This window comes from Flavobacterium sp. I3-2 (assembly GCF_013389595.1).
In the GTDB taxonomy this organism is placed as follows: domain Bacteria; phylum Bacteroidota; class Bacteroidia; order Flavobacteriales; family Flavobacteriaceae; genus Flavobacterium.
Genome location: NZ_CP058306.1, coordinates 2,248,892 through 2,306,562, shown reverse-complemented (window position 1 = coordinate 2,306,562; position 57,671 = coordinate 2,248,892). Strand labels below are relative to the sequence as shown.

Here is a 57,671-nt window from a genome sequence, read left to right as displayed (position 1 = left end):
AAAAGCAATAAAAAGTAAACTATGGAAGATAATTTCGTTACCTATCATTTACCCGATTTAGAGTTTCAACCGCAATATCCATTTTTGGATTTACCGCAATTTCAACATCCTGATGATTTAAATTGTGTAGAAAAACTTTTAGACGAACATTGCAAAAATGGTTTCGGAAATCGCAAATGTATAATTACCGATTCGAGCGTTTGGACGTATCAAGATGTACTTGAAAAAGCGAATCAGATTGCGCATATTTTAGTTGATAATTTCAATCTTAAATCAGGAAATCGCGTGTTATTGCGTTCTTGTAACAACCCGATGATGGTGGCTTGTTGGTTTGCAATTATTAAAGCCGGTGGAATTGTTGTTGCAACCATGCCGTTGCTTCGAGCAAAAGAATTAGAAACGATGGTTGAATGCGCAGAAATTTCGCACATCATTTCAGATATTCTTTTGGCTGAAGAAGTGCAACTTATCAAAAGTAATTTAGTTAAAGAAAAGATATTTTTCGGAAATTCTGATTTCGAATCGTTAATGGCAACTAAACCAAAAACTTTCGAAAACTATAAATCAAAAGCCAATGATATTGCGTTAATCGGATTTACATCTGGCACAACAGGAAACCCAAAAATGACGGCGCAGTATCATAAAGATGTTTTGAATATTTGTGAAGCTTTTCCGAATTTCTCATTACAACCAACAGCAAATGACATTTTTACAGGAACACCTCCTATCGGATTTACTTTTGGTTTGGGCGGATTGGTTTTGTTTCCGATGTATTTTGGTGCAAGTACGGTTTTAATTGAAAAACCAAATCCGGATGTTTTATTGGCAACCATCGAAAAATATAAAGTTACTATTTGTTTTACAGCTCCAACAGCTTGGCGCATCTTGACAGAAAAATCTAAAGATTATGATATTTCGAGTTTACGAAAATGCGTATCGGCAGGTGAAACCTTACCATTAAAAGTTTGGGAAGATTGGTATGAAAAAACCGGCTTAAAAATCATTGACGGAATTGGTGCGACAGAAATGCTACATATTTTTATTTCGTCAAACGAAGAACATTTTAAAGCGGGTTCCACAGGAATTCCGATTACTGGTTATGAAGCTATCATTGTTGATGAAAATGGAAACCCAGCCGAAACTAATATTCCTGGAAGATTAGCTGTTCGTGGAATTACAGGTTGCAAATATTTAAATCGAATCGAAAAGCAACAAGAATACGTACAAAACGGTTGGAATATTACAGGTGATATTTTTAAACAAGATGCTGATGGTTATTTTTGGTTTATTGCCAGAGGTGACGATATGATTATTTCTTCTGGTTATAATATTGCAGCTATTGAAGTTGAAAGTGTTTTACTGATGCACGAAGCTATTTTAGAATGTGCCGTTGTAGGAATTCCTGACCAAGAAAGAGGGATGTTGGTTTGCGCGAATATCATTTTAAAAGATAAAAACTTAGCTACTGAAACTTTCAAAATACAACTTCAAAATTGGTTTAAAGAAAATGCAGCTCCATATAAATATCCAAGAATTATCAACTTTTTAGATTATCTTCCGAAAACAGAAACAGGAAAAATTCAGAGATTTAAATTAAAACAAAACTAAAGATGAACTATTTTATAAAAGAAGAACAAATACGTTTTAGACATACCGATTTCGCAGGAATTGTTTTTTATCCGCGTTTTTTAGAAATGTTAAATGATTTGGTTGAAGATTGGTTTGACGAAGCTTTAGAACGTCCTTTTTCGAAAATTCACGAAACCAATGGCATCCCAACGGTTGATTTAAAAGTTCAATTTAAAAATGCTGCCCGAATTGGAGAAGTCTTAACCAAAAAACTTTGGGTTAAAGAACTAAAAAACTCGTCTGTAATCTGTGGTTTTCATTTCATCAATCAAGACGATAAAATGGTTTTAGAAGGAGAAGTTACTTTAGTAAATGTGGTTATTTCAGAAGATAGGAAAAGTATTAAATCTGAAGCCTTTAACGAAGAAACTGCTAAAAGAATTACGAATTACAAATTATAAATTACGAATGATGAAAGAAGACAATATAATTCAATCAAAAAGTTATGCTTTTGCAGTAAGAATTGTAAAAGTCTATCAATATTTATCATCCGAAAAAAAAGAATTTGTTTTAAGTAAACAATTGTTAAGATGCGGAACATCAATAGGTGCAAATGTTGAAGAAGCAATCGGAGGTCAATCAAGTAAAGACTTTTTCGCAAAATTAACAATAGCTTACAAAGAAGCTAGAGAAACACATTATTGGATAAGACTGTTAAAAGATACTCATTTTTTATCCCTAGAACAGAGTGAAAGTTTATTAAATGATGTAACTGAAATTTTAAAAATAATTGGTTCTATTCAAAAAACAATACGCAACAAATCGTAATTCGTAATTAATCATTCATAATTAATCATTCATAATTAGAAAAATTTAAAAAACTCTATCAGAGTTAGTAGAAAAAATATAATATGATAACATTTAAAAAATTTAAAGCCGCAACGGTTCAAACAGCACCCGTTTTTTTGAATGTTGAAAAAACAATTGAAAAAGCTATTTCATTCATCAAAGAAGCACATGAAAATGGAGCGAAATTAATTGCTTTTCCTGAAGTTTTTATTTCGGGATATCCGTATTGGAATTGGATTATGACTCCAGTTCAAGGAAGCAAATGGTATGAAGAATTATATAAAAATTCGGTTGCTGTAACTGATGTTGCCATGCAAGCTTTATACAAAGCTGCCAATGAATTCGATATGACGGTCGTAATCGGAATCAACGAACGTGGTGACAGTTATGGCGAAATTTATAATACCAATTTAATTATTACTAACAAAGGAGAATTAATTGGAAAACACCGAAAATTGGTACCTACTTGGGCAGAAAAATTAACATGGACTTCTGGTGATGGTTCTTCATTAAAAGTTTACGATACAGAAGTTGGTCCTTTGGGAACTTTGGCTTGTGGCGAAAACACGAACACTTTAGCGAGATTTACATTGTTAGCTCAAGGCGAATTGATTCATATTGCCAATTACATTTCGTTGCCTGTTGCTCCGCCAGATTATGACATGGCAGAAGCAATTAAAATTAGAGCAGCAGCACATTCTTTCGAAGGAAAATTATTTACGATTGTTTCTTGTTCAACCATTTCGCAAGAAATCATGGATGCTTTAAAAAATGACGTTCCGAATGTTGAAGAATTATTATCAAGAAAAAGTAGCGCTTTCTCAGGCTTTATCGGACCAAACGGAGCTGTCATTGGCGAACCTTTAATCGATACCGAAGGAATGGTTTATGCAGAGATTGATTTATCAAAATGCATTCAACCGAAACAAATGCACGATATTTTAGGTCATTACAACCGTTTCGATATTTTTGATTTACGTGTGAATGTAGCTCCGACTAAGAAAATAACGTTTGTGAATTCGAACGAAGAATAAAAATCAACCAACAAAAACATAAAATTATGAACGAACAATTTTCAGACGATATTTACGGAAGAGCACGTGTTCAAGTCACACCAGAACTCGAAGCTTATTATAAAGAATTAGAAACTTTAGGCGCTGGGGCACTTTGGACGGTTGCCAACGATATTGAACCTTGGGAACCAAAAAGTAAATCAATTCCGATGTTTTGGAAATACGAATCATTACGACATTTAGTATTGAAATCTTCCGAATTGGTAACTCCTGAACAAGCAGGTCGTCGCGTGGTTTATTTGGTTAATGATAATCGTAAAGATGTTAGTGCAGCCGTGGGTTGGTTGTACACTGGAATTCAAGTTACACGTCCGGGAGAATTTACTTCGGCACATCGTCATAAAGCTTCAGCTTTGCGTTTTATTATGGAAGGCGAAGGCGGTTACACGGTTGTTGACGGAAACAAAATCATACTAGAAGTAAATGATTTTGTGATTACACCGAATTCCACTTGGCACGAACATGGCGTTGACGCAAACGGAAAAACGTGTATTTGGCAAGATGGTTTGGATATTCCGTTAGTGAATGCATTAGAAGCAAATGATTATGCGGTTTTAGAAGGAACTCAAGAATTGGCTGCTCCGATTAATTATTCTCCAATGACTTACGGCGGAACAGGATTGATTCCACCTGATAAAGAATGGGACAAACCGTATTCGCCATTATTCAAATATTCTTGGAAAGTGGTTTATCCTGCTTTGTTAGAAGCTGAAAAAGTTAATGAACCGAATCCGTTTGATGGAATTATTATGAAATATACCAATCCAATGAATGGCGACCATGTGATGCAAACGATGGGTGCTTCGATTCAATTACTTCCAAAAGGATTTAAAGGAAAAGCACACAAACACACAGGTTCAATTGTCTATCAATGTGCCAAAGGAAAAGGTTTTACTATTATCAACGGAAAACGTTTTGATTGGAAAGAACGTGATATTTTCTGTGTTCCGTCTTGGGCTTGGCACGAACATCACAATCTTTCTGAAACAGAAGATGCGTGTTTGTTTTCGTTTAACGATTTACCAGTTATTGAAAAATTAGGTCTTTATCAAGAACGTATTTTTGAAGAAAATGATGGACATCAAATAATGGAATAAAATGAAAAACAGATTTTTATACTTTTTATTTATTTTTATTTGTTCGATTCATATTTTTTATGGACAGGGACTAAAAGATAACAAAGGAAAAATTAGTCAAACCAATTATTTTGAGGAGATAAATTTTGAAATTGTTCATGATAAAATTGTTGTTCCTATTATAATTGGTAATGAAACTTATCGATTTATGTTAGATACAGGTGCGCCCAATTTAATTTCTGAACAAGTTGCAAATAAAGTTGGTCTAAAAAAAATAGAAACAATTTCTGTTAAAGACGCTAATAACAATGTAGGAAATCTAAAAATCGGAATTCTAAATACTATACAATTAGGTAATTTAACATCAGAAAATAATACGGTTTTAATTCAAGATATAAACGAACATCCATTATTAAAATGTTATAAGATTGATGGTTTACTTGGAAGCAATTTCTTTAAAAATGCTGCATTAAAAATCAGTGTAAAACAACAAAAAATTTGGATTACTGATAAAGTTAAAAATCTGAACTTAAAAGTTGAATCTTCAAAATTAAAATTGGTTGGAGACCAAATGTCGCCTTATATAAAAATCGATTTTTTAAACGACGAAAATCACAAAGGAACAGAAGAATTAATGATTGACACCGGAATGGGCGGTTTTTATGAAATATCAAATCGAGCATTTAATATATTAAAAAACGATAACTTTTTTAAAATTTTAGCAACTGCAAACGGAACTGGAAGTGTTGGTTTGTTTGGTGCAGGAAAAAGTGAAACACAATATTTGCTTCAAACCAACTATTTTAAAATTAATGACACACAATTTACAAACGTTATTACCAACACATCCGAAGACGGAAATTCAAGAATTGGATTTGATGTTTTAAAATATGGAGATATGACACTTGATTTCAAAAATAAAAAGTTTTATTTCGAAGCCGATTCCAAAATCACATTGAAAGAACCTGCTCCGATTTATGTTCCAACGATGTTAAATAACCAATTTGTTGTTGGATTTGTTTGGGATGAAACTTATCACAATCAAATGCAATATGGCGATGAAATTATCAGCGTTGGTCCATATAAAATAGATGAAATCGAATTGTGTAAAATTTTAGAATTAAAAGAATTTCGTCAAAATAATCCGACACACGAAATAGAAATCAAATCAAAAGACAATCAAATTAAAAAAATAAAAATAACACCAAAACAATGAAACTATTAACTTATTTAACTTCAGATAACGAACCAAGAGCGGCTTTTATTCACAACAATAAAGCGGTAGATTTAGAAGATTTTGGAGAATTAACTAATTTTCCATTGCCTGATAATTTATTAGAATTAATTGATATGGGAATCGAGGTAATTAATGAAATCCATTCGTTACTTGAAGACGTTTCTGAAAATGATTTAAACGAAATTAGCTACGATTTTAACGACATTCAAATCACGGCGCCAATTCCAAAACCAAGAAAAAACATCATCGGAATTGGATTAAATTACACAGAACACGTTGCTGAAAGTGCAAGAACTTTAGATACAACAGGAAAATTACCTCAAAAACCAATCATTTTTTCAAAACCACCAACTACCGTTACAGGTCCTAATACAGACGTTTTATTAAATGCTAACTTAACCCAACAATTAGATTGGGAAGTTGAATTGGCTGTTGTAATTGGTAAAAAAGGAAAATATGTAGCTAAAGAAAATGCGTTGGATTATGTTTTCGGTTATACAATTATCAACGACATTTCGGCTCGAGATTGTCGTAGAGAAGGCCAATGGATTGTTTCTAAAGGGCAAGATACTTTTGCACCGATGGGACCTTTTTTAATCACTAAAGACGAGATTGAAAATCCGCATAACTTAAATCTATCATTGAAATTAAACGGAGTTGAAAAACAAAATTCGAACACGCAATTTATGTTATTTAATGTTAATGATTTGATTGAAGATTTGAGCATTGTTTTTACTCTTGAACCTGGTGATATCATCGCAACAGGAACTCCAGCCGGAGTTGGTGCCGGAAGAAATCCACAAGAATGGATGAAAGATGGCGATGTGATGGAATGTTATGTTGAAGGCATTGGAACATTAATTAATACGGTAAAAGAAATATAACTAGAAGCTTGCGTTAGGGATTGAAGTGAAATCCTTAAAAAGGTTTTTTACAAAACCTTTTTAAGATTGGAACGAAAAGCCCGACCCGAAGGGTAACGCCCAAAAAATAGAAAATGAAAAAAATATATAGAATTGGTCAAATTGTGCCGTCGTCGAATGTAACAATGGAAACCGAAATTCCGGCAATCTTTAAGGCAAGAGAAACGATTTTGCCTGAAAAATTTACGTTTCATTCGAGTAGAATGCGAATGAAAAAAGTTACGAAAGAAGAATTGGAAGCGATGGACGCGATGAGTTTAAAATGCGCTACCGAATTATCAGACGCTCACGTCGATGTTATGGGATACGCTTGTTTGGTTGCGATTATGAGCATGGGGCGCGGCTATCATTGTGTTTCTGAAGTCAACTTGCATCAAGAAACGATTAAAAACGACTTCCCTACTCCGATTGTAACTTCTGCGGGTGCTTTGATTAACGGTTTGAAGGTTTTAGGAGCAAAAACTATTTCGGTAATTACACCGTATATGCGTCCTTTGACGGACATGGTTGTCGATTATATCGAACATCAAGGCATTAAAGTTAAGGAAAGTATTGCTTTAGAAATTCCGGATAATTTAGAAGTTGCTGCTCAAAATCCGATGAATCTTTTAGAGATTTACAAACAATTAGATTTAACAGGAATTGATGTTTTGGTCGTTTCGGCTTGTGTGCAAATGCCTTCGTTGGAAGCGATTGATTTAATCGAAAAAGAGATTGGAATTCCGGTTACATCGGCAGCCGTTTGTACAACTTACGAAATGATGAAAAAATTAGGTATTGAAGCTAAAGCTCCAATTGGTGGAAGTTTATTAAGCGGAAAATATTAATTCAGTTTTAATTTACAATCTTTACATAATTCTAAATTTGCGTTATCGATAGTGCTCACAGTTTCTACAGCATCTGTCATAACGCATTTTTTATTTGGACAATGAGGCAATCCCAAATTATGCCCAAATTCATGAACAGTAACTTTTTTTAATCTATCCATATAAATCGTTGCATTTTTAGTTTTCAATCTAAAAGAAGACACAATACAACTATTTCCAGGACAATAAGCCAATCCCATAATTCCCCAATCTTGATACTTATATTTAGGTTTTAAAACATTTCCGCTTTTATCTTTTTTGGAAGTCGAAATATCTTTAGTAGTTAATCCGAGAACATAGTTAATGGAATCATTAAGCGCTGCTTTTTGAAATTTTATAATACTATCGGCTCTATAACGAGGCGATTTCACATTGATAAAAGCTTTTGGATATAGTTCTTGATTTGATGCAATTACGATTTTTACACCATAAAATTTTTGTAAAATCGAAGAAAGAGAATCGACTTCACTAGCATCAAATCCATTGTACTGTTTAATTAAAACCGTCGTTTCACCTGTAATTACTTTAGATTGCTTTTTACCACAACTAATAAATAATATTCCGATTAAAAGGAGAATATAAAACTTCATCAAAAATGAATTAATTCAATAATTCTTTAGCGTGTGAAATCGCAGAGTCTGTAATATTCTCACCAGAAAGCATTTGTGCAATTTCTTTAATCCGGTCTTCTTTAGAAAGTAATTTGATTTCTGAAACCGTTTGGTCTGAATTATGGTCTTTAGAAACTTTGAAATGTTGATGTCCTTTTGAAGCCACTTGAGGCAAATGCGTAATTGCCATGACTTGCATATTTTGACTCATTTCTTTCATGATTTCTCCCATTTTGTTAGCAACATCACCAGAAACTCCCGTGTCAATTTCATCAAAAATAATAGTTGGAAGATTTGAATATTTTGCTAAAATTGCTTTTATAGCTAACATGATTCGCGACATTTCACCACCCGAAGCTGTCTTTTTCAAAATTCCGAAATCCGTACCTTTGTTAGCAGAAAACAACCATTCGATATGGTCCTTTCCGTTTGATAAAAATTTATCTGTTGGAGTTAATTCAAATTTAAAATTGGCATTTGGCATTCCAAGCGGATTTATAATCGCTTTAATTTCTTCAATCAATGAAGGAATAATTTCCATTCGTTTTTGATGGATTTGATTCGCTAAATCATTTAATTTCGATTCAAAAATCAATTCGGCTTGAACTAATTTTTCAATAGCTTCAGACAAGCCTTCCACTTTGAAAACTTTTGCATTTAATTCGTCTTGAATAATCAATAATTCATCGATTGAATTTACATAATGCTTTTTCTGAAGTGCATAAATTTGCTGTAATTTTCCGTTTATCAATTCTAATTGAACTGGGTCTTTTATCAATTTTTCAGTTTGATTTTCAACTTCATCTAAAACATCTTTTAACTCAATTTCTGCACTTTGAACACGTTCAAATAATTCATGATACGCTGTATCAATTGGACTAACTTTCTGTAAAGACGTTTTTAATTCTTTCAATAAATTAATAACTCCATATTGTTCGTCAGATAAAATTGCTGTAGATTTTTCGAATTGTTCGTGAACAAATTCAACATTACTTAACTTCTCTAATTCAGATTCAAGAATTTCTTGTTCACCCAACTTTAAATCAGCAGCCAACAATTCTTCCAACAAAAAAGAATTGTAATCTTGTTCTTTAGAAAGTGCTTTTTGTTCTTCTTGAAGTTCGATTAACTTTTTCTTATTTGCTTTATAATTTGTCAATTCGGTCTGATAATCTAAAATTAAATTTTGATTATTACCGATAACATCTAAAATTTGAATTTGTTGATTTTCATTTGATAAATCTTGTGTTTGATGCTGCGAATGGATATCAAGCAGAAACGTTCCTAATTCTTGCAAAACAGCCAAAGTAACTGGACTATCATTTACAAAAGCACGCGATTTTCCTGATGGTAAAATCTCTCGACGTAAAACGGTAGTTGCATCAAAATCTAAATCGTTTTCTTCAAAGAAATTGGATAGATTATAATTCGAAATTTCAAAATGAGCTTCAACAACGCATTTGTTCTCTTTATCACGCAAAGCGTTTAAATCGGCTCTTTTTCCAAGAACCAATCCTAAAGCATCTAAAAGAATTGATTTTCCGGCACCTGTTTCTCCAGTAATAATTGAAAGTTGGTTAGAAAAATCGATAGAAGAAAACGCTATTAAAGCGTAATTTTTTATTGATAAATGAATTAACATTTGATTTGAAGATTAAATTTTATTCCATTTTCCACTTAGAAATGGATAAACTTTGTTTAATAAATCGACAATTTGTTGTTTTTTGAATTCTGGTCCAGCTGAGAAAACAGAAACAATCTCATCTCCTTTTGAATCGAAAAACACTCGGGTTGGAATGGCATTTGGCCTAATCTTATGATTATTTTCAAGTTTAGCAATCGCGTCATAAATAACAACTTTAGATTCGGCAGGTTTAGAAATCATCTCATCCAATCCTAAACGATGATAATCATAAAGTGCTTCGCGATATGAAACAAATTGATTTGAAAGTATATCATTAATTAGATGATAACGGTTGATTGTTTTTTCGCTCGATTTCCATCCCACACTACCCGATTGTTGTGCTAATAAAACAAAATTATTTGCTTTTTGAAGATATTGTGATCCTGATAATTTTTCAAATGAATCGCTATCTAATCCAATCATTAAATTTGCATAGAAAGACATTATACCAACTAAATCACCATTAAAAGTATTATCTGAATAGGTTAATGGCTCAAATTCAATGTATCGGAAAGTAACTTGATTGTCTTTGAAATTTAAGATTTGTGTATTATAATTTGAATCATAAACAGGTCGCGTTGACAAAACTTGTAAAGTTCCTGTAACTACATTGTTTTCAAAAGTTTCAACAACCAATATTAAATTACACTCAATACGTTCTTCTCTCGAAAAATTGATAGGTGTAAATTGCGTATTGTTCATAAAATCAGTCATAGCCGATTTTAATGTTGTGAAAACTTGTTTATTAGTTTGCGGAACTTTGTCAGCGATTATTTGAACCGTGCAATTTAATTCTTGTGCGAAAATTACATTGGTAAATAAAAATAAAAAACAAAAATAAATGCTATTCTTCATAATATTGAACGATTTTGGAAACGATATCTTTAGCTACTTCTTCTTTCGATTTTAATTCTTGTGGAAAGATATTAAAATCTTTATCAATAAAGGTAACTTTATTTGTTGGTTTTCCAAAACCTGCGCCATCATCATTTAAAGAATTTAATACTATTAAATCTAAATTCTTTTTTGTGATTTTAACTTTGGCATGTTCAATTTCATTTTCAGTTTCAAGTGCAAAACCAATTAAATACTGCTGTTTTTTAATTTTTCCTAAAGAAGCTAGAATGTCAGGATTTTTTTCTAGTTCAATGGTAAATGTTTCATCATTTTTTTTGATTTTTTGGGTTGCAACAACTTTTGGTCGATAGTCAGCAACTGCAGCTGCAGCAACAACTGAATCAACTGAATCAAAATTATCATGACAAAAATGATACATTTCTTTAGCAGAAAATACACGATGAATTTTCACTTGATTATTTTTTGGACTCAAATGACTTGGTCCGGAAACAAGAAGTACTTCTGCACCTAAACTTGCGGCAGCATCTGCAATATCAAAGCCCATTTTTCCTGTTGAATGATTCCCTATAAATCGGACAGGATCAATCGGTTCGTATGTAGGACCAGCCGTAACAAGTATTTTTTTTCCTTTTAAAGGAAGTTTTTTTTCTAAATCTTTTTCCAAAAAAGCTACTATATTTTCAGGTTCAGCCATGCGTCCTTGGCCAGACAAACCTGAAGCTAATTCTCCAGATTCAGCAGGAATCATAATATTGCCGTAACCTTCTAAGATTTTAAAATTATTTTCTGTTGAAGGATGTACATACATATCTAAATCCATTGCTGGAGCAAAATAAACAGGACATTTAGCTGACAAATAAGTAGCCATTAATAAATCATCACAAGCACCAGTTGCCATCTTTGAAAGCGTATTTGCAGTAGCAGGAGCTATCAACATCATATCTGCCCAAAGTGCCATTTCAACGTGATTATTCCAAACACCTTCAGCATTCGATTTATTAAAAAACTGAGTATAAACAGGTCTTTTAGAAAGAGTTCCTAATGTAATGGGAGTAATAAAATCTAAAGCAGCAGGTGTCATGATCACTTGGACATGTGCACCTGCTTTTATAAATTTTCTAACTAAAGTTGCCGTTTTATATGCAGCTATTCCACCAGTGATTCCCAGTACTATTTTTTTACCGCTTAAAACTGACATAGAAGTTTTATTTTAAAGTATCTTTGAAGTTTTCTTTGTAAGTAATCTCACCAGCTAACCATTCTTCAACTGCTAAAGCATGTGGTTTAGGTAATTTTTCGTAGTATTTAGAAACTTCAATTTGTTCTTTATTTTCAAATACTTCATCCAAACTATCGTTGTAAGTAGCAAATTCTTCTAATTTTTCAATCAATTCTTTTTTGATTTCAGCATTAATTTGACTTGCTCTTTTAGCGATAATTGTAATTGCCTCGTAAACATTACCTGTTGGCCCTTCAATTAAATCTTTGTTATAAGTAACAGTATTTACTGGAGCCGTTGTTTTCTTTAAGTCCATTTCCTTAAATATTTGAAAATTGTTTTGATTCTTTTTCTAAACGAGTTAGCATTTTATCAGCTTTCTCTTTGTATTTTGTATTCCCGTTATAATTCACTAAACCTTCGTATGCTTTCATAGCAGTTTGAATTCGATCATTCATTTTAGAATACACACTATTTATTGCCAATTTATAAGCAGAGTCAAATTTGTAAAAAAGAGCATCTTCTTTATAAATTGAACCTGGATAATCTAACATAAAATTATCTAAAGCAACAATTGCAGCTGTATAATCTCTTGTATATTCACCAATTGTATTATATTGTTTTGCTGCTTCATAAGCTTTTTTCTCAAGCTTTTCTACTAACTCTTTTTTATATAATTTTGCTTGTTCAATGAACTCAGATTCTGGATATTTTTGAATGTAATCATCAAATTTTGTAATTGCATCAAAAGTTATATGTTGATCTAATGAGTAAACTTCAGACATATTATATAAAGACATTGCCTCAAGATATCTAGCTTCTTCGACATGTTCTCCAACAGGATATGTCAAATTAAATCTTTTTAAAATCGGAGCAGATAACTCATATTTCCCTAAGATATAATTCGCCTTACCATCATTAAAAACAACTGATCTATAATTTGGTTTCATACCTTCTCTAGTTATAACCAAATCATATAATTTAATTGCTTTTTTATATTTTTCTGCTTTGAACATTTCGTCTGCCACACTAGTTTGATAGGCAGAATCTTCAGACTTTAGAGCCTTTTGATATGTAGAACAACTACCTAACGAAATAGCTAACAGTAAAATAACCGACAGTTTTTTCATAAACTTTATTTTTTAGTTGCAAGCAAAAAAAATCTACTAGCAAGTGCAAATTTAATATTATTAATCTTATGTTACAAGTTCTTTTTTAAATAAAAAAAGATGTCCAAATAAAGACATCTTTTTTGTATTATTTACCCAATTTTTCGTTAAAATTAGATGGCAGCATTTTGAATTGTTGGAAAATTCTTGATATCATTATCAAATAAATACAATCCTCCTTTGTCGTCTCCAATTAAATTAATTTTATCTAGAATAGTACGAGCTGTCGCTTCTTCTTCAATTTGTTCTGCAACATACCATTGTAAGAAATTGTGTGTAGCATAATCTTTATCTTGTAAAGAAACATGAACTAATTCGTTTATACTTTGAGAAACAAAAACTTCATGATCAAACAATTGCGTAAACAATGTTTTAAAAGAAGAATGGTCTAATTCTGGTTTAATTACAGCCGGAATTACAGCTTCTCCTCCACGTTGGTTGATGTATTTAATCAGCTTTAACATGTGCATACGCTCTTCATCAGATTGTGCATACATAAAAGTTGCAATACCTTCGAACCCTTGATTTTCAGCCCAAGAAGCCATTGCTAAATATATTTGAGAAGAATCACCCTCTATTTGAACTTGCTTATTTAAAGCATCTGAAATTGCTTGTGATAACATATCTTTAGTTTAAAAATTTAAGTTTTACGAAATTACGAAATTCTTCACAAATGAATCAATTCTACCTGCTAAATCTTCGTTAACATTTACTAATGGTAATCTCAACGTGTTTTCTGACAAACCTTTTGCTTTAAAAACTTCTTTAATACCACCTGGATTACCTTGCTCAAAAATCATATCAATAGCAGGTGCTAATGCATAATGAATTTTATAAGCTTCATCCACTTTTCTATCTAATCCTAAACGAACCATTTCTGAGAATTCGCGAGGAAAACCTTCACCGATTACAGAAATAACACCTGCTCCACCAGCTAAAACCATCGGTAAAGTAACCATATCATCTCCAGAAATTACTAAGAAATCTTTAGGTTTATGTTTGATTATTTCCATTGCTTGCACAATATCGCCAGCTGCTTCTTTAATTGCAATAATATTTTTAAAATCGTGAGCTAAACGTAAAGTAGTTTTTGCCGACATATTACTACCTGTACGACCAGGAACATTATAAATGATTACAGGGAGCGGTGCGTTTTCTGCAACCATTTTAAAATGCTGATAAATTCCTTCTTGAGTTGGTTTATTGTAATATGGAGAAACAGATAAGATTGCAGAAAAACCAGTTAAATTTTCCGTCTTTAATTGATGAACAACTTCCATTGTATTATTACCACCAATTCCTAAAACCAAAGGTAAACGTCCATTATTTGCTTCAACAATCGTTTGTTTAACCAATTGTTTTTCAACTTCATTTAAAGTAGCTGCTTCTGCCGTTGTTCCTAAAACAACTAAATATTCTACTTTTCCTTCAATATTAAACTCAACAATTCTTTTTAAAGCTTCAACATCAACTGTTAAATCTTTTTTAAATGGAGTAACCAATGCAACTCCAGTACCTACAAATGCCTGCATATCTTATTGTTATATTTTAAAAATCAATATGTTTTATATTTTTTAACTTAAATGATTAAAGTCTTAGATAAAAAGGACGTAATTTTACATCCATCACAAAGTTAATTAAAAAACAAGCGAAAATCTAATGAGAAATTCGAAAAATAAACTGCTTTTTTTAGCAGGATGTTTAACAATCACTTCAAGTTTAACGATGACATCTTGCAAAAGTTCGTCATACAAAAATACATCAATTGACGCAAAAAACATTGAAGTTACTGCTGAAATGGGAAGCGATAAAAACATGGAAGCTTTTATCAATCCTTATAGAAATCATATTGATGAAGATTTAAACAAGGTCATTTCTTTTAGTCCGGTTGCAATGGATAAATCAAAAGGAAAATGGCAAACTACGATTGGAAACTTATTTGCAGAAGCTACTTTAGAAGAAGTAAATCCGATTTTTAAATCGAGATACGGTAAAGATATCGACATTTGTATGTTAAATCATGGTGGAATTCGTTCTATTATCTCAGAAGGAAACGTAACTACCAGAACCGCTTTTGAAGTAATGCCATTTGAAAATAGTGCGGTTGTTGTTGAATTAAAAGGTACACAAATTCAAGAGCTTGTGGAATATGTAATTGCAGAAAAAAAACCACATCCATTAGCTGGAATTACGATTACAATCGATGCTAATAATCAAATCAAAAATATAAAAATCAACCATCAAGATTTAGATTTAAACAAAACCTATTACGTGGTTACCAACGATTATTTAGCTTTAGGTGGGGATAATATGAAGTTTTTTACCAAAGGAGAAAAATTTGTGATGGATTATAAACTTAGAAATGTTTTACTAGCTTATTTTCAAAAAAACAATCCATTACCTGTAATTACTACGCAACGCATAATTGAAGAATAATGAAAAGAAGAGATTTTATACAAAAAACAGCCGTAAGTTCAGCAATTCTAACTTTAGGAGGCTTATCGTTATCTAGCTTTTCAGGTAAAAAAACAAAACGAATCACTATTCTTCACACCAACGACACACACAGTCATATTGACCCATTTCCGTCAGACCATTCAAAATATCCAAATATGGGTGGCGCAGCACGTAGAGCATCTTATGTGACAAAAATTCGTAAAGAAAATCCAAATACATTACTTTTAGATGCAGGTGATATGTTTCAAGGAACTCCGTATTTTAATTATTATGGTGGCGAATTGGAATTTAAAATCATGAATATGATGAAATACGACGCTGCTACTTTAGGAAATCATGAATTTGATAACGGTTTAGAAGGTTTAGCAGCTCAAATTCCTGTTGCTGAATTTGACATCATCAATTCGAATTATGATTTTTCGAATACCATCATGAACGGACTTACAAAACATTACAAAGTATTTGAAAAAGACGGAATTAAAATTGGTGTTTTTGGATTGGGAGTTAAACTTGAAGGTTTAGTTAATAAAAAAGAATACGGTGAAACTAAATTTTTAAATCCTATTGAAACAGCTCGCAAAATGACCAAAATTTTAAAAGAAGAAGAAAAATGTGATTTGGTAATTTGTCTTTCTCATTTAGGATATGATTACGATAAAAACATCTATCCGGATATGATTGGCGATTTAGATTTAGCTGCCCAAACTCAAGATATCGATTTGATTATTGGCGGACACACACATACTTTTTTAGATAAACCTACCGTTGTTAAAAATGTAATTGACGAAGATGTTATTGTAAATCAAGCTGGTTGTTTTGGCTTACGCATGGGGCAAATAGATTTCTTTTTTGAAGACAGCAAATTGGTTTCCAATTCGGTTAGAAACATCAATATATAAAACAAAAAATCGTTCTGAAGTCGGAACGATTTTTTTTATAACTACTAACTAACTTTCAAAATAATGAATGTTTAACTCTAAGAAAAAACATTCGTAATCAAGTTTACTTTTATAAAGAAAAAGCTAAAAGCATAATTCCTACATAAACAAATAAACTAACAATTCCCATAATAATCGGCTTTGCACAAATTGATTTCATAATGTATCTTTTTTATTACACTACAAATTTAAAACAACCACATTAATTAAAGATTTATCATGTATTAACTAATTGTTATCAATTATCAGTAACAAAAAAGCAAACATCAATTTAATTATTACGAATAATTCAACAATTAAAAATATCATTAATCACATTAACTTTATTTACAAGATAAAACTGAAGGATATTTAATCAATTTTCTTTATAAATATTAAATTCATTAAAACGTACAATACCAAAATCTTTTACAGTTTCATTAATCACTCTGATATTCTCTAAATCAGCAGCATGAAAACTTTCATATCCATCTTGATGAAGAAACCAATCCTTCTTTTTTTCATTATATTTAAATGTAATAATTCGCGACCAACGCCATGCACTTCCGCCGTAATGTTCAACAGAAAAATAACCATCTTTATAAACCAATGTTACATAAGGGTCGCCCATCATTCCACCACAATCAACACAAAAAACAACATTGTCATTTTGATATTTTAATTCTAATTGATTGGCTTTGTTACGAATCAAAATCAACAAAGGTCGTTTTTCTGGATGTTCGCTAACATCAGATAAAGTTTCTTCATCTTTGTTTTTAAGAATTAGTAAATAATCAGTTAATCCATCTTGATTTAAATCACAAGAAAGAGTATCTAGAATAAGATAGTTTTTTGGAATAAACGGTTGCAATTCGTTAGCCATTTCTTTAGCTTTTTCTTTTAAAAAACTTAAATTCAAACTATCCGTTTTAGAAATAGTATCTTGTTTGATTTCAAAATTTGATTTACTTTCGATTTTCTTATTACAAGAAATCAAACCGATAGAAATCAATGCTAATAAAATAAACTTACTTTTCATTTACCAAAATAATTGAAACTACTCTCTTCGAAAAAAACAAATAAAATCCAATCGAAAAAAAGGAAATTATATTTAATAATATTCGGATTGTCCAATTCGAAAACAAACTACCAATGGAAATGTAATAGGATGGAAAATTCAATACATTTAAAATATTTAAAAAGATAAGTAAAGTAAAGATTATAATAGAATTCCAAACCGACCATTTTTGTTTTCGAGAAATTAAAATAGAAAACACAAAAGTTAACAAAATTCCTATCCAAACTACTATTTTTTGATTAATTGAAAACCATAAAAAATCTTCGGCAGAATATCCAAATTTATCCGAATTATTATACACTTCTTCAAATCCAAATTTATCAATCTCAGAAAGTAATTCGTGATTGAAAAATAAATAAGCATTTTTTAAAGCAAGTAGAATCATCAAACTTGCTATAAAATGAATTATGATTTGCTTAGTATTAATTTGTTTCATAACTAAATTTAACAAAAAAAAGCAACTTAGAAAACTAAATTGCTTCGTAATATTATAATTGATTAATAAAATCTTCTTCACTCCAAATTGGAATTCCTAGCTTAGTAGCTTTTTCAAGTTTTGAAGGTCCCATGTCGGCACCTGCAACCACAATCGAAGTTTTTCCTGTTATAGAACTTCCGTTTTTACCACCGTAATCTTCAATTTTCTGTTTGATTTCATCACGTGAAAACTTTTCGAATTTCCCTGAAACCACCATAATCATGCCTGCAAATTTATCAGAAACTTGTGTGCTTTCTTTTTCTTCAATTTCAAATTGAATTCCATAAGCTTTCAATCGGTTAATGATTTCTAGATTCGCATCATTCTTAAAGAAACTACGAAGACTCAATGCAATTTTATCACCGATTTCATCAACATTAACCAAATCATCATATTTTGCAAGCATCAATTCATCTATATTTTTATAATGATTAGCCAATTTTTTTGCAACCGTTTCTCCAACAAATCGAATTCCTAAAGCATACAAAACGCGTTCAAACGGAATTTGTTTAGAGGCTTCAACGCTATTTACCAAATTCTCAGCCGATTTTTCAGCCATGCGTTCTAACGGAATGATTTGCTCTTTCTTCAATTCATACAAATCTGCATAATTTTCGACCAATCTATTTTTGAACAAAAGTGTAATTGTTTCTCCACCAAGTCCATCGATATCCATCGCTTTACGCGAAATAAAATGCTCGATTCTACCGATAATTTGCGGTGGACATCCATAATAATTCGGACAATAATGCTGCGCTTCGCCATCTTTACGAACCAAGCTTGTTCCGCATTCCGGACAATTTTGAATATAAACCGTCGGTTGTGAATCTGCTGAACGCGCATCTAAATTAACGCCAACAATTTTAGGAATAATTTCACCGCCTTTTTCAACAAAAACCATATCATTTATACGAATATCTAACTTTTCGATTTGGTCGGCATTATGTAAAGAAGCACGTTTTACAATAGTTCCAGCCAATTGAACCGGTTCTAAATTTGCCACGGGAGTTATCGCTCCGGTTCGTCCGACTTGATACGTAATTTCGTTTAATTTCGTAGAAACTTGTTCAGCTTTAAATTTATAAGCGATTGCCCAACGTGGATTTTTAGCTGTAAAACCAAGTTCTTCTTGTTGGAAGAAATCATTCACTTTGATAACTACACCATCGGTTTCATAAGGTAAATGATGTCGTTCGTGGTCCCATTTTTCAATGAAAGCAAAAACTTCATCCATAGAATTGGCAAGTACAGATTGTGTTGGTACTTTAAAACCAAATTCGCGTGCTTTTTCTAACGCATTGAATTGATTTCCCAAAACATTATTCACACCAACAAAATTATACAACAAACATTCTAACGGACGTTTGGCAACTTCAGCACTATCTTGTAGTTTTAAACTTCCTGAAGCTGTATTTCTAGGATTTGAATAAGGTGTTTCACCAATTTCAATCAATTCTTGATTCATTTTTTCAAATCCGGCAAACGGAAGAACAATTTCTCCACGAATATCAAATTTTTCAGAATAATTTCCTTTTAATTGCAACGGAACCGATTTTATGGTTTTGATATTATTCGTTACTTCATCACCTTGAAAACCATCGCCACGTGTCACCGCTCGAACTAACTTTCCGTTTTCATAACTAATAGAAATCGAAGCTCCATCGTATTTTAATTCACAAACAAATTGCACAGGAACATCTCCCAAAACTTTTTGGATGCGTTGTTCCCAATCCAACAAATCTTCTTTAGAATATGAATTCTCTAAAGAATACATACGATGCTCGTGAACAATCGTAGGGAAATTTTTAGTTATAGCTCCACCAACTCTTTGCGTTGGCGAATTTTCATCAAAAAACTCAGGATGTTTTGCTTCAAAATCTTGTAATTGCTTAAGTTTAGTATCGAACTCAAAATCAGAAATCGTAGGATTATCAAGCACATAATAATTATAGTTATGCTCGCTTAATTCATTTCTTAAGTTTTCAATTTCTTTTAAAACATCCATAAAACGTTCTTATTTATTTAATAATTCTTTGATTTGGTGATAAAGTTCACCTTGACTTAAAATTCCTCCTTGTTGAATGATTTGAAATAATTCGTAATTTCTATCCGAATCGAATTTTTTTGCTCCGTAACGAATTTCAACTTCATCAGAAAAAATGTTATCACTCAACCATTGTAATCCGTCTTTTTTAAGAAAATCAACTTCAGGATTTGACGTTTTTAAAACAATAGTATCAATATCAGTTTCGTCAAAACGGAATAAGAAAATATGCGTTTTAGAAAAATGTTCAATATATTTTGCATTTTGTAAAACTCCTTCCCAAACTAAATCCGAAAAAATATCTAATTCTTGTTCGGCAACTTCTGGTTTAGAAACTTTTAGTTCGTCCCATTCGTTTTTATCTATTTGTTGAGAAGCTAAAAAGTTAGCAAATTCAACATGTAATTCTTCGAATTGTTCTTTTGTTAATCTTGTATATTTCATTTTATTCAGATTCTAATATCATACACAAAAATACAACCTTCCGTTTAATTCCAACAATTCTTTTTATAAGAATCGATTAATTTCATATCGCAATCGGTTTCAATATAATCAGCTTCAACAACATCCATAATATATAACTTTTTGAAATATGGAGAAAATCGAAACATAGCCGCATTATGAATATGCGTTGGATGATTTTCTATCAAAGTAAGCTCGTAATGCATTAAAGAATCTTGAGGATACGTACGAGATAAAACAGGAAATGAATCAACCTGAAAACCATATTTTACATTTTGATTTTTCATATAACCGATTAACTCTTGACATTTTGAATTACTTTGAATGATTTCAATTAAATGGTCCAAACAAATTGGAGCCTGATTATTTGCAACGTTCTTTTCTAAAACAACGGAATCATTAATTGTAACGGCTTTTATATTTTTTCCATTGTTTTGTTTCGAATCACAAGAAACGATGATAAAAAAAAGTAAAAAAATATTCAATAGCATTCTCATAACCAATGTATTTTCATTAAATATAAGAAATAAAAACAAAAAATTATTTTACAATTTTAACAGATTTAGTTTTCGTTACAATTTCTTCATTTACAAATTCACTATATCTAATTAAAACACAACCGTTTTTATTGTAATCAATTTCAATTGGTTTTATACCTTCATCCCATTGATTACAGTGAGTTGAAAAAGGCGTTACAGCATATATCCATGTACCATCAACAAATGTCCAAACATAATACGAAGCCCAACAACTTGTAAACCAATGCGGCAACAAACCAATTTCATCACTTTTATTTTCATTTAAATCACCTTCATTTACAGGAATTCCTCCAATACAATTTTTAATTTCAATTGATGGAATATTTGAATCTGAAAAAACAATAAAGCAATTGCACTCATTCTTACATTCCGTATTCTCATAATCAACATTTGGTTTAGTTAGCCACATATATTCAAGTATTCCGTCACCGTTGAAATCTCCGCTAATTGCATCTTTGGGAATTTGATTTTTTTTAGAATTATTTTTTTTTAAATTTTCATCTGTAACAAAATCTCCTTCAGTAATAATTTTCCATTCATTTCCAATTTTTCTAAACACCAAATAAGAAGGATAATCATTTGTTTTTAAATTAAAAGTCACACGTTTAACAAAAGTACATTTAACTTCTAAATCGTTTAAATATTCAACCTTAATATCACCATGAATTTGCTGATAAAAATCTGGATATTTCGAAAAAATATTTTTCTTATTTTCAATACAGGATTTTTTTTCTAAGTCAAGTCCATAAAATAGAACAGAATCATCAAATAAATCAGAAAATTTGGCACTATCTTTTGAAAGATGGGCATCATTCCAAACTTGAACAAATACATTAAAATCGACTGAGTCAATATTTTCAATTTTCAAATGTTGATTTTCTTTTTTTGAATTATCATTACAACTTAGAAACAAATAAAAAAAAATCAGTAAAATCGGAATTTTATACTTCATCACATATTATTATATAAATAAAAATACTAAATATAAATTAATTAAAAACAAAAAAAGTCCTTTCGAAAGAAAGGACTTTTAGTATATTGAATTTCAGAGAATTACTCAGCTACGATTTCGTAAGGTAACTCAACGAATACTTCGCGGTGTAAACGAACGTTAGCAGCATATTTACCGATACGTTTGATAGTTCCTGAAGTAATGAATTTTTTGTCAATTGATTGACCGTTTGCTTCTAAAGCAGCAGCGATATCAGCATTAGTTACTGATCCGAATAATTTCTCACCACCAGCTTTAACTGCGATTTTGATCTCTAAAGCTTTTAATGCTTCAGCAATTACGTTAGCATCAGCGATTAATTTAGCTTCTTTGTGAGCTCTTTGTCTTAAGTTTTCAGCTAATACTTTTTTAGCAGATGGAGTAGCTAAAACAGCCATTCCTTGTGGAATTAAAAAGTTACGTCCGTATCCTGGTTTTACAGTAACTACGTCATCTTTAAATCCTAATTTGTTAACATCTTGTTTTAAGATAATTTCCATGTTGTTGTCCTTTAAAGTAGAAGTTAGGTTTCAAGAATGAAAACCAACAACTATAGTTTATAATTTGATTATTTTAATAAATCCGCTACGTATGGCATTAAAGCTAAGTGACGTGCACGTTTTACAGCAACAGATACTTTTCTTTGGTATTTTAAAGAAGTCCCAGTTAAACGACGTGGTAAAATTTTACCTTGCTCGTTAACGAATTTTAATAAGAAATCAGCATCTTTATAATCGATGTATTTGATTCCAGATTTTTTGAAACGACAATATTTTTTAGTCTTGTTAGTCTCAATGTTTAAAGGCGTTAAATATCTGATATCTCCGTCTTTTTTACCTTTTGCAGATTGTTCAATACTTGCCATGATAATTAAGCTTTTTTAGTTTTTAATTTCTCTCTTCTTCTTTCAGCCCAAGCAACAGCGTGTTTGTCTAAAGAAACAGTTAAGAAACGCATAACTCTTTCGTCACGACGGAATTCAGTTTCTAAACCAATGATTGCGTCAGCAGCTACAGTGTACTCAAATAAATGGTAAAAACCACTTTTTTTGTTTTGAATTTCGTAAGCTAATTTTTTTAAGCCCCAATCTTCTTTAGATACCATTTTAGCCCCTTTAGAAGCAAGAAATTCCTCGAATTTCGCTACTGTTTCCTTTACCTGAGTTTCAGATAAAACGGGATTCAAAATGAAAACAGTTTCATATTGATTCATAATAATAAAATTTAATTTGTTATAAATTGGGTGCAAAGATAGTTTTTTGATTTTGAAATACAAAACAAACAAATAAAAAAATTGATTAAAAAAACTCTCTCAACAGAAATCAGCTGAGAGAGTTCAAGAATTTAAGTAATATCAAATCTAAGGTAACAACGGTGAAAATGGTATAAAGGAATAACTTACTAGATATCCAAAACCAGTTCCATTAGTGTGTTGACTTGGGTATTGTTGATAAAGCGCGGTTATTCTAGCTTGTAATTCACTTTGTGTAAAAAAACCAGTTTCAGTATGAATAACTGTTTGTGATAAAAAATTAAAATCTCTACTAAAAATCCTTGTTACTTTAATTTCATATCGCATTTTTGCTTCACGGATAGGTCCCTGAAAGTTATCTGATTTTAGAAAACTTGCAAACAATTGATTAGAATACAATGGTGTAGTAACAAACATTAATACCCCTAATAATAAAAATACTTTTTTCATAATATTAAAATTTAAAGATTAATAACCAAATATAATAAAAATAATAAAAAATTACAATAAATTTAATAAAAATCAACACTTATTATCGTTTTAATCGAACGGTAAGCTCCAATGGCTTCAAAACTCTTAATCGATTTTCTGATATCATTTTTGGTTTTATTCAACGGAACGTTAATTGGTATTTTGATTAAAATTATTCGAATGTATTGATTTCTAATTCGATTAATCGATGGTTCTTCCGGACCCAAAACCGGCATTTCTAATTGATTACTCAAATAATTATACAACCAAAAAGAACCTTCTTTTAATTTTTGATAATCGACATGTTTTAATTGCAATCGAATCAAACGGTAAAAAGGCGGATATTTAAAATTCAAACGTTCATACATTTGCTCTTTAAACATAGTGGCATAATCATTCGTTGTTACTTGTTGAATGATGTTATGATACGGATTATAAGTTTGCATCATCACCTTACCTTCTTTATCTTTTCGGCCTGCGCGACCTGCAACTTGCAAAAACATTTGAAATGCGCGTTCGTGTGCTCGAAAATCAGGAAAATGTAACGCATTATCTGCATTTAAAATCCCAACTAAAGTAACATTATCAAAATCTAAACCTTTAGCCAACATTTGCGTACCAACTAAAATATCGATTTCTAGATTTTTAAATGAATCGATTAATTTTTCAAAAGCATATTTTCCACGCATCGTATCTTGGTCCATTCGAGCAATATTACGATTTAGAAATAATTCTTTCAATTCAATCTCGATTTGTTCGGTTCCAAAACCTTTTGTGGTAATATCAACACTATGACAAACATGACATTTTAGAGGTTTTGCCATCGTATAACCACAATAATGACAACGTAAATGTTCTTGATATTTGTGATAAGTTAAACTCACATCACACGAAGGACATTGCGGCACATGACCACAAGTTAAACATTCTAAAACCGGCGAATATCCTCTTCTGTTTTGAAATAAAATAACCTGTTCGCCCCTACTCAACGTTTCGTTAATCTCATCTAAAAGGTCAATACTAAAATGACCTTTCATTTCTTTGCGTTTTTGTTTTTCTTTTAAATCAACCAAAACAATTTCGGGCAATTTTACATTTCCAAAACGTTTTTCTAAAGTAACTAATCCAAACTTATTTTGATATGCATTGTAATAACTTTCTAAACTTGGAGTTGCCGAACCAAGCAAAACTTTCGCGTCGTGCATTTTAGCCAAAACAATGGCAGCATCACGCGCATGAAATCTTGGTGCTGGGTCTTGTTGTTTAAATGAAGGTTCGTGCTCTTCATCAACCACAATAAATCCTAAATTAGAAAATGGCAAGAAAACCGAAGAACGAGCTCCGATGACAATTTTAGCTTTTTCTGAATTTTGATTTACACGATGCCAAACTTCGACACGTTCGTTCGATGAATATTTAGAATGAAAAACCGCTACTTGATTTCCGAAATGTTTAGTCAAACGCTGAACCAACTGCGTAGTCAAAGCAATTTCTGGCAACAAATACAAGACTTGTTTTTCTTGTTTTAGAAACTGCTCGATTAAACGTATATAAATTTCGGTTTTACCCGAACCTGTAATTCCTTTTAATAAAGTAACATCGAATTTCTCAAACGATTCGTTGATTTGATCGAAAGCTATTTGTTGAAAGTCACTTAAGGTAATCTCTTGATTTTCGACCTCGTTAAAAACAACTCTATCCTCAGCTAAAGTATATTCTACAAAAATATCTTTGGTGACTAATCCTTTTAAAACAGTATTAGAAACATCCGCTTCTTCTAATAACGTTTTTACCGGAATCGGTTTTTTATCTAACGTTTTCATCTGAAAAAACTTCATCACCAACGTGCGTTGCTTTTCCGAACGTGAAAGCATTTCTAACAAATCTTTCAGTTTTTCAGGCGCATCAAAATCCGAATGAAGTCGAACATATTTAATCAATTTAGGTTTATATGTTTCAATCATTTCTTCATTAAGCACAATGATTTCTTTTTGAAGTAACGATTGTATAATCGGAAAAATATTCTTTTTATTTAAAATAGAAATGATTTCTTCAATCTTTAAAACCGCTTGACTTTGAAAAGCTTCGTACAACAAAAATTCATCATCAGATAAATCTGAAATCAAAACTTCATTTTTAGGTTTGTAAACCACAATCGTTTCACTTTCTAGCAACAAAGCCGAAGGAACTGCATTGCGATAAACTTCGCCCAAACTACACATATAATATTCGGCCAACCATTGCCAATGCGCAATTTGCTTTTCGTTTACGATAGGTTGCGAATCGATAATTTCTTGAATTTCTTTGGCTTCGTATGTAAGCGGCGGATTGTTGTGCTTTTGAATTACCAAAGCTGTATAAACTTTACTTTTTCCGAACGGAACTGCCACTCGCATTCCAATCTTTAGATAATGAAATTCGTTTTCATTTACTTCGTAAGTAAACGAATCGGCAAGCGCCAAAGGAACAATTACGTTTATAAAAAATTTCATAGATAGCCTTTTGTAAGCAGAAAAACAAAGATAGTTATAAAATAAAAAACACCTCGAATAATCGTGGTGCTTTATATAAATTATTCGAATTATGATATTAAATCAATTTGTTGTCAGTAGCTATTTTAACCAATTCAATCATATTCTTGGCTTGGAATTTTTGCATCAAGTTTCGGCGATGAGTTTCTACGGTAATCACAGAAATAAACAATTTATCAGCAATTTCTGCTGAAGTTTGTCCTTCTGAAACAGCTTTTAAAATCTGAAGTTCGCGTTTGGTAATTCGAGGAATTTCATAATTAATCAGAGACGGTTTAGCCATTATTTCCTGAACATCTTTACATAAAGCAAGCTTCCCGTTAATCGCATCTTGAATGCATTGCATAATTTCTTTAGCATCTGCATTTTTTAAAATATAACCACTTCCGCCATTTTCTAAAAAACGTAAAATGATGCTTCGCTCGGCTTGATTGCTTACAGCTAAAATTAAAGTATTTGGCGATTGTTTTTTAATAATCTTACAGAAATCCAAACCATTACCGCCTTTTAAAACAATATCAAGTAACAAAACATCGATTCTGTTTTCGAGTATAAAATCTAAAACAGCAGCTCCTTTTGTAAAGGAAAAAATTTGAAACATTTCATTTTGCTGTAAAAGAGATTTTAAACCTTCTAGAACCATCGGATGATCATCTACAATTGCTAAATTCATATTATTTTTATGCATTACATACAATATTTATGGTTGTTCCGTTGCCTTTTTCAGATACGACATCAACAGTTCCATTAATTAAACGAATTCGGTTTTCAATATTTTTTAAACCAAGTCCATAAGTGATTTCAGATTTATCAAATCCAATACCATCATCTTCAATCGTCAAAATAAGCGTGTTTTCATTCTGACTTATTTGAACAATTACATTTTTTGCTTGCGCATATTTAATCACATTACTCAAGGCTTCTTGCGTAATTCTGTACAAAACCAATTGAATTTTAAACGGAATTTTATCTGACAAATTGAAACTTTCAAACTGAATATACAAATGCTTGTAACTCATGGTTTCGCAAAGTTCATTCAAAGCAATCTCTAATCCTAAATTCTTTAAAGTTTCGGGCATTAAATTACGAGATATACGACGCATTTCGAGAATCGTTTTGTCAATTTTATCGGTTAAATCGGTAGTATTAGAATTCAGACTAGAAATTGACATTCGAATATTTGCCAACATGCCGCCAATGCTATCATGTAAATCTTGAGCGATACGTTGACGTTCTTGTTCTTCTCCTTGAAGAATTGCTTGCGTAGCTTCGTAATTACGTTCTTTCTCGATATACAAAAGCTCTTGCTTGTGATTTAGGTTGATTTGTTTATTGATGTTTTGTTGCTTTTTATAGTTTAAATAAATCAAGAAGGCGATAATCAAGCTCAATAATAAAGCAACAGCCAAAATGGTTATTCGAAGATTTTTATTTTTTGATAGTAATTCAGATTCGATTTTATCTTGTTCTAATTTTTCTATTTCTTTCTGACGTTCAGTTGTTTTATGAATAATCTCAAGTTCATTGATTTTTTCTAATAATTTTTCACTTTGTAAACTATCATTCAATGCACTTGCTTTTTTCATCCAATTAAAAGCCTGTTTGTAATCGCTTAAAACTTCATTAATTGCAGCCAATTGTGAGTAGGTAATTTTTCTATTTACAGATTCTTTACTCAAAATATTTTCTTCAAGAATATGCTCCAATTGTAATCTTGCTTTATCATATTTCTTTTGCATTAAATACACATTATAAACTCTAAAATAAAGCATGTGTAACAGTTTAAATTGCTTTTTTTCTTTAGCGATTTCAATTCCTTTATCTAAACTTTTCAATGCATTATCATAATCTTGAGTTGTTGTATGATACATCGATTCTTGATAATAATAATTAGGAAAATGTCTAGAATTAGAGAAATTACGAAGTAAATCAGAAGCTTTATCTAAATAAATTTTTGCCGATTTGCTATCTGGTTTGTAACAATAATTACTTACTAAATTGAAAAATGTAATTAAATGAACCGATTCTTTTTTAGGAATTTTACTCAAAAACTGAAGCGCTTTTTTATGATATTCTTCGGCCGTATCAAATTGACCAATTGACATAAAAGTCAAACCTAATTGCGTATTGTAAAAGGCAAGTAATTCAAAATTATTTATTTTTTGGCTTAACGGAATACAATCTTCAATCAACGTCTTAACCATAAAATCATAACCTTTATCTTCAACTTGCAAATAGGCATAATTGTATAACGATTTCGCAAGGAAATCTTTATTTTTTGATTGTGGTTTTAAAAACGCTATGGCTTTTTGATAATGACTTTTAGCTTGTTCTTTTTTCCCTTGAGCTGCAAAATAAACACCTAAATAATAATCTAAAATTCCTCTATCTAATTTTTCTTTATCATTTTTTTTTTGGACCTTTTGAATGGCATTCCAACTTTTTAAACTATCTGATTGCGCCCAAAATTCAGACAACAACAAATAATTTAGTAATTGTTTTTTCTTATCTTTTTGATTTTGAACATTTTTATTCAGTTCTGATAAATAAGCATCTTCGTCAAGTGGAAAAAAATGCTGAGCCGAAATAAGATTACAAATAAGTGAAATTGATATAATAAAAAATATTCTTTTTAACATGTTGACATAGAATTAAAAGACAAATATCCTAATAAAAACCTTCAATTTACATTTGTTTTATAAAATCAAGGTAAACCATTAGAAAAAAAATCATAGAATTCAACGATTGATAGCGTATTTATAATTAATCATTTTTGTAAAAACAATTTTAAAAAACAAACAACATGAAAAATTTTAAAAAGAAACTAGCAATCGTAGGTATTTTATCATTATTAAGTATTAGTACAATTGCAACAAGTTGTAGTAGTGATGACAGTACAAATTACGAACAACCAACTTCAGGCTCAATCGATGCTGCAGTTGGTACATATAAAGGAAAGTTAAGATCTAGCTATCTTGATCAATACGAATATTTTGATGCTGTAGTAATTGTTACAAAAGTAGATAATCAACATTTAAAAGTTGAAGCAAAATCTGGTGAAGCTTATTCTAGTGTTACAGCTAAAGTTTTTAAAGTAGAGAATAGTTATAACAATAATATTAATAATGTAGACGGAATTTTAGAAGGTTATTTTTGGTACACTGCCGAAGTAAAAACACTTGAACTGGGAACAAATCAACAAGCCGAAACTGATATTAATTTTTTATTTGATGGTACAAAACAATAATCAAAAATCGCAATAATTTGGATTTTAATTCTATAAATTGTTTATTTATCAAAAATATAAACTATTAAAACCATGAAAAAAACTGGATTATTATTATTTACTGCATTATTGGTTATTTCGTGTAATCAGAAAAATAAAGAAAATGAAAGTACAACCAATGATTCTTTAGTAACAAACGAAGTTTCAAAACCAATTGAAACTGGATTTAATATCGAAAATATTTCAGTATCAACTACAGACATTGGTGTATTTCCGTTTATCAATTTGCCAAAAGGTTTAAGAGAAATGAACAAACCTTTAGTACGTGAATTTGACGTTTGCTTTTTTCCTATTGATGGAATTATGACACCGTTTGAAGGTAAACTTTATAAAACATTTATTGCTCCCAATCGAGGTGAAAATTTCTCACAACATTTTTTTGAAAAAAGTATGTCTGATTATCTTTTATCAATCGGAGCAGTAAAAATTTTTGATGGAGAAATCACCAAAGAAGAATACGATAGATATAACAAAAAAGACCCAAATAAAGGTGGTGAAGGCGATATTGGTTACGCTGGACAAAATATAAAATTTTGGGTTTTACGAACAAAAAAAGATGGCAATATTTACGTTCAATATCTTTCTAATAACGCAGGAGCGTCTTTGAATGTGTTACAAGAAGCGGCTTTTGAACAATCGATTACCAAAGTTACTGCTGAAGAGATTTCATCTGATTTAATCGAAAAAGGAAAAGCTGTTTTATATATCAATTTTGATGTTGATAAATCAATTATTTCAAATGATGGAATTGAAACGGTAAACGAAATTGCGCTTGCTTTAAAAAACAATCCGTCAATAAAAATAAGTATTGAAGGTCATACAGATAATTCAGGAAATGCAGACCATAACAAAACACTTTCGGCAAGTCGAGCTGAAGCCGTTAAAGAAAAATTAACATCAAACGGAATTGACAAAAACAGATTAGCTGCTGTTGGATTTGGCTCAGAAAAACCTTTAGTTGCAAATGATTCTGATGAAAACAAAGCAAAAAATAGACGTGTCGAACTAATTAAAATTAACTAATCAATAAATATTTTGTATTTTATAGCAAATTCTATTCTGTATGTTAAAGTCATATCTTTTTTCGTAGTGATTTTAGTTTCTCAGCAAAATGTAATTGCACAGGAATTTCCTTATAAAATTTCTAATCAAATAATTGCAGAAAAAGATTCAACTCAGAATGCGTTTGCATTACAAATAGCAGCAACCGATTTTGCTTTTCAGGGCGATTATTTTCAAGCCTTAAAAACGTGGAATCAACAAAGGCCGAATCAGAAAGAAATTAAATTAACTGAGTTTGATTCGATTTTTTTTGCAAACAGTAAAGAAATTTCAGCAAAAGATTTCATTCTTGAAAAAAGTAAAACAGAAGAAATTATCATCTTAAATGAACTACATCACAATCCGAGTCATCGAATATTTGCACGTTCACTCTTAAAAGATTTATATAAAAACGGTTACAGATATTTAGGTTTAGAAGCTTTGGATGACAAGCAAATCAATGAAAGAAAATTTGCTATAACTGAAAGTGGTTATTATACTTCTGAACCAGAATTTGGTAACTTTATTAAAGAAGCTCTTAATTTAGGTTTTACGCTTTTTGGATACGAAGCTACAGAAAATGATAATTGGGATATTGATAAATGGAAAAATAGAGAAATTGCTCAAGCTCAAAATATTTACAAATTCATGCAAAATCATACCGACGGAAAATATTTTATTTATTGCGGTGCTGGACATGCATTTGAAGGCGACAACAACGGTAGAGGAAAATCAATGGCAGGAGTTTTAGCCGATTTAACAAAAATAAATCTATTGACTATTGACCAAAATAGATATTCTGATAAAGGTGAAAACAACTACAATCAACCATTATCAAAATTGCTTGAAAGTAATATTCCGAGTGTTTTGATAAATTCTGAAGATGTTGTTTTTCGTGGAAATTCTAAAAGTTATGAAACCGATATTAGTATCATTCAACCCGTAACTGATTTTAAAAAATCTGATTCTTCTTGGATTAATGATAAGGTTCAAGTCGAAGTAAAAATTTCAACTGAAAAAACAATTAATTATCCTGCTCTTTTTTTAATTTACAGAAAAGGAGAACTAGAATTGAATGGAGTTCCGACTAAAGTTATTGAACTTGAAAATAATCAAGATAAAATTTTCGTCAAAAAAGGTGAATATGAATATTTAATTATTGATTCAAAAAACAATAAAATACATTTATGAAACAAAAAACACTTCAAAATTTTGAAGTGTTTTTTGTTTTTATTTTATTTATTTAAATTACATTCTAATCCAAGTTTGTGTTCTACCTAAAGCTTGAATTCCAACATATCCACGAACATCTAATTTATCTGAACCGTTTAATTTCATCGAACATTTATATTCTTTACCAGAAGTTGGGTCTAAAATTTTCCCTCCGTTATATTCGTTTCCATCTTTTTTAAGACCATTTATAATGGTTAAACCTTTAATTGGTTTATTTTTATTGGTTCCTTCACATTTAGAACATACAGCTGTTTTATTTTCGGTTAAAATCTCAATTACTTTACCATATATTTTTCCATCTTTCTCAGTAATTTCAACAACTGATTTGGGCTTACCTGTTTCATCATCAATTGTTTTCCATTTTCCAATTACACTTTGAGCTGACATTGAACCTATTCCAAGAAACATTGTCATAAACATAAAAATTAGCGTTTTTTTCATAATTATAGTTTGTTATTTTTTACTAATATATAAATTTTTATTCTTCAATTTAAAAATTGCTGCATTTAAATCAAAACCAAGTAAAAGAATCAGACAGTTAATCCAGATGTAAATCATCACAACCAAAAGTGTACCAATTGATCCGTAAAGTTCATTATATTTTGCAAATCGCAAAACATAAACACCAAAACCATAAGAAGTTAACGTAACTAAAACCGTTGTAAATATAGAACCATATGAAAAGAAAGCCATACGTTTTGTTTCTTTTGTACCGAATTTATACAAGATAGAAACTACAATCAATATCATTGATATAACAAAAATGGACCTTGCTACATTTCCTACAAGCGGAATTTCGGTCATTTTCATTAAGATTTCGATGGTCAAATAAACGGCAACCGATAAAATCATAATTAATGAAAGTACAATCGATAAACAAACTGCAACCAAATATTGACGAATAAAATTTCGAGAATCGGTTATATGATAAGACGATTGAAAACCTCCAATAATTGCGTTTACACCATTTGCCATTAAAAAAACCGACATGATAACCCCTGTAGAAATTAAGCTTTTATAACTGTTATTCATAATATCAATTAAAATAAGCTCAATAGCGCCATAAGTATTTGGCGGAACGCTATCTTCTACAAACTGTAAAAAATCTTGTTGAAAATTTTCTAACGGAATGTATGGAATCAAATTCAATATAAAAAGTGCAAACGGAAAAAGTGCCATAAAAAAACTAAACGCAATGGAACCCGCACGATACGAAAATGCACCTCGCACTATTCCATAAATGTATAATTCCAAAAGTTCGTAAAGCGTAAGCCCTTGTAAACCTGGAAGTTTAATTTTTTTTGAAAATCCAATCAGTTTATTCACTACCGGAATTTTCATTAATGTATCTTCAATATTTTTTGACACTTAAAAAATAAATCAATTATAAAACTGCCTTTAAACTCAAATCCATATTGTAAACCGAATGAGTTAAAGCTCCCGAAGAAATAAAATCAACGCCACAATTTGCATATTCACGAATGGTTTTTTCGTTAATATTTCCAGACGATTCTGCAAAACATTTACCATCAATCATTGCAACCGCTTTTTTAGTATCTTCAAAATTAAAGTTATCAATTAAAATCTGATAAACACCATCATTTTCTAAAATCTCTGCAATTTCATTTAAATCTCGTGCCTCAACAATAATCTTCAAATCTCTATTTTCGGCTTTAAGATATTGTTTGGTTTGATTAATTGCTTGAGTAATTCCGCCTGCAAAATCAATATGATTATCTTTCAACATAATCATATCGTACAAAGCAAAACGATGATTTTCACCACCACCAATTTTAACTGCCCATTTCTCAATCGCTCGAATACCAGGAGTCGTTTTTCTAGTATCTAAAATTTTCGCTTTAGTACCTTCGACCATTTTCATAAAAGCTTTGGTTTTAGTAGCAATCGCGCTCATTCGCTGCATTGAATTTAAAACCACGCGTTCTGCTTTTAAAATAGATTGCGATTTTCCGGTTACATAAAAAGCAATATCTCCGTACTTTACAGGCGTTCCATCTTCGATTAAAACCTCAACTTCCATTTCTGGATCCACGTAATTAAAAATCATTTTAGCAAAATCAACACCTGCCAAAATTCCGTCTTCTTTAACTAAAAGTTTCGCTTTCCCCATTGCATCAGCCGGAATGCAAGCTAACGAACTGTGATCGCCGTCACCAACATCTTCTCGAATGGCATTTTCTATAATTAATTCTAACTCTTTATCAAATTGTGCTTTCGAAATCATCTCTAACTATTTTAGGCTAAAATACAAAATGTTTTAAAAAAAGTAGATTTTTAAAGCTTGCATTTTGGACAATCCTTCCACTGCGTTACAGGTCGGGCTGTTCGCACTCGCTTTTTCCAAAATGAATTTTGTAAAAGAGCTCAAACAAAGCTTCCATCCCTTTTGCGCGTTATAGTGGTTTCAAATCTTTTATATTTAAATCCCAGTATTAAACTTAACTCCAAGGGTAAACCATCGACCAGGCATAGGTACAGCACCAGCTTCGATATATGTTTTATCAAAAATATTTTGAGCGTCGATATAATAATTAAATTTTTTATGTTGATATGAAACACGTAAATCAGTTAAAAAATAGTCTTTGTACGAAATGCGTTCATTATATCTATTTGCTATTAAGGCAGACCAATTAGCATTTGACCATTGTATAATATTAACTAGCTGATGACGGAAGTTTTCAATTTTATATTTAGAAGAATTATCTTCAGCTAGACCTTCCATTTTTGGAGACAAATATGTATAAGCTAATTTAAACTTCCAAAGATTATCTTCTGATTTCAAACGATAATCAAAACTTGCATTAACTCCTGTTGTTCTTAAACTTCCTACATTATTTGCTTGCCAAGGAACATCAGCCGAAAGTCGCGTCCAATCAATAAAATCATTTATGTCTCGATAAAAAACAATTGCTTTTGCATTGAAATTATCATTTTCAAATTTAAATCCACCTTCATATTGTAACGCTTTTTCCGAAATTAAATTAGGATTCCCAACATTTCCTGGACGTTGGTCCAAATACAAATCTGTAAAAGATGGAATTCGTTGACTTGTTCCTGCGCTGGCAATGAATTTAAATTCGGGCTGAATCAAATAACTAAAATCTAAACCTGGGAAAACTTGCCATCCAAAAACAGAATTATAATTGGTGTAAGCTCCAACTGTAATATCAATTTTCTCTATTTCTTGAGTTCTAAATTCGGCATAAAAACCAAAATTTTCTCTTTCGTGTTCGCCAATATTACTCGAGTTAATTTGCTCATAACGACCTTCAGCTCCAAAACCAAATTCTCCAAAATTCACTTGATAATTTAAGTTTAATTGAGCATTTAAACTATTTGAATAATGTTGACTTCTTGCAACATCTAATTTATGACGGAAATAACGATAATCATCATAATTATAACGATAACCAATTTGAGGCATCAAAACTAAATTGTCAGACAAACGATGTTTTGACTGAACAGCCATCATAAAAGTTTGTACAATTTCTTTTGCTTCTTTATCTCCTGGAGCAGCATAAAATCCATTTGCACCGAAATTTGAATTAACATAACCCGCTAATAAATTGTAATTATTTTTATCGTTCGGTTGAAAATCAGCTTGATAAAAAACTTTATTATTATGGTAAGCTGTGTTATATCGATAACCACTGCCCGATTCATGTGAACCATACAATTGATGTTGAAACTTTTCTTTTGCCAAAGTAAAACCTAGTTGTACTCCTCGCCCATTAAACATTTCATTATTTTCTTCTTTGTCCTTTTTAAAGCTTGAACCGGCAAAAACATTTGCATAAAACGAATTAGAAACTGGTTTCTTTGTCACAATATTAACGGCACCAGTTAAACTATTTACGCCGTAAATACGAGCTGCCGGACCTTTTAAAATTTCGATTCGTTCAATTGCATCTGTCGGAATTGGAATATTTAAAGAATTGTGGGCAGTTTGATGGTCAGAAATTCGAACCCCGTTTAATAAAATTAGTGTTTGTTCAAAACTTCCTCCGTCAATACTAATATCAGCTTGAGTTCCGAAGGGTCCACGTTGGCGAATATCTACTCCAGAAACATAAGTCAACAATTCATTAATAGATTTAACGGGTAAATCTTTTATTTCTTCTGAACTAATTACACTTACATTTCTATTCTGCTCTGTAAAAGGAATTGAAATTCGATTATTTTGAATTATTAATTCATCTAATGTGTTTTCACTTTCTTGTGCATGCATCACGAATGGTAATAAGAATGCACTTAAAATAATTCTTTTCATGTTGATTTGTTTGAATTGTAAAACTATAAAAAAAACAACACAACAAAACTTTAGATGATATTATTACAAACTTTTATTCAAAACAAGCCTTTTTTTTAAACTTAATGTAATTAAAACAAAAAAAGCCCAACAATAAAGTTAGGCTTTTAAATATATACTTATAAATAATTATTGAGCTAATGCTGATTTAATTCTTCTAAAAGCTTCAATTAAAACTTCTTCACTTGTTGCATATGACAAACGAATACAATTTGGATTTCCGAAAGCATCACCGGTTACAGTTGCAACATTTGCATATTCTAATAAATACATAGATAAATCGTTTGCGTCTTTGATTTCATAACCATTTAAAGTTTTTCCGAAATAAGAAGAAACATCAGGAAAAGCATAAAAAGCTCCTTCTGGAACATTAACTTTTAATCCTGGAATATCTTTAATTAATCCGATAACTAAATCACGACGTTTATGGAAAGCATCAACCATATATTTAATCGCTGTCGGTTCAGCCTCTAAAGCAGTAATCGTAGCACGTTGTGCAATAGAATTGGCACCACTTGTTACTTGCCCTTGTAATTTCGTACAAGCTTTAGCGATAAACTCTGGAGCACCAATATAACCAATTCTCCAACCTGTCATTGCAAAAGCTTTGGCAACGCCATTTACTGTAATTGTTCTTTCGAACATTCCAGAAACAGAAGCTATACTACAAAAAGTTCCTGAAAAATTGATGTGTTCATAAATTTCGTCAGAAACCACATAAATATTTGGATGCTTAGCTAAAACTTCAGCTAAGGCAGTTAATTCTTCTCTACTATAAACTGAACCTGATGGATTACATGGCGAACTAAACCACATCATTTTTGTTTTAGGTGTAATGGCAGCTTCTAATTGAGCTGGCGTCATTTTAAAATCTGAATCAACAGAAGTTGGAACTTCAACTGGGTTCCCGCCTGATAATTTAATAATTTCAGAATAACTTACCCAAAACGGAGCAGGTAAAATAACTTCATCACCTTCATTTAACATCGCTTGAGCAATATTATATAAAGATTGTTTTGCTCCTGTCGAAACAACAATATTTGCAGGTTTATATGTTAAACCATTATCACGCTTAAATTTTAAAACAATAGCATCTTTAAGTTCTGCATAACCATCAACTGGAGAATAAGTACTCCAATTTTCATCAATAGCTCTTTTAGCAGCTTCTTTAATAAAATCGGGCGTATTAAAGTCAGGTTCACCTAAACTTAAACTAATGATGTCTTTTCCTAAAGCTTTTAATTCTCTAGCTTTTGCAGCCATTGCTAAAGTTTGAGAAACAGATAAATTATTAATTCTGTCTGATAATGGGTTTGTAGTCATTTTATTAATTGTGTTTATTTTTCAAAGGTAAATATAAAAGTGAATTTATTAAAGAGATAATTCTTAATTTAATAAGATAAAACGTACTTTTGCACAAATTCAAATTTATGAAGGATATTTTACGTTATTTTCCTGATTTGACTGAAAATCAGGTAAAACAATTCGAAATGTTAGAGATTCTGTATCAAGATTGGAATGCAAAGATAAATGTAATTTCAAGAAAAGATATCGATGAATTATATACAAAACACATTTTACATTCACTTGGTATTGCAAAAATACAAGCTTTTAAACCAGGAAGTACAGTAATGGATGTTGGCACCGGAGGTGGCTTTCCTGCTATTCCGTTAGCTATTTTATTTCCTGAAACTAATTTTTACGCAATTGATGTTATTGCCAAAAAGATTAAAGTTGTTAATGAGGTTGCAACTGCAATTGGATTGAAAAATTTAAAAGCAGAACAAAAACGTGCCGAATTAGTTAAAGAAGAATTCGATTTTGTAATCAGTAGAGCTGTTACAAATATGCCCGATTTTGTAAAATGGGTTAAAGACAAAACTAAAAAGAAAAATAATCACGATTTAGAAAATGGAATTCTTTATTTAAAAGGTGGTGATTTAACTGAAGAATTAAAAGATTTTCCAAAAGCTACACTTTATAATCTTACAGAAATATTTGATAATGACTTCTTTGAAACCAAAAAAGTAGTTCATTTACCACTAAAATATAAAATTTAGGTCCTTAGCATTCTAAGGACTTAAATTTTTATAGTAATTCTTTATTTATAAAAGTTTCTCAAAGCATCTTTAAGTAAAGGATATTTAAACTCAAAACCTAAATTCAACAACTTATTAGAACTAATTTTCTGACTATCAGTCAAAAGATGATGCATTTCACCAAAAAAGACTTTCAGAACTCCAGTAGGAATTGCTGGCATAATCATCTTCTTATCTAAAGTTCTTGACAAAGTAGCCAAAAAATCTTTTTGCGTTTTCGGATATGGCGTAACTGCATTTAAAACTCCAGCTGTTTCTGTTTTTAAGCCAAAATCAATAACTCTAACCAAATCATGAATATGAATCCACGAATACCATTGATTTCCTGTTCCAAAAGGACTTGCCATGTAATTTTTAACAGCTTTTGCAAACTTTGGTAATGCGCCATTTTTGTCAGATAAAACCAAACCAAAACGCACAATTAAAGTTTCTATACCTAAGTCATTAAATTTTTCGTTTTCAGCTTCCCATTGTTTACAAACTGTACCAAGAAAATCTGTATTATAATTAGTTTCCGTTTCTGATTGTAATTTTCTAATATCATTTTTGTAAATTCCAATTGCAGAAGCACTAATTATTTTTTTTACATTGTGATTATTCGTTTCTAATAACTTAAACAAAGTTTTAGAACTATCAATTCGACTTTTTAGAATTTCGCTTTTATTCTTAGAATTCCATCTACAACCAATAGATTTCCCAGACAGATTAACTATATAATCAACTCCCTCAATACACTTAGAATCAATCTCATTCTTTTCGGGATTCCAATAAAATCCTTTATAATTTACAGTTGATTCAATTTTACTTTTTGTTGTGGTTAGATAATTAATCTCTAAACCTTTATCTAATAAAAAATCAGAAATTGAAGTGCCAATAAAACCAGTAGCACCAGTAATCAAAACTTTCATGAGCGTTTAACTTTTATGGTCCATTCAAAATTCATTTCAGAAACTTGGTCTCCAACCTCATCTTTACCGATAGATTGCATCCAAATTTTTTGTCCTTCGCCAGTTTCAATAGCCAAATTTATGGCTTCTTTGATTTTACTGCCGTCATTACATGTAAATGTAATTTTACCTGTAGCTTTTTTGGCATAACTTCCATTATTATTAGCAACTAACATGGATATTTTCTGTTTAGATTTTTGAATTTGTAACATAACCAAAGCACCAGTACTCAATTCAGCTGCCATAGCTTGAACAGCAAAATACATTGACTTAAAAGGATTTTGATTAAACCATTTGTGTTTTACACAAACAATGCATTTATTTTCATCAATAGATGATACGCGAACTCCAGACCAATAGGCCGAGGGCAACTTCGCAAATAAATAAGCATTTAATTTTGAAGGTGTGAATTCCATAAGTATTGTGTTTTTTTGTGAGGCTAAAATTAATCTTTTTTACATATAAACAAATAAATAAAGCAATTATTTTTAAATTAAGCAAATGTTAATTTTAAGTTAAAATACAGTACTATGTAATACAAAATACCTGCTTTTGTTTATATCTTTGCTTTACAATAAATAAGATATATCAATAAAAAATACGTTCTATGAATATTGAAAACACTAAAGCCCAAATGCGAAAAGGTATTTTAGAGTTTTGCATTCTTTCTCTTTTAAAAGATAAAGATTGTTATACTTCTGAAATACTGGATATGCTAAAAGACGCAAAATTGTTAGTAGTTGAGGGTACGATTTATCCACTTCTAACAAGACTAAAAAATGATGATTTATTAAGTTATCGGTGGGAAGAATCAACTTCAGGTCCACCGAGAAAGTATTACAAATTAACAGAACAAGGCGAAAGTTTTTTAAAAGAGCTAGCCCTAACCTGGACCGAATTATCAAATGCTGTAAAACTAATAACCGAAAAACAATAAAACAATGAATAAAACAGTAACCATAAATATAGCCGGATTATTTTTTCATATCGATGAAGATGCGTATGATAAATTAAGCAATTATCTACAAGCCATAAAAAATTCATTAAATACTGATGGAAAAGAAGAAATCATAAATGATATAGAAAGTCGAATTGCTGAAATTTTTTCTGAAAAAATAAATCCAAAAACGGGTGTTATTAGCATGCTTGATGTAGATAATATCATACAAGTAATGGGACAGCCAGAAGATTATCGTTTGGATGATGAAAATGAATCGCAAAGTCAAACTGAGCAAAATTCAACCAATGAAAACTATATTAAAAGACCAAGAAAACTATTTAGAGATGGAGAAAAAAGAGTTTTAGGAGGTGTTTTATCAGGTCTTTCTAATTATTTTAATATTGATGTCGTTTGGATTCGAATTTTGTTCATCTTATTGATTTTTGTTTATGGATCTAGTATAATCATCTATCCTATTCTATGGATTATTATTCCAAAGGCTAAAACAGTTTCGGATATATTAGAAATGAAAGGAGAGCCAGTAAATATTTCAAACATTGAAAAACAAGTTAGAGAAAACTTTGATCAAATTGGTAATAATATAAGAAACATTGACACTCAAAGATTTAAAGATGCTGGAACAAAACTTAGCGAAATAATTCTAAAACTATTAGGAATAGCTTGTGTTTTCATCGGGTCGATGGGAATGATTGGATCAGCAATTATGATATTTGTTTTTAACACAATCTCATTAGCTAAATTTAATAATTTTCCAATTGAAGAAATCGTTAAACTTGGATATCCAACTTGGATGATTTTAACCTCAGTTTTCCTTATTGCATTTATTCCTTCATTAATTATTTTCATAACAGGACTAAGTTGTTTATATAAAAATATTAAATATGTGGGACTAATTTCAATTTTACTTGGTTTTACTTGGGGAGCAGCTATTATTTGTTTCAGTGTAATCATGATTGAAGTTGAATCAAAAAACGATCTTATCAAAAAATTTATTGACGATACAAGTAAAGTTACTGTAGTTAAGAAATCTTTAGATCATATCACAAATGATACTTTAAAAATTGACTTTATTCGTGATCCTAGGTTTTACGGAATGAATGATTCGTTAAGCAACGGTAAAATTTATAAAGAAGAAGATGATATTGAATTTGAAATTAAATCAACTACAAATCAGGATGGATATTTTGAAATTATAACAGAAGCTTCATATTCAAAATCTAGTTCAATTGTAATTAATAACAATTCAGGAAAGGCCTCAATTACAGAAACACCAACAATGCTAGAATATTACTCAAAGATTGATAATAATAACATCGAGTTTGCAAACGCTATTTTAACAGAAAAAAACAATCTAGATAAATACAATAATTCTGTTAAAATTATATTATATTTACCTAATTCTAAAATAGTTAGAATTAACAAAACCAACGATATTTCTTTTGATTACAATAACAATATCCAAAGTGGAATTAATTTTTATAAACTAATTGATGATAAACTAGAATGCGTAAGTTGTGACTAATTAACTAAACTAAAAAAATAAATTATGATACTATTAAATTTAATCAACATGATAATTGATTTCTTTATAGGATTGATTTCAATATTATTATGAGAAATAAAAAAAGAGAACTAAATTTAGTTCTCTTTTTTATAAAGCAAAATTTCTTAAGCTTTTCTCTTTGCTGCTTTTTCTTGCATTAAATCTCTAGCTCCACCGATTGCCCAGTAGAAAACGAAACCAACTAAGAAAAACATTAACCAGAATCCCATTGTTAAAATGCCCATTCCGATTAAGAAAGCAATGTACTGTTGAAACTCAAACATGTCTTCCGGAATTTTTTGTATACTTTCCAAAGGTACATCAACAATTACAATTTACCAAAAAAAAAGCTCCATTATTTCTAATGAAACTTTTTGCTAATTTCTTACATTACATAACCATCGCTTGTTTGTCTTCGGTTATATTTGAAGTATCGTATCCGGCAAATTTTTTTATATAGTGTTTTATATTTGTACCATAACCATCACTAAAACTAACTGTACCATTTGATCTTAAAAAATCTTGAACAGAACCTGCTCCACCCAAATGAGCTGCGGCTAAAATTCCTGATTCAGTTATTAAAACGCCACCTACTCTTTTACCTTGGTACTTTAAAATTTCTTTTCTTAATATCCATTTGTTAATTTGAAGTAAAGCTACAAATGCTTTTTCTTGCATGGCTGGATTATCAAGAAATTCTTGCGAATCATTTATCCCTATCGTTTTTAAAGCAGATTTACCAAATTGATATTTTCCCATATAACCATAAGAATTTACAATATCATATTCTCCTGCTGACTCTCTTTCTGCAAGAGCCTCTTTAAATTCAATAAAAGATTTACTTTTTGTAATTGGAATTACTTTGTAATTATCAGCTAGTAATTTTTCTGAAACCTCATTTTCTGTAGGAACATGATAAGTAATATTTTCCTTTGCTGTAGTCAAAAATTTAGAAATCGACTCTGTTTCATACTTTTTAAAAGCAGATAAAACTAAAACTATTAGAGTAATAATTCCAATAAAATAAGAACATTTTTTTATCATTAAATTTGTTTTCTCAAGCCCTGTCACTACTTGATATTAGCAGTGCAAATTTACGACTTAAATATCAAACCAATATTAAATCCGACTCTTTAACTCATTTTTTAACACTTCACGAAAACTAAATAACTAACAATCAATTATTTACAATGATTAAAAAACATCACTTTTTACTTGTTTTTAATAAAAATTTTAGTTAAATTTTTTGCTCCTCATTCATAACACAACCATCAAAACGTCATACTCAAAAAAAAATAGCACCTAAAAAGATGCTATTAAATTTATTGAATATTATTCTTATCTAACCAAGCTGAATATTTATCTCGATTAACATTATGTTGTGCTAAATTTTCTGCAAATTCATGATATCCCATTCTTTCAACACTTGCACAGAAGAAAATATAATTATGTTTTTCTGGATTTAAAACTGCATCTATTGAACTAATATCAGGCATGGCAATTGGTCCTGGAGGTAAACCAGTGTACATGTAGGTATTGTAAGGCGAATTTAATTTCAAATCTTTTAAATAAACTCGTTTAATTATTTGTTCAAAATCGTTTGAAAGTAATTTTTTAGAATAAACCACTGTTGGATCAGCTTGTAAAAGCATTCCTTTTTCAAGACGATTTAAATAAGCTCCCGCAACTTTTGGACGTTCATCTACTTTTGCAGTTTCTTTCTGTACAATTGACGCTAATGTAACAACTTCTGTAGGAGTTAATCCTAGCTTTTTTGCTTTTGCTTTACGTTCTTCATTCCAAAAACGATTATATTCTTTTTGCATTTGGTTTCGAACTTTTAATGGTGTGGTATTCCAATAGAATTCATACGTATTAGGAATAAACATGGAAAGAACGTCATCTTTTGTAAAATTGTTCTCTTTTAAAAATTCTGGATCGGTAAACACTTCAATCAAAGCAAGTGAATCGGGTTCTATTTGAGATGAAATTCTTGAAACTAATTTTTCAATTGTTTCTTGATTATTGAAAGTTAACTTAACAGGAACATTATATTTCAAGGCTTGAATCATATCGTAATTAGACATTCCTTTTTTCAACAAAAATCTCCCTGGAAAATAACCTTGGTCGAAACTAACTTGTTGAAAAACGGCATCGAATTGTTCAAAATCTTTGACATATGGCGACAATATTTTTTTTACATCTTCATGCGTACTGTTTGTCGGAAAAGTTACATAAACTTCTCTTTCTTCAAAAGCTGTATTTGATACAAAAGTTTTATTATAAAGCGTATAACCATAGATTAACAATCCAGTCATTACTACTACAAGAAGTATAGCTACAAGATTTTTAAGTTTCATTAATTAGTTTTTTATTAATTGATACAAAGCTTCGTCTTTTCGAATATCTCCTACTTTATTCCAAGCTTTTTTAGTTCCTATTTTTTCGAATCCAAAATTAGAAAAAAGCTTGATACTTGCCGAATTATCAGTGCTAATATTAACATAAATTTGATATACATTTAAGTACTCAAAAACATATTCAATTAACAAACCAACAGCTTCATTTCCAAAACCTTGTCTTCTATCTTTGGTAGCAGAAATTACAATTCCCATTCCTACACGTTCATTTTTGGGGTCAAAATCAAATAAATCAATCAAACCAACCTGTGAATTTGTTTCTTTATTTACGATTACTAGTCGCAATTGTTTTACTTCATAAATATCTAAATGTGCATTTTCTAGATATTGTCGAATCAAAAATTTACTATAGGGAGTTTGTGTATGTGAAACTTCCCAAAGAGATTCGTCATTTTCGATTTGATATATAAAGTCTAAATCTTCGGGTTCGAGCGCTCGTAAATAACAACTATTTCCTATTAATGTTTTCATTATAAATCAACAATTATATCGCTTTCAAAAACTTTCTTTGCTGGTCCAGATAAAATAACATTTTCATAAAATCCAGCTTCATTTTTATCAAACGAAACATTTAACATTCCGCCAGGAACTTCAATCTGAATAGATTTTTTATTTGTAATTTCATTTTCAAACATCGCAATTGCAACTGCTGTAGCTCCTGTTCCGCAAGAAAAAGTTTCATCTTCAACTCCACGTTCATATGTTCGAACTTTGAAGTAATTGTCTGAAATTTTTTCAACAAAATTTACATTCGTACCACCAGGTGCATAAATATCAGCATATCTAATTTCTTTACCTTTATTATATACATCGTAATTTTTAACTTCATCAACCATTTGTACATGATGAGGTGAACCAGTGTTCAAAAAAGTATATTTTTCGCTTTTAGAAATTTCTTGAACATCAATCATTTGTAAAGAAATAATTTCATCACTAATCTTTGCATGATGCAATCCATCAATCGCTTTAAAAGTACATGAATTAGAAATTATTTTTAATTGCTTTGCAAAGGCAACCAGACAACGACCTCCATTTCCGCACATCGTACTTTCATTTCCATCAGAATTGTAATAAATCATTTTAAAATTGGTTTCCAAATCATTTTCAATCAAAATCAAACCATCACCACCAATTCCAAAACGTCTATCACACAAAAAAGCAACAAGTTTGGTATTTTCTTTAGGAAAAGATAAATCACGATTATCAATCATGACAAAATCATTTCCTGTACCTTGATATTTAGAAAAATGTAAATTATATGTCATCTTAAATTCTTATTAAGACACAAATTTAGTAATATTTAATGAGTCGTTAAAGATTGTTAACAATAGTTAAACCGTTTTTAAGATTTATACATAATATTTAATTTTAATCCTAATTTTAAAAACAATAGTTATTCTATGAAAAACATATCAACTATTTTCTTTACTTCTTTGTTAAGCGTCATTCTGACAATTATAACCTATAAACTTTTAATAGAAAATGATTTTTTAGGAATAGAAAATACCGAAACTATTTCAAATTCAACAAAAAACACATCTAAATCAAGTTATGAAGCTCCAAATTTAACTGTTGCAGCCAATAAAACCATCAATCATGTGGTTCACGTAAAAAACGTTTCTTACAAAACAAGTTCAAGAAACTCGTTGTTTGATTTTATTTATGGGTACGAAAGTAGCCGCCAAATGCAACCACAAATCGGAACGGGTTCTGGTGTTATCATTTCAGAAGATGGTTATATTGTAACGAACAATCACGTTATTCAAGGAGCTAATCAATTGGAGATAACATTAAATGATAACCGTTCATTTCCTGCAACTTTGATTGGAACAGATCCAAAAACAGATATTGCTCTCTTAAAAATTGATGTTCCAGAAAAACTTTCTTATGCAACCTTTGCAGATTCAGATGCAATCGAAGTTGGCGAGTGGGTTTTAGCCGTAGGAAATCCTTATAATTTAACATCAACAGTAACCGCAGGAATTATTTCTGCCAAAGCTCGAAATCTTTCAGAAGATGGAATTCAATCTTTCATACAAACTGACGCTGCAGTTAATCCAGGAAATTCAGGCGGAGCTTTGGTAAACACAAATGGAGAATTAATTGGAATCAACACGCTGATTTCTTCAACAACAGGTTCATACGTTGGATATTCATTTGCTGTTCCTTCAAATATGGCAAAAAAAATTGTAGAAGATCTTTTAGAATTCGGGAATGTTCAACAAGGAATTTTAGGTGTTCAAGGGTATGAATTGAACCGACAAATTGCAAATGCAAAAAATATTGATTTAGCTCAGGGATTTTATATCGAAGAAGTAAATTCAAATTCTGGTGCAGCAAAAGCAAATATTCAAAGTGGCGATGTCATTACAAAAATAGATAACAAGCCTATAAAAAATTTCTTAGAATTAAATGCTGCAATTGCCACAAAAAGACCAAATGATAAAGTCAAAGTAACTTTAGTTAGAAACAATAATACACAGGATGTTTTAGTACAACTTTCAAAAAAAGAAACACAGAATATTTCATTTAATGGTTTTGAACTTGAGAATTTAAATGAAAAAGAAATGCAATCATTAGGAATAAATTATGGTGTAAAAATCAAAAACATCACGAACGAAAACTACAAACCTTATCTTAACGAACTAAAAAATGCAATTATTTTAACAATAAACGGACAAAAAATCTCAAATACTGAAATGGCAAACGAACTCATTTCAAGAATAAGTAACAAATCAAATGTTCGATTTGACATAATAACTAGAAATGGAGAACGATTAAGAATTGTTTTGTAAATGCAAGAAAATAATAAATCTTATTGATTTTAAACTATGTTTATACAATAAAATTTAATAATTTTGCACGACTTAAAATAACAACACAATTACTTTATGGAAAATAACGAATTATACGAAAAAGAATTAGCATTCCAAGCTGACAGAAGAAAAGCTTGCGTTGAATTCATTAAAATCGTTAACGATTTATGGTACGATAAATCTATTGAATTAGTACTTTTTAGAAATCAATTAATCGACAGAAGTGTAAGCGATATTATTAACTACCATGAATACGCTGCAAAATTCGTTGAGAAACCAATTAATGTTTTTGATACGGTTGAAATTGCTCGTGCAATCTTAACAACTGACTTACCTCCAGCACGTATTGATATTGGAAAATTAACTTACGAATATCATTTAGAAGATGATAAATACAATGATGCAAAAGCATTTGTTGTTGCTAAGTTAAAAGATGCTAAAAACTCAGAAGAAATCAAACCTAAAGATGTCGTTTTATATGGTTTTGGTCGTATTGGTCGTTTAGTAGCTAGAGAATTAATTTCAAAAGCTGGAAAAGGACAACAATTACGCTTAAAAGCTGTTGTTACTCGTGATAAAAACACAGCTGAATCTTTAGAAAAACGTGCTTCTCTGTTACGTTATGATTCAATTCACGGAGATTTCGAAGGTTCAGTTTCTGCTGACATCGAAAACGAAACGTTAATCATTAACGGAACGAGCGTAAAAATGATTTCTGCTGCTCAACCAGAAGATATTGATTATACAAAATACGGAATTAACGACGCTTTAGTTATTGATAACACAGGAGTTTTCAAAGATGAAGCAGCTTTATCTCGTCATTTAAAATCAAACGGTGCAACTAAGGTTTTATTAACTGCTCCAGGAAAAGGTGTTCCAAATATCGTTTACGGTGTAAACCACAAAGAATATGATGTTGATGCAACTCCAATTTGGTCAGCAGCTTCTTGTACGACAAACGCAATTACACCAGTTTTAGCAGTTGTTGAAGAAGAATTAGGTGTTGTTAAAGGACATTTAGAAACCATTCACGCTTATACAAACGACCAGAATTTAGTTGACAACATGCACAAAAAATACCGTCGTGGTAGAGCAGCTGCATTAAACATGGTAATTACTGAAACTGGTGCTGGAAGTGCTGTTGCAAAAGCATTACCTTCTTTAGCCGGAAAATTAACTTCAAACGCTATTCGTGTTCCTGTTCCAAACGGTTCATTAGTCGTTTTAAACTTAGAAGTTGGTAGAGAAACTTCAGTTGAAGAAATTAACCAAATCATGAAAAAACACTCATTACAAGGTGAACTTGTTGAGCAAATAAAATATTCAATTAATAACGAATTAGTTTCTTCTGATATTGTTGGTACTTCTACTCCATCAATCTATGACAGCCATGCAACTTTGGTTTCTAAAGATGGAAAAAGTATCGTATTATATATTTGGTACGATAACGAATACGGATATTCGCACCAAGTAATTCGTTTAGCTAAACACATCGCTAAAGTTAGACGTTACGTTTACTATTAGTAGGTTAGAAATAACCAAATGATATATTATAACCTCGATTTTTTCGAGGTTATTTTTTTTATATCAAATCAACAACTATTTTTTATAACTTTAATTTTCATTTGATAAAACCAATATGCAAAATTTTAGTTCAGAATTATTTGAATCATTTCAGAGTAAACTTAAAACCGGAAATCGTCGTGGTGTGCATTTAAATGCAATTCCGGGAAATTCGCGTTATAAATTTGATATTGCTAAATTAAGTGCCATTTTTAAAAGTTTACCCGAACGTTTTATTCTTGATTTGTTGACGCAACGAAATATGAATTTTCGTTTTTCGATTTTCGACAAACCAAATACTGAAAACGAAAATCAACATAAAATTTCAAATTTAAATTTCGAAAATATTGACGAATCAACCGATGTTTTGTTGTCTGAAGATTTAAAAAAAATTACACAAAACATTGAAAATCTGATTTTTCAGAACGAAGTTATCCAATCCGAAAAAGGAATCAATACTTTGGGTTTCGGTTTTCCGATTTTAATTCGTCGCGATTTAAATGATGGACAAATTACAGCTGCGCCCATTTTAATTTGGTCGGTGAAAATGAAACAATTGAACGAAATGAATACTTGGGAAATTTCGCGTTCTGAAGATGACCCAATTTATTTAAATGAAGTTTTGATTAATCATTTACAAAGTGATTGCGGAATTATCTTGGAAAAAATTCCGGACGAAATGCTTGAAGATGGTAAAATTGATAAAACCGAATTGTTTCAGATTTGTACTAAAATTTTAGAACAACTTAAAATCGAACAAAACATCGATTTTTTATTAAGTAATTATGAGGAAATTCCGCAAATAAAGGCAAAATCATTTTACGAAGAAAAACTGACAAAAAAAGGCGATGGATTAATTTTAAAATCAGGTTTACTTTCACTTTTTGAAGTTCAAAAACAAAACATCATAAACGATTACGATGCGTTAAAATCTAATTTTATTCCGATTGAAACGAACTCAAATACCGATTTTCAAACTTTTAGTGCTATTCAAACCGACCCGTCGCAACAGCAAATTCTAGAAAGTTTAAAATCAACAAATAAGATTTTAATTCAAGGTCCGCCCGGAACAGGAAAAAGTCAAACATTAACCGCGTTATTGATTAATGCACTTGAAAATAAACAAAAAACCATTGTAGTTTGCGAAAAACAAACCGCGCTTGAGGTTTTACATAATGCTTTAAACGAAAAAGGTTTAGGTAAATTTTGTGTATTGATTAAAGATTCAGTTACGGATAGAAAAACAGTGGTTCAAGCAGTTCGCGAAATTGTGGACCAGCCAGGTTTTAAAAAATCTGACGAAATAAAAACGGCGGTTATTAGCTTAGAAAATGCTGTAAAAAGTTTATCGGACTCGAAACAAAAAATTAATGCATCGCATCACAAATTAAATAGTACTTTAATTAATGATAAAAATTGGACTGAAATTATCGGCTCGTTGTTGGTCTATGAAAAGTTGAAACAAGAAATTGATTTGGATGGATTTTCATTTGAATTTTCAGATGCGGAATTTAATCAATTGAACGTTTTAATTGAAAAAGGCGAATCGTTATTTCGCAATTACAAAAAAATTGAAGAAAAAACCTTTTTAAATTGGAATGCATTAATCGATGAAAACTATTTTTCGGCACAAACAAAGATTGATAATTCACTTGAAAACTATCAAAAACTTTGGAATGAAATATTGACAAAAATTAAAAAATATCAACTGTTTTTTAATGAAAAACGAAAAGCTGAATTTATTGAAAAACTGGAACAAGCAAACCAAATAATTAATGAAGTTGAATTATTAAACGCAACGTTACCAACCGATTCTGCTGTTTTTAATTTAGAAAAAACAAGTGGCTTTTTTTACAAATTTTTGAGCTTCTTTTCGAGTTCAAAAAAGAAAGTCTTACAAACACAAGAACGTTTACAAAATTTAAGCATCGAAATTAAGAAATTAAGTCAAGAAAAATATTTAGAAACTATCGAAATTACTTCTGATTTAAAGCAAAATGTAAATGAGATTTTAAATTATAATTCGAAAATTGATGTAGCTAAAAGTAAATTTGAACCCGGAATTTTAGACGAATTTTCACAGCTCAATTTTATAACCATTTACGACAAAAGCATTATAAATTCTGAATCAGAAAACATTTCGAATCTGCTTAAATCTTTAATCAATCAATTAAAATCAGAACAAATTGTTTTAAATTTTGAATTGATTTCAACTTTTGTTGACTTAAAAATAAACATCGAAAAACTGTTTGAAAATTATCAAACTTATAAATCTCAAAATGAAAATTTATTTTTAATTGAGTACGATTGGTTTGTATTTTATAACCATTTAAATTCATTTCAGAAATCGATTCTAGAAAAACTAAAAAATATAGATTCATGGGAAGCTAGTTTATTCTTTGTTTATTTCTCTAAATTATTGCAAAAAAATGCAGACAATAGTTTGCTTACGGATAATCTTGAATATTCAGAATTTGCTAATAAACTAAGTTATTTTGGAATTGTTCAGAAAGACTTTATCAAGTATTTTTGGGATAAATCACAACGTGAAATCGTTAAACAATTTGAAAATGCAAACAAAGATTTAACAGTTGCGAATTTGTACAACAAGCGAAGCAGTGTTAATCACAAACGTTTAACCTTACGTCAAATTGTTGCTAAAGATATTGATGTTTTCACGACGTTTTTTCCTATTATTTTAATTACACCTGATAGCTGTAGTAATCTTTTTCAGGGCAAAAATTTTTATTTTGATTATGTGGTCTTTGACGAAGCCAGCCAATTAAAACTCGAAGATAATTTACCTGCGATGCTAAAAGGTAAAAAAGTTGTTATTGCTGGTGATGAACATCAAATGCCGCCTTCAAATTATTTTAGTCGCGTGTTTGATGGCAATATTGACGATGAAGATGATATTGAAACCGAAAATTCGGAAACTGAAATTATAAATGCAGTTTCAAATATCGAATCGCTTTTAGATTATGCTTTGGAATTTAACTTTGAGAAGAATTATTTAGATTTTCATTATCGTTCAAAACATCCGTATTTAATCGATTTTTCAAATGCAGCTTTTTATCAATCGCGTTTGAAACCACTTCCGTCTAAAAACGATAAAAAACCAATTGAATTTTTTCAGGTCGATGGCATTTTCGAAGAACATATTAATATCGAAGAAGTAAATAAGGTTATCGACATTCTAAAAAATATCGAACCTTTAGAAAACGGAAATTATCCATCTGTCGGAATTGCCACATTTAATATTACCCAACGTAATTACATCAAACGTACCATAAATCAGTTGGTAAACAGCGAAGGAAATGAACTTTTTAGAAATAAGATTTTAGCACTTGAACAAGCTGGATTATTTATTAAAAATCTTGAAAATATTCAGGGTGATGAACGCGATATTATCATCATTTCAACAACTTACGGACGTAAAAAAAGCGGCAAATTCGTACAAAGTTATGGTCCGATAAACCATTCTAAAGGTTACAAATTATTAAACGTAATCATCACTCGTGCAAAAGAAAAAATATACATCTGTAATTCTATTCCAGAAGAATTTTTTCAGAATTATAACGATGCGTTAAAACAAGAAAAAAGCAATAATCGTAAAGCGGTTTTATATGCTTATTTGGCATATTGCAAGGCGGTTAGTGATGAGAATAACGAAAAACGTTTGGAAATTTTATCCCATTTAGCTTCTTACAATGTCAATGAAACGATGCATAATTCAAAATCAAATGTGTTGTTAGATGAAATTTATTCGAATGTAAAAGCACATTTTCCGAATTCTAAAACTGAGAAAAAAATTGGCTTATGGTGGTTACGAAATTGATATTTTATTCGAAAACGAAAATAGAAATCCAATGGCCATTGAATGTTTAAGCAAACCTAATTACGACCATCAATTAGCTTATTTAGAAGACATTCATAAAGAACGTATTTTAACAGGAAATGGTTACAAATATCACAGAATTTGGAGTCACAATTGTTGGCAAAATTTAAACATAGAATTAAAAAAATTAAATTGATTTTTAAACGATATTAATATTTAAATAATCAACAAATTAAAACTTGCACAAATTGATTTTAAATAGAATTGAAATTGAGTAAATGAAAAAAACAGAACTCAAGTTTTACAGAAAAAACGCAAGAATAACTGCCGAAAATAAAGATAAAGTAAACGTTATACTTTACAGTATAATTTTTCTGTTTATTATTTTTGCATCTTACGTAAAATCACCTAATGCTACATTAATTGGCTTCGGGATTGGTTGTTTTGTAGTTTTACTTGTAAAAACCAAAATTCCAAATCTGTTACTTTGCTTTATAATTGGATTAATTTTAAGTGTTTCAACATATTTTATTGAAAACATACGGTTTCTCTTAGTTTTATTTATTTTCATTTCAACATTTCCATTTATTGCATTTTTAAAATGCGCTAAATTTTCTGATATCTTTAAACCTAAATATTCTAGAGATTTAGCTGATGAATTTTTCGTTTTTAATACTACTTATATTGAGTTGCACGCAAATAAAATTCCAGGAAGTAAATTTAATTTTAATCGTTTTCATTTAATCCAAATTATTGATATTCGTTTTTTTAGAATTTATAAAAACAATTTTGAAATTTATACAGATTCTGAAATTTATTATTCATTTGGTTTAAAAACAAAAGAGATTGAAGAAATTAAAATATTTATTTTAGGTAATTTCTCTCATCTATTAGAAAACGAAGAATCAAAAAAAGCAAATAAGAATATTCAAATAAAAATTGCAATAAAATTTTTAGCTCCTATTTTAATTGGTAATATTGTTTTCTTTGGACTTATTTCTCAAAAAGCAAACATAGCTATTTTGTCTCATCCATTAGTTGTTTTAATTACTACAGGACTTTTTGTATATTTAACTTATTTAATTGTAAAGAAATTTTTAAAATGATATAAATCAAAAGCCAGTCTAAAATCGACTGGCTTTTGATTTATAATAGAAAATTCAATTATTTTCCTGCAGCAATCAAGTTTAATGCAGAACCTGCTTTAAACCATTCGATTTGTTGTTCGTTATACGAATGATTGGCAACAATTAAATCTTTAGAACCATCCTTATGGACAAATTCTAAAGTCAACGTTTTACCAGGTGCAAAATCAACTAAATCTAAAAAGTTAATGGTATCGTCTTCTAAAATTTTATCATAATCTGCTTCGTTAGCAAACGTTAAAGCAAGCATTCCTTGTTTCTTTAAATTGGTTTCGTGAATACGTGCAAACGATTTAACCAAAACAGCCATTACACCTAAATGACGTGGTTCCATAGCCGCATGTTCACGAGAAGAACCCTCACCGTAATTCTGATCTCCAACAACAATTGTAGGAACACCAGCAGCTTTATAAGCTCTTTGAACCGCAGGTACTTCGCCATAAACACCCGTTAATTCATTTTTAACCCAATTGGTTTTATGATTAAATGCATTTTCTGCACCGATTAACATATTATTAGAAATATTGTCTAAATGTCCACGGAAACGTAACCAAGGTCCAGCCATAGAGATATGGTCGGTTGTACATTTTCCGAACGCTTTAATTAACAATTTAGCTCCCGTAATATTTTTACCATCCCAAGGTTTAAAAGGTTCTAACAATTGTAAACGTTGTGAAGTTGGAGAAACAATTACTTCGATTGCTGAACCATTTTCAGCTGGAGCTTGAAAACCTGGATCATCAACAGCAAATCCTTTTTTAGGTAATTCGTCACCAAATGGCGGTTTGAATTTTACCTCTTCACCATTATCATTAATTAAAGTATCTGTAATCGGATTGAAATCTAAACGTCCCGAAATTGCTAAAGCAGCAACCATTTCTGGAGAAGTTACAAAAGCATGGGTATTCGGATTTCCATCGGCACGCTTAGAAAAGTTTCTATTAAACGAATGTACGATGGTATTTTTTTCTTGTTTATCAGCACCTTCTCTATCCCATTGTCCAATACAAGGTCCACAAGCATTCGTAAATACTTTAGTTCCCATTTTTTCAAAAGCTTCTAAAATTCCATCACGTTCTATCGTAAAACGAATTTGCTCAGAACCTGGATTGATTCCAAACTCAGCTTTTGGTGTAATTCCTAATTCAACCGCTTGGTTTACGATAGAAACTGCACGTGACATATCTTCGTAAGACGAATTGGTACAAGAACCAATCAATCCCCATTCTACTTTAATTGGCCAATCATTTTTCGCTGCTTCTTCTTTCATTTTAGAAACAGGTGTTCCACGATCCGGTGTAAAAGGTCCGTTAATATAAGGTTCTAATTCCGATAAATTGATTTCGATTAACTGATCAAAATATTGTTCTGGATTTGCATAAACTTCAGCATCTGCAGTTAAATACGAGGCAACCTTATCGGCAGCATCTACCACATCTTGACGTCCGGTTGCAGAAAGATAACGACGCATCGAATCGTCATAACCAAAAGTTGAAGTTGTTGCTCCAATTTCAGCGCCCATATTACAAATCGTACCTTTACCGGTTGCAGACATCGAAAGTGCACCTTCACCGAAATATTCAACAATAGCTCCAGTTCCACCTTTTACAGTTAGAATATCAGCGACGCGAAGAATCACATCTTTTGGAGCAGTCCAACCGTTTAGTTTTCCAGTTAATTTCACTCCGATTAATTTAGGAAATTTCAATTCCCAAGCCATTCCAGACATTACATCAACAGCATCTGCACCACCAACTCCGATAGCTAACATTCCCAATCCACCAGCGTTTACTGTATGTGAATCGGTTCCAATCATCATTCCTCCAGGGAAAGCATAATTTTCTAATAAGATTTGGTGGATAATTCCTGAACCTGGTTTCCAAAAACCAATTCCATATTTGTTTGTTACTGATGATAAGAAATCGAAAACTTCTTTAGATTGCGAATTTGCAACTGCTAAATCTTTTTCTGCACCAACTTTAGCTTGAATTAAGTGGTCGCAATGAACGGTTGTTGGTACAGCCGATTTTTCTTTACCAGCGTGCATAAACTGTAACAAAGCCATTTGAGCCGTCGCATCTTGACAAGCAACACGGTCTGGAGCAAAATCAACATAATCTTTACCTCTTTCAAATTTTTGAGTCGGAACACCTTCCCATAAATGTGCATATAAAATCTTTTCGGAAAGTGTAAGTGGACGACCAACCAATTCGCGTGCTTTATCAACGCGAGCAGGCATTTTATCGTACACTTTTTTTATCATTTCAATATCAAAAGCCATAATTATTTTTTTTGAGTTTAAATTTTTAAAATACATCTACAATTTACCAATTATTATTAGAATTTGCTTTTAAAAAAATGTTAACTCCCTCTATTTAAAATGATTCTATTTATAAATATTTTTAGTACCTTTAGTTAACCAACTTTATACTTATGAAAAAAATAGTAATAGCTTTCTTATTGTCTTGTGTTTTTTTTAAAATGTCCGCACAAGATTTAAAAACGTTCGAACCTTTTATTCGAAAAAATTTCCCTGAATTTATAAAACATTTTAAACTTAAAAATTTTGATAATTTTAAATCAAATGGAGAAAAGAAAATAAATTTTACAGAAGATTCGCTAGATTTAACTAACTACACTTTTAAAGAATGGAATGAATACATAAAACTTTACAAACCTTTTCTAGATTACAATTCTAGCAAAGATTTTTACATTGATTTATATAGTTCAAAAGTAGGTTTGAGAAAAAAGAATCGTAAATATTATGGTTCATATGATGCGGATAGTGAATTAAAATTAGGAATAGTTAAAAATCATAAAACTTATAAACTTTCTAGTTCAGGTCCTTCAGGCGCTTTTGTAGAAGCAAAATGGGTCGATAACGAAATGGCAATAATTTTAGCTTATTCGGAAATTGGTTATCGAGATTTTTGCCCTAGTATTTATATTTTAGATTTAAAAAATAAAACACTTATTTATTATTCAGATGAAAAAAATCTAGCAGATTCTTTTTACCAAAATAAAAAATCGAAACCAAAAATTTACGAAGATTTAGAAGATGACAATTAAAATCAAATAAAATGAAAACACTTATTACACTCATCTTATTCATCAGTTTTATGAAAGTTTCTGCACAAAATTTAAAAACGTACGAACCTTTTATTCGAGATAATTTTTCTGAATTATTAAACGAATTTCCACATTTAGATTTTGACAATTTTGTTATTGAAACTTCATCTGAAATTGAAAATGATGACTTTCCACCATTTGAAATTGATGATTGGAATTTATATTTACAAAATTCTGAAGAATTCATCTTGTATAATCCGTCTAAAACCTTTGCTGTCGATTACAATTCTTATGGTGATGTTGATCAAGAAACAGATCTTTTAGAAATTGGAACTCGTAATAAAACAAGGATTCATTTTTGTGGTTCATCTTGCGCTTTCAACGATGGAAAATGGGTTAATGATTATATTCTTATTTTATCAGGAGGGCAAATAGATTATGACTCTTATGATGAATTGACTAAAAGTTATAGAGTTTATGCTATGATTATGTTAGTTGACTTAGCAAATAAAATCAATACCATTTATTTAGATAAAGAAGATTTTATAAATAATATAACAGCTATCAAAAGCTCTAATTATATAATAAATCAAAACTTATATTAAAAAAAACGAGGTAACCTTTACAGCTTACCTCGTTTTGTATTTATGAATTTCTAGAAATTACTTTGTAGAAATTGGTTTAAATTTTGTCAAGTTGATTCCTTCAACTGCCGTTTTGTATTCTTCGATAGAAGGCATACGACCTAAGATTGCAGATAAAACAACAACTGGAGTTGATGCTAATAAAGATTCTCCTTTTTTACCTTCTCTGTCCTCAACGACACGTCCTTGGAATAAACGCGTTGAAGTAGCTAAAACAGTATCTCCTTTTTCTGCTTTCTCTTGGTTACCCATACATAAGTTACAACCAGGACGCTCTAAGTACATAATGTTTTCGTATTCTGTACGAGCAACCGATTTAGGTAATGCATCAGAGAATTCGAATCCAGAGTATTTTTGTAACATTTCCCAGTCACCTTCAGCTT

General features: G+C 30.5%; 59 protein-coding genes (2 of these 59 running past the window's edge). 24 read left to right on the top strand and 35 right to left on the bottom strand.

All coding sequences use genetic code 11. From position 1 onward, the window contains the following. The 9 genes from HW119_RS10915 to HW119_RS10875 all read left to right on the top strand — a co-directional run. A protein-coding gene (locus HW119_RS10915; RefSeq protein WP_177764328.1) for a bifunctional salicylyl-CoA 5-hydroxylase/oxidoreductase crosses the window boundary here: on the top strand, nucleotides 1-18 show its 3' portion. 2,235 nt of this gene lie to the left of the window's left edge; only the last 18 of its 2,253 coding nucleotides appear in the window; its start codon lies off the left edge, out of view; it ends in the stop codon at nucleotides 16-18. A 3-nt stretch (nucleotides 19-21) separates the two neighbouring features. Then, the gene (locus tag HW119_RS10910) at nucleotides 22-1,608 is read left to right on the top strand and encodes an AMP-binding protein (protein ID WP_177764326.1); all 1,587 of its coding nucleotides are present in this window, start codon (nucleotides 22-24) and stop codon (nucleotides 1,606-1,608) included. Between the two features lie 2 nt (nucleotides 1,609-1,610). After that, complete coding sequence (locus HW119_RS10905; RefSeq protein ID WP_177764324.1) at nucleotides 1,611-2,030, top strand: acyl-CoA thioesterase; 420 nt, start codon at nucleotides 1,611-1,613, stop codon at nucleotides 2,028-2,030. Between the two features lie 10 nt (nucleotides 2,031-2,040). Next, nucleotides 2,041-2,397: a four helix bundle protein gene (locus HW119_RS10900; RefSeq protein WP_177764322.1), complete on the top strand. Its 357-nt coding sequence runs from the start codon at nucleotides 2,041-2,043 to the stop codon at nucleotides 2,395-2,397. Nucleotides 2,398-2,480: 83 nt separating this feature from the next. Beyond that, nucleotides 2,481-3,452 (top strand): carbon-nitrogen hydrolase family protein, encoded by a 972-nt coding sequence (locus HW119_RS10895; protein ID WP_177764320.1) that lies wholly within the window; start codon nucleotides 2,481-2,483, stop codon nucleotides 3,450-3,452. 26 nt (nucleotides 3,453-3,478) lie between these two features. Then, nucleotides 3,479-4,588, top strand: coding sequence for a cupin domain-containing protein (locus tag HW119_RS10890; RefSeq protein WP_177764318.1), 1,110 nt, complete (start codon nucleotides 3,479-3,481; stop codon nucleotides 4,586-4,588). Between the two features lies 1 nt (nucleotide 4,589). After that, entirely contained in the window at nucleotides 4,590-5,783 is a 1,194-nt protein-coding gene (locus HW119_RS10885) for a retropepsin-like aspartic protease (RefSeq protein ID WP_177764316.1), read from the top strand. After that, nucleotides 5,780-6,688, top strand: a complete 909-nt coding sequence (locus HW119_RS10880; protein ID WP_177764314.1) for a fumarylacetoacetate hydrolase family protein — start codon at nucleotides 5,780-5,782, stop codon at nucleotides 6,686-6,688. Before HW119_RS10885 ends, HW119_RS10880 begins: the two co-directional genes overlap by 4 nt. Nucleotides 6,689-6,801: 113 nt before the next feature. Further along, the gene (locus HW119_RS10875) at nucleotides 6,802-7,554 is read left to right on the top strand and encodes an Asp/Glu racemase (protein WP_317171485.1); all 753 of its coding nucleotides are present in this window, start codon (nucleotides 6,802-6,804) and stop codon (nucleotides 7,552-7,554) included. Here HW119_RS10875 and HW119_RS10870 read toward each other — a convergent pair. The 8 genes from HW119_RS10870 to dapA form a co-directional block, all read right to left on the bottom strand. After that, the gene (locus HW119_RS10870; RefSeq protein WP_177764312.1) at nucleotides 7,551-8,183 is read right to left on the bottom strand and encodes a matrixin family metalloprotease; all 633 of its coding nucleotides are present in this window, start codon (nucleotides 8,181-8,183) and stop codon (nucleotides 7,551-7,553) included. The genes HW119_RS10875 and HW119_RS10870 overlap by 4 nt on opposite strands. 10 nt (nucleotides 8,184-8,193) lie before the next feature. Continuing rightward, complete coding sequence (recN, locus tag HW119_RS10865; protein ID WP_177764310.1) at nucleotides 8,194-9,846, bottom strand: DNA repair protein RecN; 1,653 nt, start codon at nucleotides 9,844-9,846, stop codon at nucleotides 8,194-8,196. A gap of 12 nt (nucleotides 9,847-9,858) precedes the next feature. Continuing rightward, nucleotides 9,859-10,743, bottom strand: coding sequence for a DUF4835 family protein (locus HW119_RS10860; RefSeq protein ID WP_177764308.1), 885 nt, complete (start codon nucleotides 10,741-10,743; stop codon nucleotides 9,859-9,861). Continuing rightward, nucleotides 10,733-11,944 carry a bifunctional phosphopantothenoylcysteine decarboxylase/phosphopantothenate--cysteine ligase CoaBC gene (gene coaBC, locus HW119_RS10855; RefSeq protein ID WP_177764306.1) on the bottom strand — a complete coding sequence of 404 codons (1,212 nt, stop codon included), beginning with the start codon at nucleotides 11,942-11,944 and terminating at the stop codon, nucleotides 10,733-10,735. The genes HW119_RS10860 and coaBC overlap by 11 nt, the downstream gene beginning before the upstream one ends. Nucleotides 11,945-11,951: 7 nt before the next feature. Next, nucleotides 11,952-12,281, bottom strand: a complete 330-nt coding sequence (locus tag HW119_RS10850; RefSeq protein ID WP_177764304.1) for a DNA-directed RNA polymerase subunit omega — start codon at nucleotides 12,279-12,281, stop codon at nucleotides 11,952-11,954. 4 nt (nucleotides 12,282-12,285) lie between these two features. Next, nucleotides 12,286-13,095 (bottom strand): outer membrane protein assembly factor BamD, encoded by an 810-nt coding sequence (locus HW119_RS10845; protein WP_177764302.1) that lies wholly within the window; start codon nucleotides 13,093-13,095, stop codon nucleotides 12,286-12,288. Nucleotides 13,096-13,247: 152 nt separating this feature from the next. Further along, nucleotides 13,248-13,757, bottom strand: coding sequence for a ferritin (locus HW119_RS10840; protein ID WP_177764300.1), 510 nt, complete (start codon nucleotides 13,755-13,757; stop codon nucleotides 13,248-13,250). A gap of 24 nt (nucleotides 13,758-13,781) precedes the next feature. Further along, a complete protein-coding gene (gene dapA, locus HW119_RS10835; RefSeq protein ID WP_177764298.1) occupies nucleotides 13,782-14,666 on the bottom strand; it encodes a 4-hydroxy-tetrahydrodipicolinate synthase in 885 nt (294 codons plus the stop codon). A 127-nt stretch (nucleotides 14,667-14,793) separates the two neighbouring features. Here dapA and HW119_RS10830 point away from each other — a divergent pair, with 127 nt between their 5' ends. Together HW119_RS10830 and HW119_RS10825 are read left to right on the top strand one after the other, a co-directional pair. Beyond that, nucleotides 14,794-15,570, top strand: a complete 777-nt coding sequence (locus HW119_RS10830) for a 5'-nucleotidase C-terminal domain-containing protein (RefSeq protein WP_177764296.1) — start codon at nucleotides 14,794-14,796, stop codon at nucleotides 15,568-15,570. Beyond that, the gene (locus HW119_RS10825) at nucleotides 15,570-16,490 is read left to right on the top strand and encodes a bifunctional metallophosphatase/5'-nucleotidase (protein ID WP_177764294.1); all 921 of its coding nucleotides are present in this window, start codon (nucleotides 15,570-15,572) and stop codon (nucleotides 16,488-16,490) included. The genes HW119_RS10830 and HW119_RS10825 overlap by 1 nt, the downstream gene beginning before the upstream one ends. A 394-nt stretch (nucleotides 16,491-16,884) precedes the next feature. On the opposite strand, the gene HW119_RS10820 is transcribed toward HW119_RS10825, so the two are convergent. The 13 genes from HW119_RS10820 to HW119_RS10760 all read right to left on the bottom strand — a co-directional run bounded on the left by HW119_RS10820 (nucleotide 16,885) and on the right by HW119_RS10760 (nucleotide 28,992). After that, the gene (locus HW119_RS10820) at nucleotides 16,885-17,547 is read right to left on the bottom strand and encodes a hypothetical protein (protein WP_177764292.1); all 663 of its coding nucleotides are present in this window, start codon (nucleotides 17,545-17,547) and stop codon (nucleotides 16,885-16,887) included. Then, on the bottom strand, nucleotides 17,537-18,022 hold the full coding sequence (locus tag HW119_RS10815; protein WP_177764290.1) for a hypothetical protein: 486 nt from the start codon (nucleotides 18,020-18,022) through the stop codon (nucleotides 17,537-17,539). The genes HW119_RS10820 and HW119_RS10815 overlap by 11 nt, the downstream gene beginning before the upstream one ends. Before the next feature lie 52 nt (nucleotides 18,023-18,074). Next, on the bottom strand, nucleotides 18,075-20,069 hold the full coding sequence (gene ligA / locus HW119_RS10810) for an NAD-dependent DNA ligase LigA (protein ID WP_177764288.1): 1,995 nt from the start codon (nucleotides 20,067-20,069) through the stop codon (nucleotides 18,075-18,077). A gap of 9 nt (nucleotides 20,070-20,078) precedes the next feature. Continuing rightward, a complete protein-coding gene (locus HW119_RS10805; protein ID WP_177764286.1) occupies nucleotides 20,079-20,552 on the bottom strand; it encodes a DUF6495 family protein in 474 nt (157 codons plus the stop codon). Nucleotides 20,553-20,596: 44 nt separating this feature from the next. Further along, on the bottom strand, nucleotides 20,597-21,067 hold the full coding sequence (locus HW119_RS10800) for a hypothetical protein (protein WP_177764284.1): 471 nt from the start codon (nucleotides 21,065-21,067) through the stop codon (nucleotides 20,597-20,599). A gap of 43 nt (nucleotides 21,068-21,110) precedes the next feature. Beyond that, the gene (locus HW119_RS10795; protein WP_177764282.1) at nucleotides 21,111-22,061 is read right to left on the bottom strand and encodes a nuclear transport factor 2 family protein; all 951 of its coding nucleotides are present in this window, start codon (nucleotides 22,059-22,061) and stop codon (nucleotides 21,111-21,113) included. 101 nt (nucleotides 22,062-22,162) lie between these two features. Further along, nucleotides 22,163-22,600 carry a 50S ribosomal protein L9 gene (rplI, locus tag HW119_RS10790; protein ID WP_177764280.1) on the bottom strand — a complete coding sequence of 146 codons (438 nt, stop codon included), beginning with the start codon at nucleotides 22,598-22,600 and terminating at the stop codon, nucleotides 22,163-22,165. Nucleotides 22,601-22,668: 68 nt separating this feature from the next. Then, nucleotides 22,669-22,965: a 30S ribosomal protein S18 gene (gene rpsR, locus HW119_RS10785; protein WP_125017757.1), complete on the bottom strand. Its 297-nt coding sequence runs from the start codon at nucleotides 22,963-22,965 to the stop codon at nucleotides 22,669-22,671. Nucleotides 22,966-22,970: 5 nt separating this feature from the next. Continuing rightward, nucleotides 22,971-23,312, bottom strand: coding sequence for a 30S ribosomal protein S6 (rpsF, locus tag HW119_RS10780; RefSeq protein ID WP_125017755.1), 342 nt, complete (start codon nucleotides 23,310-23,312; stop codon nucleotides 22,971-22,973). Nucleotides 23,313-23,459: 147 nt separating this feature from the next. Next, nucleotides 23,460-23,801 (bottom strand): hypothetical protein, encoded by a 342-nt coding sequence (locus tag HW119_RS10775; RefSeq protein ID WP_177764278.1) that lies wholly within the window; start codon nucleotides 23,799-23,801, stop codon nucleotides 23,460-23,462. A gap of 62 nt (nucleotides 23,802-23,863) precedes the next feature. Further along, nucleotides 23,864-26,314, bottom strand: a complete 2,451-nt coding sequence (gene priA, locus HW119_RS10770) for a primosomal protein N' (RefSeq protein ID WP_177764276.1) — start codon at nucleotides 26,312-26,314, stop codon at nucleotides 23,864-23,866. 97 nt (nucleotides 26,315-26,411) lie between these two features. Beyond that, nucleotides 26,412-27,041 carry a response regulator gene (locus HW119_RS10765; protein WP_177764274.1) on the bottom strand — a complete coding sequence of 210 codons (630 nt, stop codon included), beginning with the start codon at nucleotides 27,039-27,041 and terminating at the stop codon, nucleotides 26,412-26,414. Continuing rightward, nucleotides 27,034-28,992 carry a sensor histidine kinase gene (locus tag HW119_RS10760; RefSeq protein WP_177764272.1) on the bottom strand — a complete coding sequence of 653 codons (1,959 nt, stop codon included), beginning with the start codon at nucleotides 28,990-28,992 and terminating at the stop codon, nucleotides 27,034-27,036. Before HW119_RS10760 ends, HW119_RS10765 begins: the two co-directional genes overlap by 8 nt. Nucleotides 28,993-29,156: 164 nt before the next feature. On the opposite strand from HW119_RS10760, the gene HW119_RS10755 reads away from it, so the two are divergent. From HW119_RS10755 to HW119_RS10745, 3 genes are all read left to right on the top strand, one after another. Next, nucleotides 29,157-29,600: a hypothetical protein gene (locus HW119_RS10755; protein WP_177764270.1), complete on the top strand. Its 444-nt coding sequence runs from the start codon at nucleotides 29,157-29,159 to the stop codon at nucleotides 29,598-29,600. A gap of 72 nt (nucleotides 29,601-29,672) precedes the next feature. Beyond that, nucleotides 29,673-30,662 carry an OmpA family protein gene (locus tag HW119_RS10750; RefSeq protein ID WP_177764268.1) on the top strand — a complete coding sequence of 330 codons (990 nt, stop codon included), beginning with the start codon at nucleotides 29,673-29,675 and terminating at the stop codon, nucleotides 30,660-30,662. Between the two features lie 66 nt (nucleotides 30,663-30,728). Continuing rightward, entirely contained in the window at nucleotides 30,729-31,871 is a 1,143-nt protein-coding gene (locus tag HW119_RS10745) for a hypothetical protein (protein WP_177764266.1), read from the top strand. Between the two features lie 57 nt (nucleotides 31,872-31,928). Here HW119_RS10745 and HW119_RS10740 read toward each other — a convergent pair whose 3' ends face one another. The 5 genes from HW119_RS10740 to HW119_RS10720 form a co-directional block, all read right to left on the bottom strand. Beyond that, nucleotides 31,929-32,354 carry a DUF2147 domain-containing protein gene (locus tag HW119_RS10740; protein ID WP_177764264.1) on the bottom strand — a complete coding sequence of 142 codons (426 nt, stop codon included), beginning with the start codon at nucleotides 32,352-32,354 and terminating at the stop codon, nucleotides 31,929-31,931. Nucleotides 32,355-32,366: 12 nt separating this feature from the next. Next, nucleotides 32,367-33,281, bottom strand: coding sequence for a YihY/virulence factor BrkB family protein (locus HW119_RS10735; protein WP_177764262.1), 915 nt, complete (start codon nucleotides 33,279-33,281; stop codon nucleotides 32,367-32,369). Nucleotides 33,282-33,297: 16 nt separating this feature from the next. After that, nucleotides 33,298-34,158, bottom strand: a complete 861-nt coding sequence (gene nadC / locus HW119_RS10730) for a carboxylating nicotinate-nucleotide diphosphorylase (protein WP_177764260.1) — start codon at nucleotides 34,156-34,158, stop codon at nucleotides 33,298-33,300. Between the two features lie 195 nt (nucleotides 34,159-34,353). Continuing rightward, the gene (locus HW119_RS10725) at nucleotides 34,354-36,204 is read right to left on the bottom strand and encodes a TonB-dependent receptor plug domain-containing protein (protein ID WP_177764258.1); all 1,851 of its coding nucleotides are present in this window, start codon (nucleotides 36,202-36,204) and stop codon (nucleotides 34,354-34,356) included. A gap of 168 nt (nucleotides 36,205-36,372) precedes the next feature. After that, nucleotides 36,373-37,566 carry a pyridoxal phosphate-dependent aminotransferase gene (locus HW119_RS10720; protein WP_177764256.1) on the bottom strand — a complete coding sequence of 398 codons (1,194 nt, stop codon included), beginning with the start codon at nucleotides 37,564-37,566 and terminating at the stop codon, nucleotides 36,373-36,375. Between the two features lie 107 nt (nucleotides 37,567-37,673). Between HW119_RS10720 and rsmG the strand changes: the two genes are divergently transcribed. After that, a complete protein-coding gene (rsmG, locus tag HW119_RS10715; RefSeq protein ID WP_177764254.1) occupies nucleotides 37,674-38,303 on the top strand; it encodes a 16S rRNA (guanine(527)-N(7))-methyltransferase RsmG in 630 nt (209 codons plus the stop codon). A gap of 41 nt (nucleotides 38,304-38,344) precedes the next feature. Here rsmG and HW119_RS10710 read toward each other — a convergent pair whose 3' ends face one another. Then, a complete protein-coding gene (locus HW119_RS10710) occupies nucleotides 38,345-39,250 on the bottom strand; it encodes a TIGR01777 family oxidoreductase (protein WP_177764252.1) in 906 nt (301 codons plus the stop codon). Next, nucleotides 39,247-39,705, bottom strand: a complete 459-nt coding sequence (locus HW119_RS10705; protein WP_177764250.1) for a DUF4442 domain-containing protein — start codon at nucleotides 39,703-39,705, stop codon at nucleotides 39,247-39,249. The genes HW119_RS10710 and HW119_RS10705 overlap by 4 nt, the downstream gene beginning before the upstream one ends. Nucleotides 39,706-39,896: 191 nt before the next feature. Between HW119_RS10705 and HW119_RS10700 the strand changes: the two genes are divergently transcribed. Together HW119_RS10700 and HW119_RS10695 are read left to right on the top strand one after the other, a co-directional pair. Further along, nucleotides 39,897-40,226: a PadR family transcriptional regulator gene (locus HW119_RS10700; RefSeq protein WP_177764248.1), complete on the top strand. Its 330-nt coding sequence runs from the start codon at nucleotides 39,897-39,899 to the stop codon at nucleotides 40,224-40,226. Nucleotides 40,227-40,230: 4 nt separating this feature from the next. Next, a complete protein-coding gene (locus HW119_RS10695; RefSeq protein WP_177764246.1) occupies nucleotides 40,231-41,772 on the top strand; it encodes a PspC domain-containing protein in 1,542 nt (513 codons plus the stop codon). Between the two features lie 146 nt (nucleotides 41,773-41,918). Here the strand turns inward: HW119_RS10695 and HW119_RS10690 are convergent, their stop codons facing one another. From HW119_RS10690 to dapF, 5 genes are all read right to left on the bottom strand, one after another. Beyond that, nucleotides 41,919-42,077: a hypothetical protein gene (locus tag HW119_RS10690; RefSeq protein WP_177764245.1), complete on the bottom strand. Its 159-nt coding sequence runs from the start codon at nucleotides 42,075-42,077 to the stop codon at nucleotides 41,919-41,921. 106 nt (nucleotides 42,078-42,183) lie between these two features. Beyond that, complete coding sequence (locus HW119_RS10685) at nucleotides 42,184-42,837, bottom strand: transglycosylase family protein (protein WP_177764243.1); 654 nt, start codon at nucleotides 42,835-42,837, stop codon at nucleotides 42,184-42,186. A 278-nt stretch (nucleotides 42,838-43,115) separates the two neighbouring features. Next, on the bottom strand, nucleotides 43,116-44,153 hold the full coding sequence (gene mltG / locus HW119_RS10680) for an endolytic transglycosylase MltG (protein ID WP_177764240.1): 1,038 nt from the start codon (nucleotides 44,151-44,153) through the stop codon (nucleotides 43,116-43,118). Between the two features lie 3 nt (nucleotides 44,154-44,156). After that, on the bottom strand, nucleotides 44,157-44,684 hold the full coding sequence (locus HW119_RS10675; protein ID WP_177764238.1) for a GNAT family N-acetyltransferase: 528 nt from the start codon (nucleotides 44,682-44,684) through the stop codon (nucleotides 44,157-44,159). Further along, complete coding sequence (dapF, locus tag HW119_RS10670) at nucleotides 44,684-45,478, bottom strand: diaminopimelate epimerase (protein WP_177764236.1); 795 nt, start codon at nucleotides 45,476-45,478, stop codon at nucleotides 44,684-44,686. Before dapF ends, HW119_RS10675 begins: the two co-directional genes overlap by 1 nt. A 135-nt stretch (nucleotides 45,479-45,613) precedes the next feature. Here dapF and HW119_RS10665 point away from each other — a divergent pair, with 135 nt between their 5' ends. The 5 genes from HW119_RS10665 to HW119_RS10650 all read left to right on the top strand — a co-directional run bounded on the left by HW119_RS10665 (nucleotide 45,614) and on the right by HW119_RS10650 (nucleotide 53,536). Further along, the gene (locus tag HW119_RS10665) at nucleotides 45,614-47,008 is read left to right on the top strand and encodes a S1C family serine protease (RefSeq protein ID WP_177764234.1); all 1,395 of its coding nucleotides are present in this window, start codon (nucleotides 45,614-45,616) and stop codon (nucleotides 47,006-47,008) included. 96 nt (nucleotides 47,009-47,104) lie between these two features. Next, entirely contained in the window at nucleotides 47,105-48,553 is a 1,449-nt protein-coding gene (locus HW119_RS10660) for a glyceraldehyde-3-phosphate dehydrogenase (RefSeq protein ID WP_177764232.1), read from the top strand. Between the two features lie 115 nt (nucleotides 48,554-48,668). Beyond that, complete coding sequence (locus HW119_RS10655; protein WP_317171484.1) at nucleotides 48,669-52,430, top strand: AAA domain-containing protein; 3,762 nt, start codon at nucleotides 48,669-48,671, stop codon at nucleotides 52,428-52,430. Further along, on the top strand, nucleotides 52,405-52,626 hold the full coding sequence (locus HW119_RS16850; protein WP_317171483.1) for a hypothetical protein: 222 nt from the start codon (nucleotides 52,405-52,407) through the stop codon (nucleotides 52,624-52,626). The genes HW119_RS10655 and HW119_RS16850 overlap by 26 nt, the downstream gene beginning before the upstream one ends. An 82-nt stretch (nucleotides 52,627-52,708) precedes the next feature. Then, the gene (locus HW119_RS10650; protein WP_177764230.1) at nucleotides 52,709-53,536 is read left to right on the top strand and encodes a hypothetical protein; all 828 of its coding nucleotides are present in this window, start codon (nucleotides 52,709-52,711) and stop codon (nucleotides 53,534-53,536) included. A 58-nt stretch (nucleotides 53,537-53,594) separates the two neighbouring features. On the opposite strand, the gene HW119_RS10645 is transcribed toward HW119_RS10650, so the two are convergent. After that, nucleotides 53,595-55,856 (bottom strand): aconitate hydratase, encoded by a 2,262-nt coding sequence (locus tag HW119_RS10645; RefSeq protein WP_177764228.1) that lies wholly within the window; start codon nucleotides 55,854-55,856, stop codon nucleotides 53,595-53,597. Between the two features lie 152 nt (nucleotides 55,857-56,008). Between HW119_RS10645 and HW119_RS10640 the strand changes: the two genes are divergently transcribed. Both HW119_RS10640 and HW119_RS10635 read left to right on the top strand, forming a co-directional pair. Continuing rightward, nucleotides 56,009-56,644, top strand: a complete 636-nt coding sequence (locus HW119_RS10640; RefSeq protein WP_177764226.1) for a hypothetical protein — start codon at nucleotides 56,009-56,011, stop codon at nucleotides 56,642-56,644. An 11-nt stretch (nucleotides 56,645-56,655) separates the two neighbouring features. Continuing rightward, nucleotides 56,656-57,249: a hypothetical protein gene (locus HW119_RS10635; RefSeq protein WP_177764224.1), complete on the top strand. Its 594-nt coding sequence runs from the start codon at nucleotides 56,656-56,658 to the stop codon at nucleotides 57,247-57,249. 57 nt (nucleotides 57,250-57,306) lie between these two features. On the opposite strand, the gene HW119_RS10630 is transcribed toward HW119_RS10635, so the two are convergent. Then, nucleotides 57,307-57,671, bottom strand: partial view of a bifunctional aconitate hydratase 2/2-methylisocitrate dehydratase gene (locus HW119_RS10630; protein ID WP_177764222.1) — the end only. 2,398 nt of this gene lie beyond the right edge of the window; 365 of the gene's 2,763 nt are visible here — the last part of the coding sequence; its start codon lies beyond the right edge, outside the window — the gene reads right to left on this strand; its stop codon occupies nucleotides 57,307-57,309.

Excerpts from the sequence above, each read along its gene's own strand:
- HW119_RS10910 (WP_177764326.1), top strand. The coding sequence starts at position 22 with ATGGAAGATAATTTCGTTACCTATCATTTACCCGATTTAGAGTTTCAA.
- HW119_RS10905 (WP_177764324.1), top strand. The coding sequence starts at position 1,611 with ATGAACTATTTTATAAAAGAAGAACAAATACGTTTTAGACATACCGAT.
- HW119_RS10900 (WP_177764322.1), top strand. The coding sequence starts at position 2,041 with ATGAAAGAAGACAATATAATTCAATCAAAAAGTTATGCTTTTGCAGTA.
- HW119_RS10895 (WP_177764320.1), top strand. The coding sequence starts at position 2,481 with ATGATAACATTTAAAAAATTTAAAGCCGCAACGGTTCAAACAGCACCC.
- HW119_RS10890 (WP_177764318.1), top strand. The coding sequence starts at position 3,479 with ATGAACGAACAATTTTCAGACGATATTTACGGAAGAGCACGTGTTCAA.
- HW119_RS10885 (WP_177764316.1), top strand. The coding sequence starts at position 4,590 with ATGAAAAACAGATTTTTATACTTTTTATTTATTTTTATTTGTTCGATT.
- HW119_RS10880 (WP_177764314.1), top strand. The coding sequence starts at position 5,780 with ATGAAACTATTAACTTATTTAACTTCAGATAACGAACCAAGAGCGGCT.
- HW119_RS10875 (WP_317171485.1), top strand. The coding sequence starts at position 6,802 with ATGAAAAAAATATATAGAATTGGTCAAATTGTGCCGTCGTCGAATGTA.
- HW119_RS10870 (WP_177764312.1), bottom strand. The coding sequence starts at position 8,183 with ATGAAGTTTTATATTCTCCTTTTAATCGGAATATTATTTATTAGTTGT.
- recN (WP_177764310.1), bottom strand. The coding sequence starts at position 9,846 with ATGTTAATTCATTTATCAATAAAAAATTACGCTTTAATAGCGTTTTCT.
- HW119_RS10860 (WP_177764308.1), bottom strand. The coding sequence starts at position 10,743 with ATGAAGAATAGCATTTATTTTTGTTTTTTATTTTTATTTACCAATGTA.
- coaBC (WP_177764306.1), bottom strand. The coding sequence starts at position 11,944 with ATGTCAGTTTTAAGCGGTAAAAAAATAGTACTGGGAATCACTGGTGGA.
- HW119_RS10850 (WP_177764304.1), bottom strand. The coding sequence starts at position 12,281 with ATGGACTTAAAGAAAACAACGGCTCCAGTAAATACTGTTACTTATAAC.
- HW119_RS10845 (WP_177764302.1), bottom strand. The coding sequence starts at position 13,095 with ATGAAAAAACTGTCGGTTATTTTACTGTTAGCTATTTCGTTAGGTAGT.
- HW119_RS10840 (WP_177764300.1), bottom strand. The coding sequence starts at position 13,757 with ATGTTATCACAAGCAATTTCAGATGCTTTAAATAAGCAAGTTCAAATA.
- dapA (WP_177764298.1), bottom strand. The coding sequence starts at position 14,666 with ATGCAGGCATTTGTAGGTACTGGAGTTGCATTGGTTACTCCATTTAAA.
- HW119_RS10830 (WP_177764296.1), top strand. The coding sequence starts at position 14,794 with ATGAGAAATTCGAAAAATAAACTGCTTTTTTTAGCAGGATGTTTAACA.
- HW119_RS10825 (WP_177764294.1), top strand. The coding sequence starts at position 15,570 with ATGAAAAGAAGAGATTTTATACAAAAAACAGCCGTAAGTTCAGCAATT.
- HW119_RS10820 (WP_177764292.1), bottom strand. The coding sequence starts at position 17,547 with ATGAAAAGTAAGTTTATTTTATTAGCATTGATTTCTATCGGTTTGATT.
- HW119_RS10815 (WP_177764290.1), bottom strand. The coding sequence starts at position 18,022 with ATGAAACAAATTAATACTAAGCAAATCATAATTCATTTTATAGCAAGT.
- ligA (WP_177764288.1), bottom strand. The coding sequence starts at position 20,069 with ATGGATGTTTTAAAAGAAATTGAAAACTTAAGAAATGAATTAAGCGAG.
- HW119_RS10805 (WP_177764286.1), bottom strand. The coding sequence starts at position 20,552 with ATGAAATATACAAGATTAACAAAAGAACAATTCGAAGAATTACATGTT.
- HW119_RS10800 (WP_177764284.1), bottom strand. The coding sequence starts at position 21,067 with ATGAGAATGCTATTGAATATTTTTTTACTTTTTTTTATCATCGTTTCT.
- HW119_RS10795 (WP_177764282.1), bottom strand. The coding sequence starts at position 22,061 with ATGAAGTATAAAATTCCGATTTTACTGATTTTTTTTTATTTGTTTCTA.
- rplI (WP_177764280.1), bottom strand. The coding sequence starts at position 22,600 with ATGGAAATTATCTTAAAACAAGATGTTAACAAATTAGGATTTAAAGAT.
- rpsR (WP_125017757.1), bottom strand. The coding sequence starts at position 22,965 with ATGGCAAGTATTGAACAATCTGCAAAAGGTAAAAAAGACGGAGATATC.
- rpsF (WP_125017755.1), bottom strand. The coding sequence starts at position 23,312 with ATGAATCAATATGAAACTGTTTTCATTTTGAATCCCGTTTTATCTGAA.
- HW119_RS10775 (WP_177764278.1), bottom strand. The coding sequence starts at position 23,801 with ATGAAAAAAGTATTTTTATTATTAGGGGTATTAATGTTTGTTACTACA.
- priA (WP_177764276.1), bottom strand. The coding sequence starts at position 26,314 with ATGAAATTTTTTATAAACGTAATTGTTCCTTTGGCGCTTGCCGATTCG.
- HW119_RS10765 (WP_177764274.1), bottom strand. The coding sequence starts at position 27,041 with ATGCATAAAAATAATATGAATTTAGCAATTGTAGATGATCATCCGATG.
- HW119_RS10760 (WP_177764272.1), bottom strand. The coding sequence starts at position 28,992 with ATGTTAAAAAGAATATTTTTTATTATATCAATTTCACTTATTTGTAAT.
- HW119_RS10755 (WP_177764270.1), top strand. The coding sequence starts at position 29,157 with ATGAAAAATTTTAAAAAGAAACTAGCAATCGTAGGTATTTTATCATTA.
- HW119_RS10750 (WP_177764268.1), top strand. The coding sequence starts at position 29,673 with ATGAAAAAAACTGGATTATTATTATTTACTGCATTATTGGTTATTTCG.
- HW119_RS10740 (WP_177764264.1), bottom strand. The coding sequence starts at position 32,354 with ATGAAAAAAACGCTAATTTTTATGTTTATGACAATGTTTCTTGGAATA.
- nadC (WP_177764260.1), bottom strand. The coding sequence starts at position 34,158 with ATGATTTCGAAAGCACAATTTGATAAAGAGTTAGAATTAATTATAGAA.
- HW119_RS10725 (WP_177764258.1), bottom strand. The coding sequence starts at position 36,204 with ATGAAAAGAATTATTTTAAGTGCATTCTTATTACCATTCGTGATGCAT.
- HW119_RS10720 (WP_177764256.1), bottom strand. The coding sequence starts at position 37,566 with ATGACTACAAACCCATTATCAGACAGAATTAATAATTTATCTGTTTCT.
- rsmG (WP_177764254.1), top strand. The coding sequence starts at position 37,674 with ATGAAGGATATTTTACGTTATTTTCCTGATTTGACTGAAAATCAGGTA.
- HW119_RS10710 (WP_177764252.1), bottom strand. The coding sequence starts at position 39,250 with ATGAAAGTTTTGATTACTGGTGCTACTGGTTTTATTGGCACTTCAATT.
- HW119_RS10705 (WP_177764250.1), bottom strand. The coding sequence starts at position 39,705 with ATGGAATTCACACCTTCAAAATTAAATGCTTATTTATTTGCGAAGTTG.
- HW119_RS10700 (WP_177764248.1), top strand. The coding sequence starts at position 39,897 with ATGAATATTGAAAACACTAAAGCCCAAATGCGAAAAGGTATTTTAGAG.
- HW119_RS10695 (WP_177764246.1), top strand. The coding sequence starts at position 40,231 with ATGAATAAAACAGTAACCATAAATATAGCCGGATTATTTTTTCATATC.
- HW119_RS10690 (WP_177764245.1), bottom strand. The coding sequence starts at position 42,077 with ATGTTTGAGTTTCAACAGTACATTGCTTTCTTAATCGGAATGGGCATT.
- HW119_RS10685 (WP_177764243.1), bottom strand. The coding sequence starts at position 42,837 with ATGATAAAAAAATGTTCTTATTTTATTGGAATTATTACTCTAATAGTT.
- mltG (WP_177764240.1), bottom strand. The coding sequence starts at position 44,153 with ATGAAACTTAAAAATCTTGTAGCTATACTTCTTGTAGTAGTAATGACT.
- HW119_RS10675 (WP_177764238.1), bottom strand. The coding sequence starts at position 44,684 with ATGAAAACATTAATAGGAAATAGTTGTTATTTACGAGCGCTCGAACCC.
- dapF (WP_177764236.1), bottom strand. The coding sequence starts at position 45,478 with ATGACATATAATTTACATTTTTCTAAATATCAAGGTACAGGAAATGAT.
- HW119_RS10665 (WP_177764234.1), top strand. The coding sequence starts at position 45,614 with ATGAAAAACATATCAACTATTTTCTTTACTTCTTTGTTAAGCGTCATT.
- HW119_RS10660 (WP_177764232.1), top strand. The coding sequence starts at position 47,105 with ATGGAAAATAACGAATTATACGAAAAAGAATTAGCATTCCAAGCTGAC.
- HW119_RS10655 (WP_317171484.1), top strand. The coding sequence starts at position 48,669 with ATGCAAAATTTTAGTTCAGAATTATTTGAATCATTTCAGAGTAAACTT.
- HW119_RS10650 (WP_177764230.1), top strand. The coding sequence starts at position 52,709 with ATGAAAAAAACAGAACTCAAGTTTTACAGAAAAAACGCAAGAATAACT.
- HW119_RS10645 (WP_177764228.1), bottom strand. The coding sequence starts at position 55,856 with ATGGCTTTTGATATTGAAATGATAAAAAAAGTGTACGATAAAATGCCT.
- HW119_RS10640 (WP_177764226.1), top strand. The coding sequence starts at position 56,009 with ATGAAAAAAATAGTAATAGCTTTCTTATTGTCTTGTGTTTTTTTTAAA.
- HW119_RS10635 (WP_177764224.1), top strand. The coding sequence starts at position 56,656 with ATGAAAACACTTATTACACTCATCTTATTCATCAGTTTTATGAAAGTT.